The organism is Ktedonobacter sp. SOSP1-52, from assembly GCF_016587395.1.
This window is the reverse complement of record NZ_BNJH01000006.1, coordinates 561201-618871: the sequence shown is the minus strand read 5'-3', so window position 1 is coordinate 618871 and position 57671 is coordinate 561201. Positions and strand designations below refer to the sequence as shown.

The 57671-nt window shown below is 54.3% G+C and carries 52 protein-coding genes and 1 pseudogene (2 of these 53 cut by a window edge); 34 read left to right on the top strand and 19 right to left on the bottom strand.

The genetic code is table 11. The features are described from left to right. The 5 genes from JMJ16_RS47855 to JMJ16_RS47835 all read left to right on the top strand — a co-directional run. On the top strand, nucleotides 1–302 hold the 3' portion of the coding sequence (locus tag JMJ16_RS47855) for a carboxymuconolactone decarboxylase family protein (protein WP_201393156.1). The gene continues 25 nt to the left of window position 1, outside the view; only the last 302 of its 327 coding nucleotides appear in the window; its start codon lies beyond the left edge, outside the window; the stop codon is at nucleotides 300–302. Between the two features lie 36 nt (nucleotides 303–338). Next, entirely contained in the window at nucleotides 339–734 is a 396-nt protein-coding gene (locus tag JMJ16_RS47850) for a cupin domain-containing protein (protein WP_201393154.1), read from the top strand. A gap of 52 nt (nucleotides 735–786) precedes the next feature. Further along, on the top strand, nucleotides 787–1776 hold the full coding sequence (locus tag JMJ16_RS47845; RefSeq protein WP_201393152.1) for an aldo/keto reductase: 990 nt from the start codon (nucleotides 787–789) through the stop codon (nucleotides 1774–1776). Between the two features lie 148 nt (nucleotides 1777–1924). Beyond that, nucleotides 1925–2671, top strand: coding sequence for an SDR family oxidoreductase (locus JMJ16_RS47840; RefSeq protein ID WP_201393150.1), 747 nt, complete (start codon nucleotides 1925–1927; stop codon nucleotides 2669–2671). Nucleotides 2672–2683: 12 nt separating this feature from the next. Beyond that, nucleotides 2684–3544: an aldo/keto reductase gene (locus JMJ16_RS47835; RefSeq protein WP_201393148.1), complete on the top strand. Its 861-nt coding sequence runs from the start codon at nucleotides 2684–2686 to the stop codon at nucleotides 3542–3544. Between the two features lie 1285 nt (nucleotides 3545–4829). Here JMJ16_RS47835 and JMJ16_RS47830 read toward each other — a convergent pair. Further along, nucleotides 4830–5114, bottom strand: coding sequence for a hypothetical protein (locus JMJ16_RS47830; RefSeq protein ID WP_201393146.1), 285 nt, complete (start codon nucleotides 5112–5114; stop codon nucleotides 4830–4832). Between the two features lie 169 nt (nucleotides 5115–5283). On the opposite strand from JMJ16_RS47830, the gene JMJ16_RS47825 reads away from it, so the two are divergent. The 4 genes from JMJ16_RS47825 (at nucleotide 5284) to JMJ16_RS47810 (ending at nucleotide 10107) form a co-directional block, all read left to right on the top strand. Beyond that, complete coding sequence (locus tag JMJ16_RS47825; protein ID WP_201393144.1) at nucleotides 5284–6708, top strand: hypothetical protein; 1425 nt, start codon at nucleotides 5284–5286, stop codon at nucleotides 6706–6708. Between the two features lie 89 nt (nucleotides 6709–6797). Next, nucleotides 6798–7202 carry a VOC family protein gene (locus JMJ16_RS47820; RefSeq protein WP_201392126.1) on the top strand — a complete coding sequence of 135 codons (405 nt, stop codon included), beginning with the start codon at nucleotides 6798–6800 and terminating at the stop codon, nucleotides 7200–7202. 808 nt (nucleotides 7203–8010) lie between these two features. Continuing rightward, nucleotides 8011–9042, top strand: a complete 1032-nt coding sequence (locus JMJ16_RS47815; RefSeq protein WP_201393142.1) for a CHAP domain-containing protein — start codon at nucleotides 8011–8013, stop codon at nucleotides 9040–9042. Between the two features lie 183 nt (nucleotides 9043–9225). Beyond that, nucleotides 9226–10107 (top strand): DUF3445 domain-containing protein, encoded by an 882-nt coding sequence (locus JMJ16_RS47810; RefSeq protein ID WP_201393140.1) that lies wholly within the window; start codon nucleotides 9226–9228, stop codon nucleotides 10105–10107. Nucleotides 10108–10181: 74 nt separating this feature from the next. On the opposite strand, the gene JMJ16_RS47805 is transcribed toward JMJ16_RS47810, so the two are convergent. Next, the gene (locus tag JMJ16_RS47805) at nucleotides 10182–10655 is read right to left on the bottom strand and encodes a GNAT family N-acetyltransferase (protein ID WP_201393138.1); all 474 of its coding nucleotides are present in this window, start codon (nucleotides 10653–10655) and stop codon (nucleotides 10182–10184) included. Nucleotides 10656–10862: 207 nt separating this feature from the next. Here JMJ16_RS47805 and JMJ16_RS47800 point away from each other — a divergent pair, with 207 nt between their 5' ends. Next, nucleotides 10863–11462 (top strand): Hsp20/alpha crystallin family protein, encoded by a 600-nt coding sequence (locus JMJ16_RS47800; protein ID WP_201392135.1) that lies wholly within the window; start codon nucleotides 10863–10865, stop codon nucleotides 11460–11462. A gap of 102 nt (nucleotides 11463–11564) precedes the next feature. Further along, nucleotides 11565–12518 carry a zinc-binding alcohol dehydrogenase family protein gene (locus tag JMJ16_RS47795; RefSeq protein ID WP_201393136.1) on the top strand — a complete coding sequence of 318 codons (954 nt, stop codon included), beginning with the start codon at nucleotides 11565–11567 and terminating at the stop codon, nucleotides 12516–12518. Nucleotides 12519–12548: 30 nt separating this feature from the next. Here JMJ16_RS47795 and JMJ16_RS47790 read toward each other — a convergent pair whose 3' ends face one another. Together JMJ16_RS47790 and JMJ16_RS47785 are read right to left on the bottom strand one after the other, a co-directional pair. Continuing rightward, nucleotides 12549–13709, bottom strand: coding sequence for an RNA-guided endonuclease TnpB family protein (locus JMJ16_RS47790; protein ID WP_201393134.1), 1161 nt, complete (start codon nucleotides 13707–13709; stop codon nucleotides 12549–12551). Nucleotides 13710–14134: 425 nt separating this feature from the next. Further along, nucleotides 14135–14653: a hypothetical protein gene (locus JMJ16_RS47785; protein ID WP_201393132.1), complete on the bottom strand. Its 519-nt coding sequence runs from the start codon at nucleotides 14651–14653 to the stop codon at nucleotides 14135–14137. Nucleotides 14654–14958: 305 nt separating this feature from the next. Between JMJ16_RS47785 and JMJ16_RS47780 the strand changes: the two genes are divergently transcribed. The 3 genes from JMJ16_RS47780 (at nucleotide 14959) to JMJ16_RS47770 (ending at nucleotide 18197) form a co-directional block, all read left to right on the top strand. Next, nucleotides 14959–15915 (top strand): carbohydrate ABC transporter permease, encoded by a 957-nt coding sequence (locus JMJ16_RS47780; RefSeq protein ID WP_201393130.1) that lies wholly within the window; start codon nucleotides 14959–14961, stop codon nucleotides 15913–15915. Nucleotides 15916–15928: 13 nt separating this feature from the next. Then, nucleotides 15929–16798: a carbohydrate ABC transporter permease gene (locus tag JMJ16_RS47775; RefSeq protein WP_201392152.1), complete on the top strand. Its 870-nt coding sequence runs from the start codon at nucleotides 15929–15931 to the stop codon at nucleotides 16796–16798. A gap of 67 nt (nucleotides 16799–16865) precedes the next feature. Then, nucleotides 16866–18197: an ABC transporter substrate-binding protein gene (locus tag JMJ16_RS47770; RefSeq protein WP_201393128.1), complete on the top strand. Its 1332-nt coding sequence runs from the start codon at nucleotides 16866–16868 to the stop codon at nucleotides 18195–18197. An 84-nt stretch (nucleotides 18198–18281) separates the two neighbouring features. Here JMJ16_RS47770 and JMJ16_RS47765 read toward each other — a convergent pair whose 3' ends face one another. The 5 genes from JMJ16_RS47765 to JMJ16_RS47745 form a co-directional block, all read right to left on the bottom strand. Further along, entirely contained in the window at nucleotides 18282–19526 is a 1245-nt protein-coding gene (locus tag JMJ16_RS47765) for a NarK/NasA family nitrate transporter (protein WP_201393126.1), read from the bottom strand. 69 nt (nucleotides 19527–19595) lie between these two features. Next, complete coding sequence (locus JMJ16_RS47760) at nucleotides 19596–20405, bottom strand: uroporphyrinogen-III synthase (protein ID WP_201393124.1); 810 nt, start codon at nucleotides 20403–20405, stop codon at nucleotides 19596–19598. A gap of 16 nt (nucleotides 20406–20421) precedes the next feature. Further along, nucleotides 20422–20754 carry a Rieske 2Fe-2S domain-containing protein gene (locus JMJ16_RS47755; protein ID WP_201393121.1) on the bottom strand — a complete coding sequence of 111 codons (333 nt, stop codon included), beginning with the start codon at nucleotides 20752–20754 and terminating at the stop codon, nucleotides 20422–20424. A gap of 36 nt (nucleotides 20755–20790) precedes the next feature. Beyond that, nucleotides 20791–23241 (bottom strand): nitrite reductase large subunit NirB, encoded by a 2451-nt coding sequence (nirB, locus tag JMJ16_RS47750; RefSeq protein ID WP_201393119.1) that lies wholly within the window; start codon nucleotides 23239–23241, stop codon nucleotides 20791–20793. A 74-nt stretch (nucleotides 23242–23315) separates the two neighbouring features. Next, a complete protein-coding gene (locus JMJ16_RS47745) occupies nucleotides 23316–25439 on the bottom strand; it encodes a molybdopterin oxidoreductase family protein (RefSeq protein ID WP_374229183.1) in 2124 nt (707 codons plus the stop codon). Nucleotides 25440–25961: 522 nt separating this feature from the next. On the opposite strand from JMJ16_RS47745, the gene JMJ16_RS47740 reads away from it, so the two are divergent. The 5 genes from JMJ16_RS47740 to JMJ16_RS47720 all read left to right on the top strand — a co-directional run bounded on the left by JMJ16_RS47740 (nucleotide 25962) and on the right by JMJ16_RS47720 (nucleotide 30718). Next, nucleotides 25962–26414 carry an ATP-binding cassette domain-containing protein gene (locus tag JMJ16_RS47740; protein ID WP_201393115.1) on the top strand — a complete coding sequence of 151 codons (453 nt, stop codon included), beginning with the start codon at nucleotides 25962–25964 and terminating at the stop codon, nucleotides 26412–26414. After that, the gene (locus JMJ16_RS47735) at nucleotides 26333–27631 is read left to right on the top strand and encodes an ABC transporter ATP-binding protein (protein ID WP_201393113.1); all 1299 of its coding nucleotides are present in this window, start codon (nucleotides 26333–26335) and stop codon (nucleotides 27629–27631) included. The genes JMJ16_RS47740 and JMJ16_RS47735 overlap by 82 nt, the downstream gene beginning before the upstream one ends. Before the next feature lie 167 nt (nucleotides 27632–27798). Further along, nucleotides 27799–28371 (top strand): ECF transporter S component, encoded by a 573-nt coding sequence (locus JMJ16_RS47730; RefSeq protein WP_201393111.1) that lies wholly within the window; start codon nucleotides 27799–27801, stop codon nucleotides 28369–28371. Between the two features lie 68 nt (nucleotides 28372–28439). Continuing rightward, a complete protein-coding gene (locus tag JMJ16_RS47725; RefSeq protein ID WP_201393109.1) occupies nucleotides 28440–29351 on the top strand; it encodes an energy-coupling factor transporter transmembrane protein EcfT in 912 nt (303 codons plus the stop codon). Between the two features lie 410 nt (nucleotides 29352–29761). Beyond that, on the top strand, nucleotides 29762–30718 hold the full coding sequence (locus tag JMJ16_RS47720; protein ID WP_201393107.1) for a S1C family serine protease: 957 nt from the start codon (nucleotides 29762–29764) through the stop codon (nucleotides 30716–30718). Nucleotides 30719–30948: 230 nt separating this feature from the next. On the opposite strand, the gene JMJ16_RS47715 is transcribed toward JMJ16_RS47720, so the two are convergent. After that, on the bottom strand, nucleotides 30949–31374 hold the full coding sequence (locus JMJ16_RS47715; protein ID WP_201393105.1) for a hypothetical protein: 426 nt from the start codon (nucleotides 31372–31374) through the stop codon (nucleotides 30949–30951). Nucleotides 31375–31623: 249 nt separating this feature from the next. Here JMJ16_RS47715 and JMJ16_RS47710 point away from each other — a divergent pair, with 249 nt between their 5' ends. The 7 genes from JMJ16_RS47710 (at nucleotide 31624) to JMJ16_RS47680 (ending at nucleotide 36784) form a co-directional block, all read left to right on the top strand. Beyond that, nucleotides 31624–31899 (top strand): DUF2795 domain-containing protein, encoded by a 276-nt coding sequence (locus JMJ16_RS47710; RefSeq protein WP_201393103.1) that lies wholly within the window; start codon nucleotides 31624–31626, stop codon nucleotides 31897–31899. A 154-nt stretch (nucleotides 31900–32053) separates the two neighbouring features. Beyond that, on the top strand, nucleotides 32054–33142 hold the full coding sequence (locus JMJ16_RS47705; RefSeq protein WP_201393101.1) for a DJ-1/PfpI/YhbO family deglycase/protease: 1089 nt from the start codon (nucleotides 32054–32056) through the stop codon (nucleotides 33140–33142). Between the two features lie 89 nt (nucleotides 33143–33231). Further along, nucleotides 33232–33381, top strand: coding sequence for a hypothetical protein (locus tag JMJ16_RS47700; RefSeq protein ID WP_201393099.1), 150 nt, complete (start codon nucleotides 33232–33234; stop codon nucleotides 33379–33381). Nucleotides 33382–33515: 134 nt separating this feature from the next. Next, the gene (locus JMJ16_RS47695; RefSeq protein ID WP_201393097.1) at nucleotides 33516–34205 is read left to right on the top strand and encodes a dienelactone hydrolase family protein; all 690 of its coding nucleotides are present in this window, start codon (nucleotides 33516–33518) and stop codon (nucleotides 34203–34205) included. Between the two features lie 117 nt (nucleotides 34206–34322). After that, entirely contained in the window at nucleotides 34323–34988 is a 666-nt protein-coding gene (locus JMJ16_RS47690) for a phosphoribosyltransferase (RefSeq protein ID WP_201393094.1), read from the top strand. A gap of 177 nt (nucleotides 34989–35165) precedes the next feature. Beyond that, on the top strand, nucleotides 35166–35390 hold the full coding sequence (locus tag JMJ16_RS47685) for a hypothetical protein (RefSeq protein WP_201393092.1): 225 nt from the start codon (nucleotides 35166–35168) through the stop codon (nucleotides 35388–35390). Between the two features lie 200 nt (nucleotides 35391–35590). Next, a complete protein-coding gene (locus JMJ16_RS47680) occupies nucleotides 35591–36784 on the top strand; it encodes a S1C family serine protease (RefSeq protein ID WP_201393090.1) in 1194 nt (397 codons plus the stop codon). 83 nt (nucleotides 36785–36867) lie between these two features. Here JMJ16_RS47680 and JMJ16_RS47675 read toward each other — a convergent pair whose 3' ends face one another. Beyond that, complete coding sequence (locus JMJ16_RS47675; protein WP_201393089.1) at nucleotides 36868–37341, bottom strand: cupin domain-containing protein; 474 nt, start codon at nucleotides 37339–37341, stop codon at nucleotides 36868–36870. Between the two features lie 275 nt (nucleotides 37342–37616). Between JMJ16_RS47675 and JMJ16_RS47670 the strand changes: the two genes are divergently transcribed. Together JMJ16_RS47670 and JMJ16_RS47665 are read left to right on the top strand one after the other, a co-directional pair. Further along, a complete protein-coding gene (locus JMJ16_RS47670) occupies nucleotides 37617–38447 on the top strand; it encodes a CHRD domain-containing protein (RefSeq protein ID WP_201393088.1) in 831 nt (276 codons plus the stop codon). Nucleotides 38448–38621: 174 nt separating this feature from the next. Further along, a complete protein-coding gene (locus JMJ16_RS47665; protein WP_201393087.1) occupies nucleotides 38622–39221 on the top strand; it encodes an AAA family ATPase in 600 nt (199 codons plus the stop codon). 146 nt (nucleotides 39222–39367) lie between these two features. Here the strand turns inward: JMJ16_RS47665 and JMJ16_RS47660 are convergent, their stop codons facing one another. After that, a complete protein-coding gene (locus JMJ16_RS47660) occupies nucleotides 39368–39739 on the bottom strand; it encodes a VOC family protein (RefSeq protein WP_007918587.1) in 372 nt (123 codons plus the stop codon). 365 nt (nucleotides 39740–40104) lie between these two features. Beyond that, a complete protein-coding gene (locus JMJ16_RS47655; protein WP_201377602.1) occupies nucleotides 40105–41334 on the bottom strand; it encodes an ISAs1 family transposase in 1230 nt (409 codons plus the stop codon). Between the two features lie 189 nt (nucleotides 41335–41523). Between JMJ16_RS47655 and JMJ16_RS47650 the strand changes: the two genes are divergently transcribed. Further along, nucleotides 41524–42543, top strand: coding sequence for a LacI family DNA-binding transcriptional regulator (locus tag JMJ16_RS47650; RefSeq protein ID WP_201393086.1), 1020 nt, complete (start codon nucleotides 41524–41526; stop codon nucleotides 42541–42543). Between the two features lie 37 nt (nucleotides 42544–42580). Here the strand turns inward: JMJ16_RS47650 and JMJ16_RS47645 are convergent, their stop codons facing one another. Beyond that, the gene (locus JMJ16_RS47645) at nucleotides 42581–43459 is read right to left on the bottom strand and encodes a hypothetical protein (RefSeq protein WP_201393085.1); all 879 of its coding nucleotides are present in this window, start codon (nucleotides 43457–43459) and stop codon (nucleotides 42581–42583) included. A gap of 194 nt (nucleotides 43460–43653) precedes the next feature. On the opposite strand from JMJ16_RS47645, the gene JMJ16_RS47640 reads away from it, so the two are divergent. Beyond that, nucleotides 43654–44439, top strand: a complete 786-nt coding sequence (locus tag JMJ16_RS47640; protein WP_201393084.1) for a thioesterase family protein — start codon at nucleotides 43654–43656, stop codon at nucleotides 44437–44439. Between the two features lie 239 nt (nucleotides 44440–44678). Continuing rightward, a pseudogene (locus JMJ16_RS47635) lies at nucleotides 44679–44996 on the top strand (ABC transporter ATP-binding protein); the annotation flags it as partial. Nucleotides 44997–45087: 91 nt separating this feature from the next. Here JMJ16_RS47635 and JMJ16_RS47630 read toward each other — a convergent pair. Beyond that, complete coding sequence (locus tag JMJ16_RS47630; protein ID WP_201393082.1) at nucleotides 45088–47199, bottom strand: amino acid permease; 2112 nt, start codon at nucleotides 47197–47199, stop codon at nucleotides 45088–45090. 220 nt (nucleotides 47200–47419) lie between these two features. Between JMJ16_RS47630 and JMJ16_RS47625 the strand changes: the two genes are divergently transcribed. Continuing rightward, entirely contained in the window at nucleotides 47420–48832 is a 1413-nt protein-coding gene (locus JMJ16_RS47625; protein WP_201393080.1) for an APC family permease, read from the top strand. Nucleotides 48833–48925: 93 nt separating this feature from the next. Here JMJ16_RS47625 and JMJ16_RS47620 read toward each other — a convergent pair whose 3' ends face one another. Both JMJ16_RS47620 and JMJ16_RS47615 read right to left on the bottom strand, forming a co-directional pair. Beyond that, the gene (locus JMJ16_RS47620; protein ID WP_236602043.1) at nucleotides 48926–50659 is read right to left on the bottom strand and encodes a serine hydrolase; all 1734 of its coding nucleotides are present in this window, start codon (nucleotides 50657–50659) and stop codon (nucleotides 48926–48928) included. A gap of 295 nt (nucleotides 50660–50954) precedes the next feature. Further along, complete coding sequence (locus JMJ16_RS47615; RefSeq protein ID WP_236602042.1) at nucleotides 50955–52064, bottom strand: hypothetical protein; 1110 nt, start codon at nucleotides 52062–52064, stop codon at nucleotides 50955–50957. A 197-nt stretch (nucleotides 52065–52261) separates the two neighbouring features. On the opposite strand from JMJ16_RS47615, the gene JMJ16_RS47610 reads away from it, so the two are divergent. Further along, a complete protein-coding gene (locus JMJ16_RS47610) occupies nucleotides 52262–53179 on the top strand; it encodes an ADP-ribosylglycohydrolase family protein (protein WP_201393076.1) in 918 nt (305 codons plus the stop codon). 76 nt (nucleotides 53180–53255) lie between these two features. Here the strand turns inward: JMJ16_RS47610 and JMJ16_RS47605 are convergent, their stop codons facing one another. After that, nucleotides 53256–54308, bottom strand: a complete 1053-nt coding sequence (locus tag JMJ16_RS47605; RefSeq protein WP_201393075.1) for an FTR1 family protein — start codon at nucleotides 54306–54308, stop codon at nucleotides 53256–53258. A gap of 324 nt (nucleotides 54309–54632) precedes the next feature. Then, on the bottom strand, nucleotides 54633–56621 hold the full coding sequence (locus tag JMJ16_RS47600; protein WP_201393073.1) for a protein kinase: 1989 nt from the start codon (nucleotides 56619–56621) through the stop codon (nucleotides 54633–54635). A gap of 247 nt (nucleotides 56622–56868) precedes the next feature. On the opposite strand from JMJ16_RS47600, the gene JMJ16_RS47595 reads away from it, so the two are divergent. Beyond that, nucleotides 56869–57671, top strand: partial view of a cytochrome P450 gene (locus tag JMJ16_RS47595; RefSeq protein ID WP_201393071.1) — the 5' portion only. The gene runs 418 nt beyond the window's last position; the window shows 803 of its 1221 coding nt (coding positions 1–803); the start codon lies at nucleotides 56869–56871; the stop codon falls past the right edge of the window.

The following is a 57671-nucleotide window of genomic DNA, read 5'->3' as shown; positions in this document are numbered from 1 at the left end:
CTGCTCAGAAGCTCATTGGCACCTTTTTGCCGAAAATGGTTTCGCTCACGGACGACGTGCTTTTTGGCGACATCTGGGAGCGAACAGAACTCTCAAAACGTGATCGAAGCTTGATTACGGTTGCTGCTTTGATTGCAGGAGGAAATACCGAACAACTCACCAGCCATCTCATGAGAGCAAAAGACAATGGCTTGACGGAGACAGAACTCAAAGAGGTGATCACGCATCTCGCGTTCTATGCAGGTTGGCCAAAGGCCATGTCTGCCATCGCAGTCGCCAAACGTGTTTTTGGCGAGCAATAACCTGGCGCAAAGAGATGCAGCAGGAGGAATAAACGCATGGATATCAAACGAAACGGTTCACAGCCGACGCGCTACGGGCCAGCCGACACGTTTACTGGCACGGTCTTCATCGATTCCCCGTTTGAAGCACCTGATCCAGCCCGTGTGGGTGGTGCCCGTGTCACGTTCGAGCCTGGTGCTCGAACTGCATGGCATAGTCATCTCCTTGGCCAGACTCTGATTGTGACGAGTGGCCTCGGTCGGATCCAACGCTGGGGGGAGGCAATCCAGGAGATTCACCCTGGGGACGTGATTTGGTTTGAGCCTGGAGAAAAGCATTGGCATGGTGCCTCACCAACGACGGCTCTGACCCATATCGCCATTGCCGAACGGCTTGATGGGGAGACCACCAATTGGATGGAGCAGGTCAGCGAGGAACAATACCAGGGCTGATCGTGGAGAACGATTGTTGCTCCCTTTCAGACAAAAAGAGGATGTTGAGAACATGCAGAAGCGTACACTTGGAAAGAGTCACCTGGAAGTTTCTGCCCTCGGGCTGGGATGTATGGGCATGAGCTATAGCTACCCTCCATTCCCAGGCAAGCAGGAAATGATCCGATTACTCAGGTTGGCCGTCGAACGCGGCATCACCTTTTTCGACACTGCTGAAGCGTATGGTCCCTATGTGAATGAAGAACTGGTAGGCGAAGCGCTTGCGCCTATACGCTCACAGGTCGTGATTGCCACGAAATTTGGCTTTCGATTTGGTTCCCAGGGAGAGATCGTGGGCCTGGATAGTCGGCCAGAGCATGTGAAGCAGGTCGCCGAGGCATCGCTCAAACGACTGAGAGTTGATGCCATTGATCTGTTCTATCAGCACCGTGTTGATCCGAATGTACCCATCGAAGAGGTGGCCGGAGCGGTCAAGGATCTGATAGAGGCCGGGAAAGTGAAGCACTTCGGCCTTTCAGAAGCGGGAGTGCAAACGATCCGTCGCGCACACGCTGTTGTACCCGTGACGGCTTTACAGAGCGAGTACTCGTTGTGGTGGAGAGCCCCTGAAGCGGAAATGCTACCAACGCTGGAGGAACTTGGCATCGGCTTGGTTCCATTCAGTCCGTTGGGGAAAGGTTTCCTGACAGGCAAGATCAACGAACAGACGACGTTCGAGCCTTCCGATTTCCGTAACAGCGTTCCTCGCTTTACACCAGAGGCTCGCAAAGCGAATCAGGCGTTGGTTGACAAGCTTGGCACCATCGCTCAACAGAAGCAAGCAACCCCTGCTCAGATCGCGCTCGCCTGGCTGCTGGCCCAGAAACCGTGGATCGTACCGATTCCGGGAACGACAAAGCTCTCTCGCCTGGAAGAGAATATCGGAGCACTTGCTGTCACGCTCTCGCCTGACGAGGTGCGTGAGATCGAAAGCGCCGCCTCACAGATCACGATCCAGGGCGCTCGATACTCCGAAGCAATGCAGCGAATGGTGGGTCTCTAAATGGAGTGCGCGCTCCAGTAGCAGCGTTTCCTCTCTGTTCCACCGAGCCATTCGAGTAGCTCGTCGCGCAACAGGCAGAGTGGTTTGAGCTGGTGGCAAAAGAGGAGAACCACAAGAAAAGACATGCAAGAGAAGAAAGAGCAATTTCATGAGCAAAAACATTGAAGGAAAAGTCGTCGTCATCACAGGCGCGAGTAGTGGGCTGGGCGAGGCGACAGCCTGGCATCTTTCCGCGCAGGGTGCAACCATCGTATTGGGGGCACGCCGCGCGGAACGTATCCAGGCACTGGCTGACGAACTGAACAATGCTGGTGGCAAGACACACGCCCTCCAGACAGACGTGACAGACGCCGAGCAGGTGAAGCGCCTCGTTGATGCTGCCGTCCAAACCTATGGACGCATCGACGTGATGCTCAACAACGCTGGATTGATGCCACATTCACCTCTGGAACGCCTCAAGATCGACGACTGGAACCGCACCATTGATGTCAACCTCAAGGGCGTGCTTTACGGCATTGCCGCAGCGCTGCCGTATATGAAAGAGCAACATGCCGGACATATCATCAATGTGTCCTCGGTGGCAGGCCATAAAGTTCGCCCTGGCAGTGCAGTCTATGCAGCGACCAAGGCAGCCGTCCTGATGATCTCTGAAGGACTGCGCCAGGAAGTCAAACCCTATCACATCCGCACGACCGTGATCTCGCCGGGTGCTTTGGACACGGAACTGCCGAACAGCATCACGGAGCCAGATATTGCGGAAGGTGTGCGCAAACTCTATGAAGCGGGAGCCATTCCGGCTGACTCCTTTGCGCGGGCCGTTGCCTTTGCTATGAGCCAACCCGACGATGTGGACATCAATGAAATCCTGTTCCGACCCACCAACCAGGAACTGTAAGGAGCGCCAGACATGTCAACTCTTCCATCAGTCAGCCTCAATAACGGAGTAACAATGCCCCTGTTGGGGTTTGGCGTCTTCCAGATGCAGGACACCGAAGAATGCGAACGCAGCGTTTACGAGGCCATCCGCACTGGCTATCGCCTGATTGATACGGCAGCATCCTATGGCAATGAAGAGGCCGTTGGTAAAGCCATCAAGCGGAGCGGTGTGCCACGGGAAGAACTGTTCATCACTACTAAGCTCTGGATTCAGGATGCCGGGGACGAACGCACCAGGCCAGCGTTTGAACGATCATTACAGCGGTTACAACTGGAGTATCTGGATCTCTACCTGATTCACCAGCCCATTGGAGATGTGTATGGCGCTTGGCGCGTGATGGAGAAGTTGTACCAGGAAGGCCGGGCACGCGCCATCGGGGTCAGCAACTTCGCACCTGATCGGCTGATGGACCTGATCATGCATCATCAGGTCGTTCCTGCCATCAATCAGGTTGAAACCCATCCGTTCTATCAGCAAATTGAAACGCAGACCTTCTTGCAGGAAAATCATGTTCAGATCGAATCCTGGGGACCATTTGCGGAGGGCAAACACAACATTTTTGAGCACGAGTTGCTGCGTTCCATCGCAGGCAAGCATCAGAAAACCGTGGGACAAGTCATTCTGCGCTGGTTGACCCAACGAGGGGTTGTGGCGATTCCAAAATCGGTCCGCCTGGAAAGAATCGTGGAAAACTTCTCCATCTTCGATTTCGATCTGAGTCCTGAAGACATGGCAGCGATAAGGACGCTGGACACCAAAACCAGTAGCTTCTTCGACCACCGTGACCCCAACACAGTGAAGAGGTTGAGCGAAGCAACACGTCCAACCTAAACGGACGAGCAACACGACGGCATCTGTAGGCATAGTCAGGCTGCTCCGCGCGGAGCAGCTTTGCTAATTCTTTCGCCTTTTTCTTTTCAATTCCTGAGCCTGCTAGTTCCGCTAACTGAGAGTGTCGGAACTCCTGGCTCAGAACGGAGTATACCGAAGCGCACCATGCTGCACAACAAAAACGCGAAAACATAGGCAAAATGGTAAAGTTCTTTTACCAAAACAAAAGTCGGAACTCTCAGAATTTTTTAGGTAATGCCCGTATTGCCCGCCACTCTGCCCCTGGTGACAGCTTACGTGGCGCTACCCCAGAATCTAGATAAGGCACTCAAGGATGAATATCCAAATACGTTTGCTACAAGTATTAGCAGTAAGCCGCTGGTGATAATAACGGATGATTGCTTGTACCAAACCCATCGTTTTTCTTGGCGTTGGTGTGATTTAAAATCTCGGTATATAGCAATACTCACGAAAACGAGAAGAATGGGAACGATGCATAGATAAAAGATTGCAAACTCTCTTCTTCCAAGCCAAATATCAGCGATTGCTACTAAGTGATTGCGCATTGTGAGCCTCGCAAATATCATAGTTATCTACTTAAACGTTTGATTAACTCGAGTATACAATGTATCCCTTACAGAATGAAAAAAGCCCCTGATAGTAGTGACTACCAGGGGCTTTCTTACTCTTTTGTGCTCTCGGCTTAATGCTTCTCGATAAGCGCGTATTATTGGTGCTCCTGACTCTTTTATGTCGATAATAAACAACCTCGTGTCTGGCCGGGGGAACATTACCTCACTAAAACCGAAGTGTTGTAGAAGTCTTACGCCACTTTTTGTTGCTCCGACTGCAATCTTTTTTTCCACTATCACCCCTCTACGATCTAAGTCAACCACCGTATCCATAAACCGGGAGATGAGCCTAGCTCCATACTTACTAGGTCTTTGTTTAAGCTTGGCTTAATGCCTATTTCTGCTATGTAGAGCTGGACATGGTTGCCTGTCTTGTACTCTTCTATATCCTCTGTGGAGATTTTTACATCACCCAGGAGGAAGGAGATATCTCCTCTCAGGGCTTCTTCAAACCTAGCTGAGTTTGGTTTAAAATGGGAGTATGGTTGTGATGTCTATGACCTCGCCATCTCTCTTCAATACATAGACGATCTCGGGGTTTTTCGTTAGCCAGGTCGTCCACTTTTTCGTGAGAGTTGCATCATCCTCGGTATTTTTGATATCAAAAAGTTCTCTATTCAGAGCAATGTATGCCAGTATATCTGCTGCTGTTGCTACTGTAAATTCGGTCTTTTCGGTTTCTTCTTCAAGATCAAAAATGCTTGAAGTTCGCTGGCAAGTTTCTCCACGTCCTTTTCAAGGTAGTAACCATGCTTTCTCCCAGGTGGTACTACATGTTTTATTTTTCCTTGTTTCACATAGTTGAGTACCATTGCTCCACTAATATTTAGTTTTTCTTTGACTTCCTTAATCTCTATGGTACCGTCACTCCTGGACCATTTAACAACATGCCCTAAGCTCCAACAAAACGAACCGCGGCAAGTCTTCACACTTGCCACGGTTCGTTTCCCCCACAATACGCTCGAAATTCGTTCTTAAACTGTCGTATAGTATAGATACTTTGTGATACAAGTACAGACTATCTCCTGATAGAAGCTGTCAGATTGCATTAATAAGCCAGTATGTGTCAGAGCTTATTTTGAGTATAAAGCGCCACAAGGATGTGCTATGAGCAATGGAGAGAAAGACTCTTTACTAGAGAATGACGAGTATGAGCTGCAGGTAGTCGATCTGGACGATCCAGAAAGACAGGGCCACACACCAGCAAAAAAAGCATTTATTTTCAATGTCTATAGAAAGGCCCTCAAACGGCGAACCGCTACGCTCGATCTTCCTGCCTGGCTGCGTAGCCGCAAAACTCAGGCATCGCTGGTAACACTGGTGGTATTACTTGGCTTTGTCTCTCTCATCATCATAAGCGGCTCACGGGCCTTGTTCGTCAATACCTCCAGAACTCCAGACTCTGTCGCTAAAGCCAGCACAGTCCAGGCCAGTGCCCCCTGCTATAGCGCCGCACTCGCCCCCGATAACCAGCGTATCGCTACCCTGGAACGCGAGTACTGCCTTCAGCCTTCACTCTCTCCTCCCTCACGGCAGCCCGGTAACGCCCTGATACAGGTTTTTAGAGTCAACAACAAGCAGGCATTAAAGCGCTTCACCCTGTACAGCACAATCCTCAATCAAGCTATAGCCCAGAAGCTCCCCACCCAGAATTTTCTGGATGTGCAATACCAACAAATTTCCTGGTCACCCGATGGCAAACAACTCATCTGCGCCTTTGAAATTTCCCTATCACGACCTGCTACCCTCGTCTATCCCAATGCCCTCTGGGGGCTCTGGCAACTAAACGAGGCAACTGGTGCTATCAGTGTACTCTTCGCGCAACAGAACCAGGATAACTTTCTCTCAGATACATTGTCATACGCCGTCTGGGATTTGCAGAGTGGTTCCGTTCTGCCAGCCCAGAGGGATCTCGAGCAGATTATATGGGATTCGCCTCGTTTCTCCTGGGGCAAGAATGGGCAGATACGGGCTCAACCTGCTCAGGACGAGGCCGCGCAACCCGTTGGCATCCCCTCACAGGGACAAAGCTTCACACTCTGGCAACCCGGCATTATCCAACCCCAGAACGGCCCCTCACAACCTCGCTTCAGTTGGAGCACCACCTTCTTCGCCTGGTCGCCAGATCGCCGCTACCTGGCCCTGTTTGCCTGGTCCTCGCGTGTCGAGCGCCTCAACGCGCGTATCTCGGCTACACCACCCGAGACCAATATCCTGCCCAGCATCAGCGTCCACGACAACGCACTCAATAACCTGCTCAGCCAGGGGTCAGGAACAGGCGCTTATGCCTGGCGACCTGATGGACGCATACTGGCGCTCTATAACTTCTCGGCCACACACATAGAGTTATACGATTGCGCGACGGGCGCACGCCTGCGAACCATCACGGTCAAACCAGGCCAGGACGCAAAGACTGTGCCTCTCCCGCAAAGTGGAGTTGACCCTGGCGTCCTCCAGTGGTCCACCGATGGCACACACCTTCTGCTGGTCCTGGGCAATAAACTCCTGCAAGTCAGCGATGTTCCCCTTTAATCGAAACGAGTGCCCATTGCGGCGCTTTCGTGTTTTGTTGTAAGCTTGCCAGAAGACAATACCTAACACAATGCAAGGAGCCTACATTTATGCAGATTCGCCGACTTGATCATGTCAGTTTATACGTGCGCGATGTGGAGCACTCGCGCCAATTCTATGCCCAGGTACTTGGCATGGAGGAGATCGCTCGCCCAGGCAGCTTCAACTTCCCTGGCGCCTGGCTCAAAAAGGGGAGCGCCATCATCCACCTCATCGGCGAGGATACCCCTGGACGCGTCGACGCCATCTACGCTGGCAGCTACACCCAGCATGAACTCGCTCTTGGGCGCGACACCCATATCGCCTTCGAAGTCGAGGACCTCGAAGCAGCCCAGCAGCACCTCAAGGCCCGCAACATCGAAATCGTCGGCGGCCCCAAACCCCGAGGCGATGGCGTCACCCAGCTCTACGTCCGCGACCCCGACGGCTACGTCATCGAACTCTTCTCCTGGTGAATAAATAGAAGCAGCAAAAGAGGCTGGACTGGTCTAGTAGATCAGTCCAGCCTCTTTTGCTGCTTCTATTTATTCACCGCACTGTTGTTTATCGATGGTGCGTTTCTCAACCTCGTAGGAAATAGTCATAAAGCCGAAGGCCGCCACAGCGATCAGGACGATGAGCAGGAGTGCGAGGATAGTTGCCATAATAAATCTCCTTTGCTGGCTGCATGTGGAAATAACAGCATTAGGGAATACCCATATTCAATAAGTGTTTTTTTTACTATACGTGTACATATTCAGAGGTTGCAGATCAATCGTGTGAGCGGAGCTAGCCGCTGCGAAGCGGCGTTCACGATTGTTTTTCAATAACATGACATTAAAGTTGAGGTTGTCTCTACTACAGGAAACACATCCCACCAGAAAATTATTCCCGCCCATACTTCCTAAAGTAAAAAACGTTTTAAGCAAGCGTTTTGGTCACTCTTTTGCCTCAACAATTTGGCACTCCATTAAACACACATGCAAAATCTGGGTTAAGATGTGACACGCTGACATAGTTCTAAGGTCCTGGATTAACGCATCCAACTTGACCGATCCATGCCCCTTCGGATACAGTTTGTAGGAGCGCTACGGTGCGCCACCTGATATACGCGCTCTGGCAATTCAGACATGAGGAACGAATACTCGCCTCGCGCTACATACATTTGGGCTTCCCGGTCAGTTAAAAAGAGAAGACCTGGTTTTTATGGAGAATGGGAGGTCTTGTAAGTCATCTGTGGCTGTCCTGAGGACACTTCAGATTCTGGAAGGGATTTAGTGTAGTATGTCGTTTTTGGAACATCGTTCAAAACGTAATTCAAAGAGTTATTGGGAACCCAAAGTAGCTTCCAATCTAGTCATTCAGAAGACTCCCAGCCAGAAGGAAGCGTATGAGGTAGAACAGCTTCCTTTCCCCGATATAACCATAACCGACGGGATACCACAACTTCCCCCCACACCTACTACAACAAGTCAGCCCAATACAGGCCCTATTTATACGACCGGTACGCTGAAAGCTATCCTCGATACCACCAAGACCTCTGGCACAACTCAGCCATTCGCTACCAATGCGTACCGGAGCAATACAACGGCCCTACGCATGCCCGTGGTCATCAAAGGGTCAGGCAAACAGAGCACCGGCATGCTTCCACCTCAGCCTAAGGGCAGGCGCTTGATGCTCCATGTGACGGTTACCGCGCTCCTGCTCTTTATTATGGCTGGCTCGCTGATGGCCGTGGCCGCGGTCGGCGATGTAGGTGCCCATACAGGGACCGCTAATTCCTCTCCCAGCACCAATGGTATGTATACTTCGAGTGGGGATAACTCGGCGCTGTTGGCCCAGCAGGCGGCGACCGCTACAGCAGTGACGCAGGATGGCTATGAGCCACCTCAGCAGACATCTAAGACCAATAACGCTCCCGCTCCCACCTATCCTGGCGTCAATCCAGGACCAGCCCTCGGCGGCTCAGGCAACCATTTCTTCCAGGGCCAGTGTACCTATTGGGCCGCGTATCGCTTCCACCAGCTCACAAATGTGTGGGTTCCCTGGCTGGGCGACGCCTGGCAGTGGTCGGGACAGGCCGCGGCTTCTGGCTGGCACGTCTCCGGTAAGCCCTCTGTCGGCGCTATCATCGTGCTGCAACCCGGCGTCCAGGGCGCTGGCGGCTATGGCCACGTGGCTATTGTCGAGCGCATCAACTCGGATGGCAGCGTCTATGCCAGCAACTATAACTGGTATGCCGGCGGTGGCGGCTTTGGTATTCTCTCTTACTGGACCTTCTCGCCCGGTAGTGGTGTCTCGTTCGTCACCCTATAAATTGATACATTAAGATACTTCGCAGAAATGGGATGTGGGATGGCAAAGCCGTTGGCCTTGCCATCCCACATCCCATTTCTGCTATACTATCGCTACAAGCTCTTGTGTATTTCCTGCTCAACTCAGACATAAAGGAAGGACAATGTGTTTCCTTATTTTCCTTTAAAAGCTGACGTTTTCTCTATGGCTATGGGGACACAGGCCCTGGAAAACGGTCGCCTTATAGAGATTGATCCCGATCACTATGCACCTGAGATACAACTCAAACGCGCACTCCTGACGAACGACCAGAATCACTATCTACACACCCCACAGGAGACTCTTCCATCTCAATGGGAGATCGTGGAACTGCTTTTAGAGCAGCTTGCCCGCGACTATCCCCATTATTTCTCACTGATGAAGAGCGGGACAGAGGTGGCATGGTGCAATAGCCTGCTTCAAGAGATGACGGTCTTTGAAATGGGCCTGGCTGCCAGCCTCCCCTATGCTCCCCTAGACTGGCTGGGAAGGCAGGTTCAGGAAGACTTGCTTCTGCTGCGCGCCGATACGACACAGGGTATCCCCCTGGTCGCGGGCCAGCTCTGCTTCCCCAACGCCTGGTGCCTGGAGGAGAAACTGGGCAAGTCGTTTTTAGCAATTCACCAGGAGGTGCCGCTCTTCGCGGAACGTATCGGGCGTTCGTCCTACCTCTTGCTGGAACGCTTAAAGGTTGGCAGGCCCGTCTGGCGCCTCAACTGGGCCATCAAGAACATCCCCCGGCTCAATCTCACGCCCAGATATGCCTACGAGGTAGCGCAAGCGCAACGTGAACTCACGCCCGAAACTATCGGCAAGCTATGCCTGCTACGCGTAGAACGCCAGGCACTCATCCGTCTGCCTCACACACAGGATATTCTCTTCACCATCCACACTTACCAGGAACCCATAGCCACCATCGCGCAAAACGGTCAGCAAGCCAGGACTCTCCTGGGCGTCCTCCAGACGACCCCACCTGAAGTCTTGCAATATAAGGGCATCGCCCCTTTCGCCCCCATGCTCATTGAGTATCTTCTCAACCAGCTCTGAGTCATCGGCCTGGGGGCACGCCAACGATGAATCGTGGGTCTCCGATCCATGCCAGCTTTGACCTTACAAGTTAGCTACGCCAGTATCTTGCGCATATTGATGTTGGTGGGGACATAGCCAAGCTTTTCATACATCTGGATGGCCTCCTTGTTGTGGCCAAAGACGTGCAGACCAATGGAGGAGAGGCCAAGTTCGCGCACCTTCTCTTCCATGAGCTGGAAGGCCTGGGAGCCATAGCCGTGCCTGCGATGGGCCTCATCGATTTTGACGTCATAGACGAAAGCCATTGGCTCGGCGCTCCAGGTGACACGTGCGAACCAGAGGATGCCAACGTGCATGCCGCGCTGCGCATCATAGATCGAGTACAGATAGTTATCTGGTGACTGCACACCCTCCGGCAGTAGCTTTTGATATTCTTTGCGCGATTCCTCGTAGGCATTCTCAGCCGTCCAACGCCCTCCCTTAATATGTTCCTCTGCATACTCTCGAATAGAATAGTTCAAATACTGCTCAAATTGTTCTTCCGTCATGGGTACCAATTGCGTCATACAGTCTCTCCTTTTTCTCTTACTTTATAGATAACGCCTCATTCTAACACAGGCAGATTATCCGCCGCACTTGTAGCATTCAGGCGAGTTGGTATTCCTGTGTCGACCCGCAAAGCGGGCGCGTCGTGATATCTCCTGTGAGGAGAAAACAAAGCCTCATGGGTCAATAAGCCAGGAGATAAGTTTGCCGAAAGGAGGCACATTTTTATGGGCATCTCACGTTATGATCCCTTCGGTGAGGGATTAAGTCTGCGCAACGCTATCAACCAGCTTTTTGAGCAGAGTTTTATACGACCACGCCTGTTTGGCGAAGGCCTTGAGACAAGCCTACCTGTCGATGTCTACGAGGAAAGCAATAACTATGTCGTACATGCGGCACTGCCAGGGATGAAACCCGAAGACATCAGCCTGACCATCGATCAGCATATGCTCACCATCCATGGCCAGTATCGCCGTAGCTCTGATGTTCCACAAGGCAACTGGCTCGTACATGAGCTTCACTCGGGAACATTCACCCGAAGCATGAGCTTTGAGCGTCCTGTTGACATGGACCATGTACAGACCGAGTATGAAAATGGGATCCTGACCATACGCCTACCTGTGAGTGAGGCGGCTCGTCCGCGCCATATCGCCATTCAGGCAGGTCAGGAACAAGCACGAGGTACAATTGAGGCCCCACAATCACGGGTGTCGGAGAGTGGTGCGTCCTCTGCGACAGCTAGCCAGCAGCAGCCATCTCCAGCCCCTGAACAGCGGTCAGCATCCATGGATGAATCACAGCGTCCATCCACTGACCTTGGGCACTAGCTACAATAATACTGACAGCCTGTAATCTCTGAGAGGCAAAGTTGGCAACACGACACATGCTTGCTTTGCCTCTCTCCACAAGCCACCAGGAAAGGATACATCATGTTAGCCTTGCGCATCACTGAGTTTGGTCCACCCGAAACACTCCATATGAGCGAGATTGAGCGACCTCGTCCAGGGGCGGACGAGGTCCTGGTCGAAATACGCTCTGCCGGACTTAATCCCAGCGACATCGGCAATATTTTGGGTCGCTTCATCCAAACCCAGTTACCGCGCATTCCAGGACGTGATTTCGCGGGCATCGTGGTCGAAGGGCCGGAGGAGCTGCGCGGGCAAGAAGTTTGGGCCAGTGGGGCCGAATTTGGCTTTACCCGCGATGGCTCGCATGCCCAGTATATTGTCGCGCCACGCGATACACTCAGTCTGAAGCCACACAACCTCTCGATGGAGCAGGCGGGCGCGATTGGCGTACCTTTCCTGACAGCCTGGCTTACGCTTCAAGCAAGCGGCGCAAGCAAAGGTGATTCTGTACTGGTACTGGGCGCGCGGGGCGCGGTCGGCAACGCCGCCATCGAGCTAGGCAAGATGCGCGGTCTGCGCATGTTTGGCGCCCAACGCGGTGAACCACGGGGCAATGAGCCATATGAAGTGATCAACACCGAGCGGCCCGATGCCCAGACCGACCTTATGAAGCTTACACACGGCGAAGGGGTCAGCGCCTGCATCGATACCGTAGGGGGGCCACTCTTTGACCTGGGACTGACCTGCCTTGCCCATGGGGGACGGCTCATCGCCATTACCGCGCGTGGCGATGGACAGGTACAATTCAATATGCGTGACTTCTACCACCGAGAGCTACACCTGGTGGGAGTCGACTCACTTCAGCTTGGCGCCTGCCAGACAGCTCATATCCTCTCCGAGATCAAACAGGGCTTTGAAGCAGGCACCTTGCGCGTCCCCCAGGAGATACGCACCTTCCCGCTACAAGAGGCCCCCAGGGCTTACCAGCTCCTGGCCCAGGGTTCCGCGGGAGGCAAAATAGTCTTTATACCGTGACACTCCACGTCCCGTAAACGGGACGGGCTTCTAAGCCACGTCACCGGTTTGGCCTGTCTCCCAGGAGACCGTCTCCGCGATACGTGGTTGGGCCGGTTCCTTGCTTAGACAACGTTGGGGCGTGTCTGCCCTACTACTACTTCGCCTGGACAAGCCAGGTGGACGTAGATACGTGAAGAATTGAGGAAACTTCACTTGACAACCAAAGCTGAGTTGATGCATATTGACCGAACCCACCAGATCCCGATGCCCGGAGAACTGGCATTGTTGGCATGTCCAATTTCTTCCCTTGGGCTTGTGTCTATGCCCACATGCAGGACACTGGCTCGAGGTTCCGCGTTCCGAGCCGGTGAAGCTCATGATGTGAGCAGCCTGGCTTTTGTGCGTGAGATAGTCAATGTCCTTGCCATACTCCCACAAGGCCAGACGTTGATTGTGGTGTCTGCCACTCTTCTTGTCACGAACCCCATGAGGATTGCCGATGAAGAGGGTCCCAACCTGCTGCTCAATACAGAAGTCGATGACGTTGCGAGTCGCTTTGTGTCGCAGGTCGCGAATGCGTCGCTCGGCTCGTCGGCATTGTTTGTTCTTGGCACGTTGCAATTTTTTCCAGCGCCGCGAATACTTTTTGCAGCGGGATTGTTTCCTGGCAAACTGGCCCAATTGCTTCGTCCGCTGGCGTTTGAGCGAACGAATGCCACGTCCGGTGACGATCATGGCTTTGCCTGTGTTCGTCGTGACGGCTGCCAGGTGGATCTCGCCCAAATCGACGGTGGCCCGGACGGTGCCTGGAGCCTCCTCGGCCTGTGGGACCTGCACACAGACATGCAGTTCAAACCCCTGGTTCCAGACCAGGGTACACGCCCCATTGTTTTCTGGAAGCTCGATGGGCAGGACCAGGGATGGGCGTCCTCTCCCCATGGGCAAGACCACACGCCCATGTTCTTTGCTCACTGCTTGCGCAGGCCACTTGACCGGGTAAAAACGTTTGGTGCGCCAGGGGTATTTCATCCGCATCTCGGGATGCTCTTGGCGCAGTTGTCGCGTGGTGTCAATGTTGGCGAGAAAGGTCGCCACCACCATCTGTACCGATTGGCTCTGCAAGGCAAAACGCCCCTTGGTGGCTTTCTGCAACGCGTCTCGTCCCGGCCAGGGCAGATGGGAGAGACGTGCAACTTTATGCATTTGCATACAACAATTCCACACCTATGCAGCTTCCATCTGAGCAGCTTTGAGGCTCTGGAATTGTTTGTGTGATAGGTGATTCAGTTGGTAGATTTTCACCGTTTGCATGCAGAGTATGATACCAGAAAAGAGCAGGGTGCACAAGTAGGGAGAACCGGATCTATCCATTCTTCAGTTGCCTCTCAGAACGATCAAGGGCTCCAGAGAAGCGTATCAGGGGAAGTGAGAACAACCTGGTTGGAGTCGGCCCCCACCCACCCAGCCCGAAAGGAACGGCGCTTTCACCCCGTCCCATGAATGGAGGCGGGACTTCCCGCGCCGGGGTGTTAAGCGGTGCATCCTGCATGGGCAGACCCGCCACTGGCGTACGCGGCTACTCCTCAGACCAGAAGTAGCCGCGTACGCCAGTAGCGGGCAACAGCACCGTCTCACTAGAAAACCCTGCCCTCATGCGCCTGCTCCGCCTGGGGTAACACCAGGCGTGAGCGCAACTGTATAGCCGCCTTGTCTGGGTCAAGAGGATCAGTGATCTCTAGCTCTTTTAGCTCGACGCGAAAGCTCTTCAGAAAATCGGTGATCTGGCTGCCAAAGTCGATGCGCTTATCCTCAACCCACCAGCGAAAAATCGCCTGGTCTTCCTTGCTCATCTGCCGAATGGTTGCCCAGAGCTGCTTGGGCAGAGAGACTTCTTCCTTTTCTAACAAAAGCGCTTCCCACGAAGAGACGCCCTCTTGCATGGGAAGCGCTTCAATATGCGCCGCGACCCAACCAATCAAAAAGCGGCGCAGGTTCTCAGGTTGGCGCAGAATTGCCAGGAGCAACCTGCGGTTATACTCCTTGAAATAGACCGCCAGTTGCTCTGTCTCATCCGAGATCTCTGTCTCCTTGTCGGTCACCTCGATATCAAATGACAACACCACCTGCATATGTGAACGCAGTAGCTCGCCCATCCTACACTCCTTCCAACATCAACACATCGCCCAAGGTATGCACAACCCACAAATGTGTACACCTATAGTATAAAAAATTACTTCTTTTTACGAAACTCCGCCTTACTATTGGCTTTTGACCCTCAGGGAACTACTCGTGGAGTTGCACACCCTCCATACACTCTCTATCCTTATTAGGATATTGCGGATATACGAAAAAGCGATATAATAGAGTGTTAAACTACTTTTTACGATTTGATTACTTATGGTTAATATGCTATAAGTATCATATTTATGTGATACTTTATCTTTGTCTGGAGAGTCGTATGGAAAGCGATATTTTGTTGTCGATAGCGCGTGAGGAGAAACAATCCCAGGTACCTAAGCAGAGGTGGAGGCGCTGGTTGACGACGGGACAGGCCTATCTTTACCTGTTACCAGCCTTCATTATTCTGGGCATCTTCTCATATTTCCCCTCCGTGTTTGTCTTTGTGATCAGCCTCTTCAAATGGAACTTCCTCAATCACGGTACACAGCCATTTGTGGGCCTGGCAAACTATCGTTTCTTATTTAGCGATCCGAACTTCTGGCAGGCACTTCAGACAACGATACTCTATGTTGTCATTTCGGTTCCGCTGCAACTGGTGCTCTCGCTTTTGCTGGCAATTCTATTGATGTCGAGTATTCGCGGGCGGGCGTTCTGGCGCCTGGCCATCTTCTCACCATTCATTACGCCCATCGTGGCTACGACATCTATCTGGGTATGGATGTTTGATAACTACCACGGCTTATTTAATGGCATCCTGCACCTGTTACACCTTAAACCAATCGACTGGCTGGGGGATCCACATTGGATCTTACCCAGCATCATTGTCTATACCACCTGGAAGTCCCTGGGCTTTAGCGTTGTACTCTTTATGTCAGGCCTGACAAATATCTCGCCCATGTTGGCCGAGGCGGCGCGGGTGGATGGCGCGAATTCCTGGCAGACCTTCCGTTATATTACCTGGCCTCTGCTGGCACCTGTGACGGTTGTGGTACTGCTACTGAGCACCATTGAGGCCTTTAAGATGTTTCAGCCAGCCTTCCTGTTTTTGGGACCGGATGGAGGCGCGCAGAATGCGGGCCAAACGCTGGGACTCTACCTCTTTTCCCAGGCCTTTGGCACTTCGGCCCATACGGGAATCGGGTCAGCCATCTCGGTGATTATCTTTCTGCTCGTCTTTACCGTCTCAGTGGCGCAGTTTGGCTTATCGCGCCGTTATACTCCCTCTGTAGATTAGAAGGTTCGATGCTATGTCCGCCACACGTTTATCAGAGTCTCGTCAGAAGCGCGCGTCCGGCTGGTGGGGCGCTCAATTACGACGCGGTGCACGCTACCTGGTGATTATCATCGCCACACTCATCGCGGTATTTCCCATTTACTATATGCTGGTCACCTCGCTGCTGACCACGCATAATGCCTATGACGTGGTGCCACATATCCTGCCTGATTGGGAGTGGTCAAACTATGTACGCGCCTGGAATATGGCTCCCTGGTTGCAGTATTTTGGCAATAGCCTGTTCGTCGCGCTCTGCACGATTGTCCTGGCGACATTGACGTCGCTCCTGGCTGCCTATGCCTTTGGGACAATGAAGTTCCCCGGTCGTCATGTGCTCTTTATGCTGCTTCTAGGGATCATTATGGTTCCCTCAGAGGCCACGCTGATCCCCAGTTACCTGCTCGTCTCAACCTTCCACTGGATCAATAGCTACCAGGCGCAGATTATTCCTTTTGGGGTCAGCATCTCTGGCATCTTCTTGTTACGCCAATTCTTCCTTGCGCTTCCCCCCTCGTTGTGGGAGGCGGCCCAACTTGATGGCTGTTCGCGCTTCGGTTATCTCTGGCGGGTGGCGGCGCCCCTGGCTCGCCCGGCCCTGGCGGTAATCGCGCTACAGATATTTATCGGTAGTTGGAACGCGTTTCTCTGGCCCTACCTGGTAACCAGCACCGACGCGTTTCGCCCGGTTGAGGTTGGCTTGCGCGCCTTTGTCGCCGACGAAGGCAACGATCCAACCGGCCTGGCCGCTGCCGTTGCCTTTACCACGCTACCAGTGCTAGTCGTCTTCTTGATCGCGCAAAAGCAGTTCATAGAGGGCATCTCCGCTGGCAGCACAAAAGGATAAGTTTCACATCGATAGACCATTGTTTCGCTTTTTTATTGATTGAAGTATTGAAAGGACTGATATTTCCATGCGTCGTGCCTGGTTTAGTATGACCCTGGTGCTCCTTGTTATAGTGCTCCTCTTGAGCGCGTGTGGGGGCGACCCCGCAAGTGGCAATAGCGGCGATAACAGCAACAACACCGGTGTTCTGGATGCCAATAAAAAATACACTGTAGACTTCTGGGAGGCCTTCTCGACTGGCGCGAATAAGACCGCCATTGAGAATCTCTCCAAGCAGTATATGAGCCAGCATAAGAATGTCACCATTAAATTGCAGGCCTATGACTCCTACGATACTTTGAAGACAAAGCTGACCGCCGCCATCGCCGCCAATAACGCACCCACGATGGCACAGGTCTATGAGAGCTGGGCTTCGAAGTATCAGCAATCGAACGCGCTTGAGTCCTTGCAGCCCTACATCTCAGGGCAGAACGGCCTGAGCCAGAGCGATATCAGCGACTTCTATCCCACCATCTGGAAGGATGGACAGATCGACGGTACGCAATATATGCTACCCTTCAACAAAAGTGTTGAGGTGCTCTACTACAACGAGGATGTGTTGAAGCAGGAGGGGATCGCGGTCCCCACGACGACCGACGAGCTGAAGGCTGCCATCACGAAGGTTACCAAGACCGATGGCTCACGCTGGGGTCTCTCCTTCACACCCTCAGTTGACGAGTGGGCGACACTCTATAAAGCCTTTGGTGGTGCCGACTTTGTTTCTAGCGATGGCACCAAGGCCGCCTTTGGCGATGGAGCTAATGCCCAGCCCGCTCTAAAGGCCTTGAGCGATCTCACGCCCCTGGTCAAAGCAGGCAATATCCATGTGACCAAGCTCTATAGCTGGCAGAACGACTTTGCCGCTGGCAAATCTGCCTTCGCTATCAGCACTGTCGCCAGCTATCCCTTCATCAAGAGTTCCATTGGTGGGAAATTCAACTTCTCAGAGGCCGTTCTGCCCGGTGGCTCCGCAGGCAAGTTTACCTCGCTCTATGGCACCAATATGGCGATGTTCTCCAGCGCCAGCACGGATGCCAAGGCCGCCGCGTGGGACTTTATGAAGTACTTGACCAACGCCGATGCGAATGCTCAGTTCGTCAAGGCGACCGGGTATATGCCTATCCGCAAATCCGCCTATGAGGGCTCGACGTTGAAGAGCTACTTCGAGCAGAATCCCGCGCGCCAGGCTGGCCCCGAGTCACTTCAGTATGGCTTTGTGCCCAGCATTCTGCCCGCCTGGGACGACTGCCGCACAGTCATCACCAGCAATTTTACCAGCGCGCTTACCAGTCAGCTTTCCGAGAGCGCCGCCTTGCAGAAGATGACGCAGGGCTGTAGTACAAAGCTAGCTGAAGGCTAAGATACCTTATGTAGGAAATGATGTGATGCCCCGTGTAGCCTGAGGCTACACGGGGCATCACATCATTTCCTACATACGTCCCATTTACGCTCTAGAGGCTTGAGGATAGATCTCTGTACCCTCTGCCTCAGCCGCCCAGGACGAGCGCCAGCTTGCCCGTAAGGCGGCTAGCAGGCGAAGAACGGCCAGGACCACAAACGCGAAGATCGACAGGATGATCCAGCCCGCAGCATAAGAACCACTCGTCTGTTTGATTGACCCCAGCAGGAAGGGGAGAACAAAGCCGCCGATACCACCCAGGGCGCCTACCAGGCCGGTCGCGATCCCAATCGTGCGCTGGAAACGCTGTGGCACAAGTTGGAAGACCGCGCCATTGCCCATGCCCATAAAGGCGATGCCAACGATGAAAAGGGCCCCTGTAAAACCAATCGGCAGAAGCAACGAGGCCAGTGCGTACGTGCCAGCAATCAAGAGCAGCAGGATGGAGAGCACACGCACACCTCCCAGCCTATCCGCAATGTATCCCCCCAGCGGACGTAGCGTACTTCCGGTAAAAGCAGCGCCAGCAGCCCAGTAGCCCGCCTCCACTCCTGGCAACCCAAACTGGTTATGATAGAACTGGGGCAGGAAGGTTCCCAGGCCAACAAATCCGCCAAAGGTGACGCTATAGAGCAGGCAGAACCACCACATATCCGCTGTGCCCAGGGCGCGCACATAACTGGCGATGGGTGCCGCTTCAGGGCGCGTTGGACTCTCCTTCGCCAGCAACACAAATGCCAGCAACACCAGCACCAGGGGGATCATCGCCAGGCCCAGGACGGCATGCCACCCATAGGCTCTCGCCAGGCTGGGGGCCGTGGCGTTGGCTATGACGGTACCGATATTGCCCGCCGCCGCAATTCCCATCACGAGACCCTGCTGCGTGGGAGGATACCAGCGACTGGCCAGCGGCAGCGCCACTGCGAACGAGGAGCCTGCGACCCCAAGCATCAGGCCAATGCAGAGCACCTCTGGAAAGCTTACCGGCAGCAACCAGCCCAGGAGCAGGGGCAGAAAGAGAAATGTCAGCAAGCCTATGCCAATCCACTTCCCGCTATAGCGATCACTGAGCAGTCCCGCAGGCAGACGGATCAGCGAACCACTGAGCGTAGGTAAGGCGACCATGAGTCCCTGCTGCGCAGCATTGAGCTTGAGTTCGGGCGCGATAAAGACGCTGAGAGAACCCAGGAGCACCCAGATGGTAAAACAGGTATCAAAGTGGAGAAAAGAGGCGATCACGGTCGAGATAGAGCCGGGACGCGCGCTTCCCTTCGTAGATAAAAAAGGCATAAAGAACTCCCTTTCTTCGCTTGCTAAATACGGAGAAATAGTATCGAGGAGTGCAGCCCTTAACTGCAGCTACGCCAGGTAGCTGACAAGGGCTTTCACCAGGTGTCCCATCTTTGGATGCTCAGGGATAACGCGCGGTGTCACCCCATAGCTCTGCAACACTCCAGTGCAGGTCGGGCCAATGGAGGCCACAAGCGTCCTAGTATTGAGGGCCTCGGTAAGCTGGCTACTGAGTTGAAGCTCCTGGGCGATGCGAAACAGGTGCCGGGCCTGGACCTGGCTGGTGAAGGCAAGCGCATCTATCTCGCCCGCGACGATGCTCTTAACCAGGCTACGTAAGGGCGCCAGGTCTGTGGGTAGCAGCCATTCATAGAGGCAAAGCTCCTCCAGCCGGGCACCACGCTGGCGCAATTCTTCCGTGAACTGGGCGTTGTGCTCACCATAATGCACCACACCTGTGACTTTATCCGCCAGATCAAAGGGGGCCAGCACCGCCAGAAGCTCATACGTGGTATAGGGCTCTGGAGCGCTGGCGGCCACGGGAATACCATAACGCTTCAGCGCTGCGACTGGTTTCGGTCCACGACACACAATCGTCGTAGCACGCAACGCCTCCACTAGCTCTACCTGGCAGCCTAACTTTTCGGCCTCACTATACAGAGCTGTGACTCCTACACCGGTAAAGAAAACAAGCATCTGGATCTCTCCCCCTGAGAGCCGGACGAGAAAATTCGCGACCTGCGGCCCACACTCTCGCGCTACCTCGCGCACCGCAGGTACGCTCACCAGGTTCAAGGCTCCATGACGGCGCAGAAGGTCGGCCATCTCTCCCGCCATGCGCGTCTCAAGTAGCACGATGCGTGCGTGCTGCAATGTCATATGTATGCTCCTTGTGCTACAGGCTCAGCAGGATCTCGCCTGCCTCGCTTACCTGGAGCACGTAGGTTTTGAGCGCCGGGCAGGTATTGCCAATCGACTCGCCCGTTCCCAGGTCAAACCTGAAGGAGTGTAAGGGACAGATAACCTGCTCATCGCCCGTCAGGCCGTCCGCCAGCGGGCCTTGCCGGTGGGGACAGGCGGCCTGCGTGGCGAAGAGTTTGCCGCTACGTGTGCGGAAGACGGCGATCTCGGTCTCTCCAAGCTGAAAGGTGCGTCCCTCGCCCAGAGGCAGGCGCGTCTGTGGACCAAGGTTGTAGACGACCTTGCCCGGTGGTAGCATGATACTCATCGATGTTCTTCCCCTTTCGTCTCGTCGGTTAGCTGTTTAGGGTACAATGCTTGTTCCTACTGGTTGGAGTGCTTCGGCGAATTGCGCGGGGGTCGCAGGCTGGTGGGCCTCCTGCCAGGGATCGACATAGGCATCCACCGCGGCCTGGATCTCCTGGTCCAGCCTGGAGGCGATGCCCTCGCTGTCTTCGACAAGCACCTGGCGCAGGTACTCGATTCCCAGGCGCTCCACCAGGTCATAGGTACGCTCCAGGTACCTGGCGTTCTCACGATAGTACTGCATAAAGCGTCCCATGTAGAGCAGTACCTCGTCATGGGTCTCAACGGTACAGAGTACATCCCCTTTGCGCACTTTCGAACCCGCGCCTCCGCCAATATAGATCTCCCACCTTCCTCCCTCAATCGCCATAGCACCCAGGTCTTTTGTCGTCGCCTCTGAGCAATTGCGTGGGCAACCTGTCGTCGCCAATTTCATCTTGTGTGGAGATTCAACACCCTGGAAGCGCTTCTCGATCTTGATCCCCAGCCCGGTGCTATCACCCACGCCATAGCGGCAGAACTCCGAGCCGAGGCAGGTTTTACAGGTGCGGAAGGCCTTGGAGTAGGCATGGCCCGAGGGCATGCCCAGGTCGCGCCAGACATCGGGTAGGTGCCTCTTGGGAATACCAACGAGGTCGATACGCTGTCCGCCCGTCAGCTTGACCATGGGCACATCGTATTTGAGCGCCACATCAGCGATACGCCGGAGCTCCTGGCCCGTGGTCACGCCTCCATAGATACGCGGAATAACGCTAAAGGTACCGTCATTCTGGATATTAGCGTGTACCCGGTCATTGATAAAGCGTGCATCTCGCTCATCTTCGTACTCTTTGCCCCAGATAGTCTTGAGCAGGGAAGCCAGCCCGGCCTTGCTGGTGGGATCTTCCTTGCCGTCTGCCAGGGCGCGAAAGACCGCTGAGACACTGCGCAACTCCTGCTCTTTAATGGTCTTGATGAGATCCGGCTTCTTCAATGGGACACCCGGAACATAGTAATGCAGCGCGGGATCATCGACAACCAGCCCATCGGAGGCCAGTTCCAGCAGGGCTTGAACCTGAGGCTTACAGGAGCCACAGCCAGTTCCAGCACGCGTGGCGTTACAGAGCATAGGCAGCGAGCGCTTCCCCTCGCGCACCGCCGCGACGATCTGCCCCTTGGAGACACCATTACAGTTACATATCTGTGCGTCATCCGGCAGGTCGGCGACATCGAACGCTTTACTCTCGCCAGTCAGCGCAAAAAGTAGCTCGGCACGGTTCTCTGGCAACTTATCGCCACGGTCAAAGTGTTGCAGCAAGCGCGGTGTAGTCGGCCCATCGCCCATGACAATCGCGCCCAGCAAGCTACCATTGCGAATGACGAGCTTCTTGTAGATACCACGGCCCGGCTCGCTATAGGTCACGACTTCGTCGTCTGGCAGACTACGATCTTTCTCGCCCATCACAGCCAGCTCCATACCCATGACCTTTAGCTTGGTCGATTCCTTGGAGCCACGATAGAGCGCGTTGGCCGTAGGGCTGGTCAAACGTTCAGCAAGGACGCGAGCCTGCTCCCAGAGTGGCGCGACCAGTCCATACACCCTGCCCCGGTGCTCGGCGCACTCGCCAAGTGCAAAGACATCCTGCGCGCTGGTCACAAGGCCATCATTGACTAGAATCCCCCGCTCACAGGCGATACCCGCCTGACGCGCCAGCTCCATATTAGGACGGATACCCGCCGCGATGACCAGCATATCGCACTCCAGACGTGTGCCATCTTTAAAGCCCAGGCCCGTGACGCTTGTCCCTCCCACGACTTCTGTCGTGAGCTTCCCTAGCCAGAGCTGAATGCCCAGTTTTGCGATCTCGGCCTGAAGCAGCTCGCTCGCTGGTTCATCCAGTTGCACATTCATAAGCGAAGTCGGCAGGTGGACCACGTGTACCTTGCTGCACCGGTTGGAGAGGCCACGGGCTGCCTCTAAACCTAGAAGGCCCCCACCGATGACGACGGTGCTACGCGCCTGGGCGGCGTATTTGATCATTGCGTCACAGTCATCGATGGTGCGAAAGGCAAAGGCCCCCGTTTTTAGTCCCCCATCCTCTCGCAGCAGATTCTTCAATGGCGGGAGAAATGGCTTGCTGCCTGTCGCGATCACGAGTTTGTCGTAAGTCGTGATCGTCCCATCGCTAGCATAGACCGCCTTATTCTCGGTATCAATGGTATGAATGTGCATGCCAACGCGCAAATCGATATGATGCTGTGCGTACCATGCGAGGGGATTGATAAAGATATCCTGGGGATCATGGCTCCCCGCCAGGACATTTGAGAGCAGAATACGGTTATAGTTGCCGTAGGGTTCGTCACCAAAGACGACGATTTGATAGCGTTCATTTCCACCGCGAGCCACAATCTCCTCTACTAGCCTCGCTCCCGCCATGCCATTGCCGATCACAACCAGGCGTTCCTTCATGCAGGTTCTCCCTCCGCTTGTTCTAACTTCTTATGCGAAAACCAACGCCGCTCTCGCGGCTAGCGCTTTCGCGCTCAGGTTTTCGAAGAGGCACTAGCGCGTTCGATGCGAACCGCGCACACTTTAAACTCTGGCATCCGGCTGGTGCTATCCAAGACCGGATTGGTTAAGCGATTGACCGCATCTTTCCCTCCCCAGTGGAAGGGTACGAAAAGCGTATCTTCACGTATGTCCGAAGTGATCTTGACTGTGCCACAGATGGAGCCTCGGCGCGTGGTGAGCCTGGCGCGCGCTCCCTGCACCAGCCCATAGTGGCGAGCCGTGGTCGGGTGAATCTCGACGAAAGGCGCTGGGGCCAGCTCGCGTAAACGTGCTACACGCCGCGTCTGCGTTCCCGATTGATATTGCGCCAGCACACGCCCGGTCGTTAAGTAGAGGGGATACTCCTCGTCTGGAACCTCCGCTGGCGACTGGTGGCGCACGGGATGGAAGCGGGCCCGTCCGGAAGGTGTATGAAATGTCTGCTGAAAGAGCCGGGGCGTGCCAAAATGCTCCTCGCCTGGACAGGGCCAGAAGACCCCATTCCTGGCCTCGATCTTTTCATAGCTCATACCCGCATAATCCGCGCTCCCCCGTGCGCTGGCGCGACCCAACTCCTCGAAGACCTGGCGCGGCTCGCCATAGGCAAAGTAGCGCCCCTTCCCCAGCAATTCAGCCAGTTGACAGAGCATCTCGACATCTGTTTTCACTTCAGGTGGGGGCGTAAAGGCCCGTCGACGGCGAATGACGCGACCTTCAAGATTTGTCATGGTGCCCTCTTCTTCGGCCCATTGGGCCGATGGCAACACCACGTCGGCCAGTTGCGCGGTCTCCGAGAGAAAGAAGTCAGAAACCACCAGGCAGTCAAGCGCCTTGAGCCGTTCCTGGATATGCAGCGCGTTAGGGCTTGAAACCACGATATTGGAGCCAACAACCAGCAGCGTGCGCACGCCTCCCTCCTGCCCCAGGCCCTCTAGCAGCTCATAGGCCGATTTTCCCGGCCCGGGCAACTCCGACTCATCTATCTCCCAGACCTCAGCTATATGCTGACGCGCTCCTGGATCGCTAATCTTGCGATAGCCAGGGAGCTGGTCGGCCTTCTGGCCGTGTTCGCGCCCACCCTGACCATTCCCCTGCCCGGTTATACTACCAAAGCCGCTATAGATACGGCCAGGGAGGCCGAGTGCCAGCGCGACATTAATGTAAGCCAGGGTATTGCTCACTCCCTGGCTCTGTTGCTCGCTGCCACGCGCCGTCAGGATCATCGCCGAGCGTGCCCTTCCAAGCAGATGCGCAGCCTGGGTAAAGAGCGCCTCCGGAACGCCTGTGGCGCGCTCGACCAGTTCCGGCCAGTATAACGCAACACGCCCCTTGACCTGCTCAAAGCCCTCTGTCCGTTCGGCGATATAGGCTTTATCAATCAAGCCTTCTCGCACGAGGATATGCAGCAGTCCATGCGCCAGGGCCGCGTCCGAGCCAGGGGTCAGGCGGAGATGCAGGTGTGCGGCACGTGTGGTCACTGAGGCGCGTGGATCAATGACGATCAACTTCCCGCCATTTTGGCGTTGGGCCTCGAAGTACTGCATGAGGGGCGGCATGGTCTCCGCGATATTGCTGCCAATGAGCAGAATGACTTCAGCATGGGAAATGTCTTCCAGAGGAAAAGGCAGGCCACGATCAAGACCAAAGGCGGCCTGGCTGGCTGCGGCGGCCGAGGACATGCAGTAGCGTCCATTATAATCAATGTGCGAGGTTCCCAGAGCCACACGCGCAAACTTCCCCAGGAGATAGGCTTTTTCGTTTGTGAGCGAGCCACTCCCAAACACACCCACTGCATCGCGTCCATAGCGTTGCTGGGTCGCCTGAATAGCGGCGGCGACATGCGCTAAGGCATCTTCCCACGAAGCGGGAACCAGCCCTCCCTGCGCATCACGCAACAGAGGCGTACGGAGGCGGTCGGGGTGATTGAGTAGCTCAGCGGCGTTCCAGCCTTTGACACAGAGGGACCCGTTATTGACGGGAAAGTGTTCGTTCCCCTCGACCGTAACCTGGTCGCGAGGACCAGAGAGAAGCATGCCGCATTGAAGGGCACAGTAGGGACAATGAGTCGCGACCTGTTCAGTCGCTTTCTCCACGGATGGCGCAACGGTATTATGCACTTGTTCCCCCAATAAGACGGCTTTAACGCGTGCTCCCGCTAAACATCCGTGTTTAACAGAAGCCTCATCTCCTTGAGTGAACCAATCGCTTAGCCAGGGTATGGCTGGCAAAAATACTGCTGCATCGCATGCATACCCATCAGGTACTGGTTACTACTCGACACGCACTAATTCTTGACTCGTCATGTTAAATATTCACATGAAGCATCGCTAATACAGAGTGTACCATCGCATTAACGCAGGCGTTAGATACAAAAAGCATAAATTTAGCGTCCGCTCTTTTGTATGTTTTGCCGAAAGCTTCCTGGCACCTTCTCGCCTTATTGCCAAAGTTGCGTTTGTTGATCTACTTTATCATTATTGACAAATCCAGCTTTTCTTGAGTAATATATAAGACATAAGCTCTTCCCATTTTATAGCCTGCTTCCCACGCTTATACATAGAATAATGCTTATGCTTTAGCAGCGTCGGGCAGCTTGCTCGCACTTATTTCTTTATTTTTTACACCATTGAGGTCGCCCAATGACGACATCCGTACAACAAGACAGTTCTACCCCTCCTCCAGCCATCCATGTCCATCAGCTAAGCTTTCGCTATCGTAGCGCCAACGAGGATGATACAAGCCCCAAGACATCTACGGAGGAGGCTTCGGCTCCCTCTACGATTGAAGATATTTCTTTTACTCTCCCGGCGGGAGAACTCTTATTGATTGCTGGTCCTAGCGGCAGTGGCAAAAGCACACTGATCAAGTGCTTGAATGGGCTTATTCCCAATAGCTATAAGGGTGTGCTCAGCGGCGAGATTCAGCTCCAGGGGCACACTACAAAGGGCCTGAAGCTGCGTGACCTGGCTCACTATATTGGGACGATGCTCCAGGACCCGATAAGCAGGTCGTGGGCAGCACCGTGGAACAGGAGATCGCCTTTGGCCTGGAGAACCTGGCCGTGCCTCGTCCCGAGATGCGCCAGCGTGTAAGGAACTCCCTAGAGCAGCTACACCTGGAGCGCTATCAGGGACGCGAAACCTTCGCCCTCTCCGGAGGGCAGCGCCAACAGGTCGCGGCGGCTGGCATCCTCGTTATGCAGCCTGCGATCATGCTCTTCGATGAGCCCTTCGCTAACCTGGATGCCCGCGCGATTGATGAACTGGAACAACTCATCGCCAATCTGCGGGCCGAGGGACGTACTGTAGTGATTGTGGAGCACCGGGTTGAGGAGGCCCTGCGGCTCAATCCCGATAAGGTCCTGCTCCTGCGCGAGGGCAAACAGGCCTTCTTTGGCCCCACCGCCCAATTCTTTGAGATCGCCGACCCTACCCAGGTCAAGCTCCCAGTTGAGGCCACGCTACGCACAATACCTGCAACAGCACAACCGCGCGATTGGCTGCTTCAGCCCATTACCCTGGGTGAGGAAGACCAGCAGCAAGCAACTGAGCCCATTCTTCGCTTTGAGGATGTCCACTACCGCTACGGGCTCTTCTCCGAAGAGATCCTGCGTGGCATCTCGTTTAGCGTACAGCGCGGGGAGACCATCGCGCTGCTCGGGCCAAACGGTTCGGGGAAGACTACCCTGGTCAAGCAAGCCCTCGGCCTGCTCCGTCCCACGAAGGGGCGCGTTAGCCTCTATCAGGACGATACACGTAAGCTCAGTGTGGCCCAGTTGGCCGCGCGCATTGGCTATGTCTTCCAGAGTCCAAACGCCATGCTCTTCGCACCTAGCGTGACTGAAGAAGCCAGCTTTGGTCCCACCAACCTGGGCTTTACAAAGGAGCGCGTCCAGGAAGCAGTGCAGACCTCGCTTAAAGCCCTTGATGTCGATGTCTTTGAGCAGCGCTCTCCCTTCTCACTCAGTTTTGGTCAACAGAAACGCGTCACTATCGCCTCGGTGCTTGCTATGCAAAGCAGTATTCTTCTGCTTGACGAGCCTACGGCAGGCCAGGATCACCGCTCATATATGAATTTTATGGAGCATCTGCGCGGCCTACCCGGCCTGGATGCACTGCTCTTTATTACCCATGACCTGGACCTGGCGCTACGCTTCACGCAACGCGTCCTCCTGCTTAAGGATGGGCACTTGGTTGCCGATGGCGCGCCGCTTGAGGTGCTCTCGGACGCAAAGCTCCTGGATGAATGTAATCTCCGCCCTACCTCTCTGCTGCACTACCTCTTAGGTACACTGCAACAGGTGAGCTAGACGCTCTCTTATCAGGAATTTTTCATGAAAGGAGGTGCATTACAGGGATCTATCTTTACCGGGGAAAGACTTTTTTACGGCCCTTGTATTTTCTTTTATCATTGCTACTCACTATTCACCCTCTTCGAGCGATTAATTTTGTTTTATCGCGGAAAGGATATTTCTCAATGGCAACCATTGAACAAACCGAGTCCAGGTCCAATTTCTGGAGCATTAGCGTTCGCCACGTGGTCTATGCAGCGCTTGGTGCGGCTCTTTACGGCGGCTTAAGCTACCTGAGCAATTTTATTCAGCTTCCCAGCGCGGGCAATGTCTCGCTGCGCCCGGCCATTGTTATCCCCCTGCTCTTCGCGGTCCTATATGGCCCCTGGGTCGGACTCTTCGCTGGAGGCATAGGCAACATTCTGGGTGACTGGCTCGGTGGCGGCTTCTACTGGAACTGGGACGTTGGTAATGCTCTTATCGGCTTTATCGCTGGTGTGGCCATCTTTTACACACTTGGGCGCTACAATACCACACGTAAGATCGTTATCGCCGAGGTCTTTAGCGCTATCGGTATTATCGTTGGTCTCGCCTTCGCTTCGTACACTGAGATCTGGCTCTCGAAGATCAGCTTTACAACGGCAACCCTCGGGTACCTGACACCAGCAGCCCTCTCTGACCTGGTGAATGGCTTGATTCTGCTGCCAATCTTGCTTGTAGCATATAATGCGGCGGTGAGACGCACTGGACGCGGTTAAGAGACGCACACGGAGCATACCTCTCAGGTGTGCTCCATACCTTTCTTTGATAAGGGTAGGCCCATGCTATGCTAATAAATTTTCCCTATGTCGAGCGCGACACACCAGTTCATCGTCTAGATGTGCGCGCAAAGCTGCTCTTTCTGGTCGCTTTCAGCCTGATGGTCGCTCAGACTTCGAATTTCTGGTTCATGCTGGCAGCATTTCTCGTATCCGCTTTCTATTACCAGCAATGCCATCTACATTGGCGAGAAACCAGGACAGCCTGGCGCTTCGTCATTGTGCTCAATATCATGATTGTACTGGGCAATTTCTTTTTAACCAATGGCGCGATTGTGCGCGGTGTGGATGTCGCTTCTTTCCATGTTCTCACACATATCTCCTTTCCCGGCTTCATCTCACATGCCCCCTATCTCAGCATTATTTCGCTTCCAATAAGCATCGAAAGCCTGGTCTTTCTCCTGACGCAGGCGCTCCGCAATTTTAGCATCGCTTTCCTGGCGATTTCATTCCCCTACACCACCAACCCGGGCCATATCGCATCTGGCATCAAAGGCCTGGGCCTCTCTGACTGGATCGCCTACGCCATCGAACTCTCATTTCGCTTCCTTCCCAGCGTGGGCCGCGATTTTAGTACGACGCTTGACGCCCAGCGCGCACGCGGCTTTGAGCTTGACAAGCTGCGCGGCGGCATCTTCGGTAAGATCGCGCGCCTGGCCCCACTCATCGTACCTCTGGTCATAGGCTCCATTCTAGGAGCAGAAGATATCATCAGCGCCATGGAGCTACGCTGCTTCGGCGTGGGCAAACGCACCTGGCTCTATGAAGCACATGCGCGCCGCAGTGATATCGCCTTGATCGCTCTCTGTATCATAGCCTTCGTCTGCGTAACGTCATTCAATATTCTTGGTGGCTTTTCAAGCTTCAGCATCTTCCACACACTCCATACTCAGGGCATCCCCGCCTCCTGGCTACATTAAATATATTTGGGATGTATAGCGCTTTTGTCGTACAGCAAAAGCGCTATACATCCCAAATATATTCCTCTCCAGGCATTTAGGAGAGCGTTACACTGAAAGCATCACGTATACTTGTTATCAAGCCAATTGATCGCTCTACCTGGCCTGCACTGCGCTCCAATCGGGCAACTTTAAGGCATTCCCATACGTGATAGAGACAACACCTCAACCATATTACGTGCTTCTAGTTTAATTGAGAACTTCTTACATATCGTCCGATTACTTTAGATAGTATGATAGTGCATCCCATCCATTATAGGGTCCATGCAAGCATGGACTCCTCCCGCTCGCCGGGATAAGTCTGTAGGGTCCAAGCTAGCTTGGACTTGTGATTAAAGTGCCCACCGTGGCTCTCAAGAAAGGGTAGAGCTATGTATGATCCTAATGCCCATGATGATAGCCATCATGGGGAACTTGAACGCACAAAAATAACCGAGCCGACACCAAGCTACCGGCCAGCAGATAACTGGTCGCCTCGGCAGGTATACCAGCCCTGGCAGGCTTATAATCAAGAGTACAAAGAGTACTACAACGCACCTACCGTGGGAGCGCGTCCATCCCCACCACAGCCCCACAATGACCGCGTTCTACGCTCCATACTCCTGACCCTGCTGTGCGCAACCGCCTTTGGGGCAATGCTCTTTGGGGCTGGCTGGACCTTTGGTCGCAACAGCGTCGGCACCGGAATCCCATCTGTACAGCCTATCGCAGTTACCTCTATGAGCGAGGCCCGTCTCAAGGTAGTCAGCCGCATTCAGCCCTCGATGGTGCAGATCAACTCGCAGCAGGAGACCAGCAACTCTGTTGGTTCTGGCGTCATCGTCGATCAGCGAGGCTATATCGTCACCAACAATCACGTGATCAGCAACGCCCAGAACATTCGCGTTCAGTTGCCCAATGGACACCAAACAGCCGGCCAGTTGGTGGGAGCCAATGCCGATTATGACCTGGCGATCATCAAAGTCACTACATCCACGCCACTTACACCCGCGACCCTGGGTGACTCCTCCGGGCTTCAGGTGGGACAGGATGTGCTCGCCATCGGTAGTCCGCTGGGCATCAGCAAAACTGTCACCAGCGGCATCATCAGCGCGGTTGGACGCACGATCTCCGAGGGGCATGGCGTCACCCTGCACAGCGCGATACAAACGGATGCCCCTATCAATCCGGGCAATAGCGGCGGCGCCCTGGTCGATATGCAAGGGAACCTGGTCGGTATCCCCACGCTGACGGCGATTAATCCCGAATTCAATACGCCTGCCAACGGCATGGGCTTTGCCATTCCCTCCAACAAGGTCAAAGAGGTAATGGACCAGTATATCCGCTAGCCTCGCGGCTTCAGCCTTTTATTACAGCTGTGTACATATGGAGAGACAGGTAAAAATTCACATGAGTGATGGGGTAGGATTGGCAGCAGATAGCTGCCAATCCTACCCCATCACTCATGTGAATTTTTCTAAATTTAGAAACGCCTGAAGGCGTTCCTCGCCCATGAGAACAGTCCAGGTTTGCCTGGACCCTACAACGTGTCGATATACCGATGATAAGTGTTAGAACGCTAACTTGCACGCACGCCCTGCAAAACCACCTGGCGCTTGGCCGTCGATGTCTTGCGCTCAGAGAGGGCCATCTCGAACAGGCGGAACAAAGCCAGGAGATCCACATGCTGTTTCAGTATATAGAGGTGGCGCCTGGTTGCCGCCTCAGCCAGGGGCTCATCAAAAATCTGGACACAGGAGAGGAGGGCCGGGACATCGGCTAGTTCCGACTGCGCATGTAAACGATCATAGAGTTCAATCCCATTCATATCGGAAAGAGCATAATTGAGTAAGAAGACATCAGGCTTTAGCTCTCTCGCCACATCCAATGCCACTTCGCCAGAAGAAATATAGATGAGATGGTAGTGCTCGCCTCCCCACGTGACTTGCAGGCCAGACACCTCATTCGCAAAGGTGAGATGCCCCACCACCAGAATCTTCTTCATAAAAGTACGTCCTTTACTTTTTGTAATAGATAAAAACCAGGCTCTTCTTGAATGTCACAGGTGCAAAAATTCACATCAAGAGCTGGCTGCTGTAAAAAGGTATAATGATGCTCCATTCTAATACGCATCAGCGAACAGAAGAGTCTCACTTATATCTTTTTCCCTATACGGAAGAGCCTGTATCTTCTCACGCCGGGTCAACGTGCTAGCTAACAGAAGCTATAAAATTTTGAGAGGAGCAGCCTACTTATGACGGAACCATATGCACGCCTGGAGAAGTTTCTGAATGGAGTGCAATACCCTACGACGAAAGCCAACCTGGTGGCCTACGCCAAACAATATGGGGTAGAGCAACAGATTAGCGATAAGCTTGTAGAGCTTCCCGAACGTAAGTTTGATACTCTGGCAGACGTGTTGCGTGACCTGGGGTTGGAACGTGGTTCAGAGGCAGAGGTCCATACCGATCTTCACGTCCGCTCAACCAACTATAACGGCAACATTCCTCAGGGTGGTAAAGGAGAATAAATCTAACCTTCCCTTCACTTCCTGAAAGGTAGCAGTTCACGACCTTGCATCAGCGAGGCGGGATACTTCCTATTCGAAAACCTGAGCGCGAAGCGCTAGCCACGACAGTGGCGTTGGTTTTCGCAATAAGAATATTGAGAGAGAAAGAAGTCATATGGAACAACATCTTCCAGGTCAGCAGCCAACAAAGCGCGTCGCGATCCTGGTCGAGAGCGCTTTTGAAGACAGCGAATTTCTCATCCCGTACAACGCGCTCCAACAGGCGGGCGCGGATGTTAAGATACTGGGCTCTCGTGGCCATGTCTCTTATGCAGGGAAGCAAGGTAGAATTTCGATTAATGCGGATGCCAGCACTGCCGAGGCACTGGCCAGGTCATTCGACGCCATCTGTATTCCAGGTGGCATGGCACCTGATACCATGCGTACCAATATGCGCACTGTCCACCTGGTACGCGATGCGTTGCAACAGGGGAAGTTGGTCGCCGCCATTTGTCATGGACCACAGGTTTTGATCGAGGGAGATCTACTACGCGGTAAGAACGCGACCGGCTTTCGCGCGATTCGCAAAGATATACAAAACGCGGGAGCAACCTACATTGACGCGCCCCTGGTAGAGGATGGCAATCTACTTACCGCACGTCGACCAGGTGATCTCCCCATTTTCGCGACAGCATTGTTACAACGCCTGGGCCTGGAGATAGAGGGCAAGAAGTTGTACGATATCAACAATGTCGAAGTTCCCTGGTGGCAGGTCGCCGAGTACTGGGGTGGCAACAGTAAAGGTCAGATCACCGAAGCTATTGAACACGCCTTCCAGGATGAGCAGTATGCGGCGGATATGTGCCTGCAACATGCGCAAAAAGTCGGTGACAAAGGGCTACAGATCATCTACCAGGATCTAGGGGATGAAGCCAGGCAACATATGCAGCTTCTGACCCGGCGCTTGCACGACCTGGGTGGCAATCTTCAACCGGTCAACCAGGATGGCGCCCGTGAGGCCAGGCAGGACTGGCACAACATACACGATAGCCAGGCTGTCCTGCTGCATGTGCTCGACCACCTACAAGCACGAATCACTAGCGTTTACCAGATGAGTTCAACCCTGACAGATCCCATCACGGTCGCCATCCTTGACCATATGGAGGTCTCACTCGCGAAATCTGAGCAAAACCTGGTCAATGCCCTGCAACAGCGCCTGCTGGGAGCAACCATAGAGAGCACCAGGAAGCAGGCAAGACCATAGTGCTATTGACATACACGCCTACTATACATTTTTTACACTTGAAGTGCAGGTATATAGACACCTGCACTTCAAGAAAGGATCAGCGCAATATGGAAGCTGCACTCCCCTATCTGCTTGTGATCGCCTTTTTTATTGTACTTGCCATACTGGTGGTATTATTCGCCCGCTCTTCCCTGGCTGCATCTCCTTCCCAGCCAGCCAAAGAAGAGCACCCGCAAGAAAAGGAAGAGTTTATTTAAGAGAAATAGAGGATACGGTGTAAAAAGGCGGTAGGCCGTTCCACACCATACCCTCACAGGAAACCTTTTCTCTGCTTGCTACGTGTTGTTTTAATACAACTCCTCTGCATGCAAGAAGATAATCGAGGCAGATCATGCAAACCCTCCCAAATTGGAACGAGGACACCTGCTTCATCCCAATCAACGAAAATCTCACCCTGGCTGGTAATCTACGTGTTCCACCTGAGCCAGCGGGCATTGTTGTCTTTGTACACGGCAGTGGAAGTGGGCGCTTCAGTCCACGTAATCAATTTGTGGCACGCTGCCTGCACAATATTGGCATTGCGACCCTCCTCCTCGATCTACTTACCGAGCAAGAAGAGATCCTCGACCAGGTACACGCACACCTGCGCTTCAATATAGCCCTCCTGAGCGAGCGCGTGCTTGGTGCAACACAGTGGCTCTTCACACGGCCCGAGGTGGCACATCTCAAGCTCGGCTACTTTGGTGCGAGCACAGGGGCAGCTGCGGCTCTGGTTGCTGCCGCGCAACAACCCCGCCTGGTTGCTGCCGTGGTCTCACGTGGGGGTAGGCCAGACCTGGCCGGGAACATGTTAGAGCAGGTTCAGGCACCAACCCTGCTCATCGTCGGCTCGCGTGATGAAATCGTTATCCGCCTGAACGAGGAGGCCTACGCACACCTTCACGTCGAGAAATGCCTCGAAATCGTCGCGGGCGCGACCCACCTATTCGAAGAGCCTGGCACACTGGAACAAGTCGCTACTCTGGCTGGCCAATGGTTTACACGCCACCTCGCTTCTCAAGCAACAGGTACGACACACTAGCGATCCAGATAGCGGATTCGCCTCATGGTCCATTATCGGATATACTCGTCTCATAAAGAAGAATGCGTAGCACGTAAGCCACTACACTAAAGGAGGCAACTTAGAGGAGAGGTACGCATGAGCTACATTTATCGCGATCGCAACGACGCCGGGAGGCAGCTAGCCACACTACTGACAGCTTACGCCAATCAGCCTCAGACCCTGGTCCTGGCTCTTCCTCGTGGTGGAGTACCAGTGGCCTATGAAATAGCGCACCAGCTCCAGTTACCGCTCGATGTCTTCCTGGTCCGCAAACTCGGCGTCCCTGGACAGGAAGAGCTGGCCATGGGAGCCATAGCCAGTGGTGGTATTCGTGTCCTGAATGAGGATGTCGTCGAACACTTACGTATACCTGGACCAGTCATTGAGGAGGCAACCAGGCGCGAGCAGCGAGAACTTGAGCGACGCGAACGCCTCTATCGCGCCAACGCACCACCACCCATATTTGCGGACAGAACCATTCTTCTGGTGGATGATGGTCTGGCGACAGGCGCCAGCATGCGTGCAGCCATTCAAGCTATCAAACATCAGCACGCAGCTCACCTGGCGGTGGCCGTACCAGTCGCGGCTATGCCCACCTGCTTCTTGCTGCAAAGTGAGGTTGATCGCCTCATCTGTGCTCAGACGCCCGAGCCATTCTACGGCGTTGGCTATTGGTACCAGGACTTCGCCCAGACCTCCGATGAGCAAGTACGGGAACAGCTCGCGCTTAATCGCCAGGAACTCCATGAGCATGCAACCTGAAATGCATGCAGAGGCGCTCTTCCTCCTAGCTGAGTCAACGAAGGTTCGCGGCTAATCGTGTTTCTGCTAGCAAGCAGACACTATTGGATGACATGCCGCTTTTGCAGAGCTATGTCGCCCGTCGTGTCTTCCTTTGCCATGGACAGGATACAACGATAGAAAGAAAGAGGAGTACGCATGCAAGAGAAACAGGCAACCAATACCGACAACGTGCAGTACGACTTGATTAGCAGCCTGTACCACTCGCTACAGGCTGCACAGACCTGCGAGGCCTACGCCAAGGACGCGCAGCAGAGCGGGAACCAGGACCTGACCCAATTCTTTAGGGACGTTCAGCAAGACTGTAACAAGCAGGCGCAACGCGCCCGAGAGCTCTTGGACCAGATGCGCCCCTCCAGGTAGGGAGATTTGTCGTAAGTGAAATAGTGTGCCCTGGCAGCCCCTAGTTGCCAGGGCGAGCGCCGCAGGCGCGAGAAACCAGGCAACAATACATCCTGTTATGCGCATATATTTGCCCTGGCAAGCCGGTAGAATGGTAGCAACAGCAAAAAACTCTACACAAAAAAACTCTCAGATCTACATATTCAGCAAAGGGCAAGCGCATGAGCGGCAGCAATCATTCAGATGAAACACCTGATCACGAACAGCCTACAGAACCTACGCGTCCAGCGGGCTATGGGCAACCTGTTCCAGAACATCACGACCGCAGACGCAACTGGCCGTTCTTCGCGGGCGTCCTGGCAGGCATCTTCCTTGTCTGTGTTCTCGCGGCACTCCTGCTAAGTCAGAGGCCACTGGGCGTCCTCAATCCAGCTAATCCCCAGGCCACGCCCACCCAGCAGGGCGCCAATGTCCAGATCGATCAGATACGCAGGAAGGTCGCGGACAGCGTCAAGCCCACGATTGTTCAGATTAATGTGAAGACCAGTAGCGGTGGTTCGCTTGGCTCTGGCATCATCATCGATAAGCGCGGCTATGTCGTGACCAACAATCACGTCGTCGAGAATGGGCAGAACGTTGAGGTGCAGCTCGCCAGCGGAGAGCAGCTTCCAGCACAAATTAGAGGCACAGATCCCACCGATGACCTGGCCGTGCTCCAGATCAAGCCCACCCGCAATATGCCGGTCGCGACCCTTGGGGACTCCTCAAGGGTCTACGTTGGCGAAACCGTCATGGCTATCGGCAATCCTCTCGGCATCACCCAGACTGTCACCAGCGGCATTGTCAGCGCCCTCAACCGCATAGTCTCCGAGGGCAGTGGCGGCGCCGTTCTCCCCGATACGATCCAGACGGACGCGGCAATCAATCCAGGCAATAGCGGCGGCGCCCTGGTTGATATGAATGGTAACGTGGTTGGCGTACCCACGCTGGCGGCAATTGATCCCGAGTTTAAGACCCCCGCCTCCGGCGTTGGCTTTGCTATTCCTGCCAATCGCGTCAAGTTTATCGTGCCGCAGATCATCAAAGACGGACGCGTCACCAACTCCGGGCGCGCAGCCCTGGGCATTACAGCCCTCCCACTTACTCCCTTTATCGCGCAACAACGTAACCTCTCCGTCACAAAGGGTCTACTGGTTGCAGAGGTGCAAGCAGGTGGGGCCGCCGAACAAGCAGGCATCCAACCAGGGGATGTCATCACTCAGATCGATAACGTCTCCGTCGAGCAAAACGAAGATGTTAGCCACTATCTGCTGACCAAAAAACCCGGTGACAAAGTGACGGTAAGATACGTCCGAGACAACAACCGGGCAACGGCTCTCGTCACCCTGGGCGAGCTACAAATCCCTACCACCTGAGATACTGAAAGCCTCCCCAGAGTAGCCGTGTACGCCTGTAGCGGGCGGTGGACCCGTTACGGGCGTACACGGCTACTCTGGGTCTAGAGCTGCGGATGGGTTGCCTTGTTTTCCTCGATTTTGGGCGCACTTGCCTCTGGTTCCAGGTTGACGACAATTGGTTCCTGCCCAGTGCGAATAATCACCCAGCGCGAGGGTGTGTCTGGAGAGGGATTGATCTCCTGGTGCGGCACAAAGGGCGGGATATAGATAAAATCGCCCGGCTCAACCTCCTCGCTGTATTGCATTCCCTCGCCCCAGCGCACCTGGCTGTGGCCCGAGACCACGTAGATAACCGTCTCCAACTCGCCATGATGGTGTACACCACTAGCGACCCGGGGCTGCACAACCGTGATACCAGCCCAGATGCCCTGTGATCCGGCAAGCTCACGCGAGACAGCAGCGACCCGCTCCATCCCCGGTGTCTGCGGCGTATTTGCGTCAAACTGCGACGGTTTAATCACGCGCACCGTTGCCTGCTGCTCCAGCCCTGGCTGAACGCCTTCCTGTCCACTCATATCTCCTCCTTATTAAGACTCTTTTGAGCTTATTGTACATTACTGGAGCACTCGGCAACAGCTATAGCCTCTTCTACATCGCTCAAGCACAAAACACAGTTACGCCCTTTAAACTCAATAATATGTAGTGAGAGTCCGCCTATAATGGAAGTGCCAGCACCTGCCTGCTGAGTACAAGCTGGAATGGAGGTGGAGAACGGAGAACGAGAATGTATAATGCAGATGGCAGATGCCCTTTAAAGGGAGGTCTGCACGAGTACGAAAAGGAGGACTCTGTGATCCAACATCTCACGCGCAAGGTGTGCCTCTTTGCGCTGTCTCTCGCTCTACTCCTGGCGAGCGGACAAACGTTAAGCGTCTCAGCACATACGCACAGCCAGTTGAGTAAGTTACCTGTACAACTCAACGCGAAGGCCAGTCTGAGCCACGATCCACGCGGGATGGCCTACTTCGCCCTACGTAACAATGGACTTCATGCGATTGTCACGCTGAATGGACTGGCGCCCAATAGCGTACACCCGGCGCATATCCACAGCGGCACCTGCGAACAGAGCCAGGAGGGCGCCATCCTCTATTCGCTCCCTAACATCACTGCCGATAAACACGGCCTGGCCTACCTGGATACCACCATCAGTGGCTTTAGTATACCCACGACGGCCTTAGCACTCAACGTCCATAATGGGCCGACTCTCGGGAGCGCGATGCAAAAAGTAGCCATTACCTGTGGTGACATTAAGTTCTCCAAAACACGCGCCGATGTCACAATGGGTCCAACCAACGATCCCAACGAGGCCGTCAGTGGATCTGCCACCCTGGCACTCAAAGACCGTGTCCTTACCGTCACTCTGGCGCTCCAGGGCCTCGCCCCCGGCAGCACCCATGCCGCGCACATCCATTCGGGTAGCTGCTATCGCTCTGGCCCGGTCGTCCACGCCTTCCCTGTTGTGACCGCCAGCGCCCAGGGTACCGCCCAGGTCACGGCAAGCTTTAACAACATCGACACCATCCCCGCCTACGGCTGGTACATCCACGTCCACGACTCAACCGACCTCTCAACCCAGACAGGATACAATCCCATCTCCTGCGGCAATATCGTGCGAGGATAAAGAGCACATGAGAGATGCAGGCCGATGCCTGCACCTCTCATCTTATTTTTGTGCTGTGCCCTGGCAGCCTGCGGCTGCCAGGGCACAGCACACCTCCTACCAATGTATGATATTATATGCGCTGTACGCTTGTTTACATAGAAATAAGTATAGACGTTCTCAAGGAGATTCTCTGTGTTTAACGTTTGTCCACAGTGTGGCGAATATTCGGTTGAGAAAACAGTCGATCCCTCTGGACCCTACGCTGTCTGCCCATTTTGCCACTATGCGCATCCATTTCTACAGCAACCGTTGTTCATCATTACAGGTCCCAGCGGCGCGGGGAAAACGACGGTCTGCCTGGAACTGGTTTCACACCTGCACGAGTGCGTTGTTATGGAATCAGATATTCTCTGGGGCCATAATCCTGAGGGCTATCACGAGACATGGTTACGGATCGCGAAAAACGTTGGTCAGGCCGGTCGTCCCGTCGTTCTCTGTGGCACCGCGCTTCCTGAGCATTTGGAAACGCAGCCTGAACGCCGCTACTTTTCGACGATACACTATCTCGCGATGGTTTGTGATGACGCCTTGTTGGAAGAGCGCCTGAAGCTTCGGCCCGCGTGGCGTAATTCAGGCTCGAACAATGTTGTTGAGCGGATGATACAATTTAACCGTTGGCTCAAAGAGCACGCGAGTACGACCAATCCCCCCATGACCCTCTATGATAATAGCCACCAACAACTTCAAGAGACAAGCGAAGAGATCGCTCAGTGGATACGTCAACGGCTCTAGCAAAATGAGCAACTGGAAAGGTTCGCCACAATGACAATTCTTGAGACGCCCCGCCTGCTGCTACACCCCATCCAGCTTGAGGATGCATAGGCAATCTCTAAAAACCAGCCTTCTAGCTTGGAAGGCTGATTTTAGAGAGAGGAAATTTACCAGGCGGGTGCCCAGATACCAAATTCGTTGTTATCGAGGTCAGCGAATTGAGCCCATTTGCCCCAGGGTTGAGTGGTAAGTTCCTGGGTAAGAGTAACCCCACGAGCCTTGAGAGTGGCGCAAGTTTCTTCTATATTGTCGGTATGCAGGACGAAGCCAGTCATGCCCGTTGCGTTGCCGCCACTCTGGCCACGCAGACCCAGCATGATATGGGTCTGTGTGCCGGGAAGGGCAATTTCAAGCCAGCGCTCAGTTTCGCTCATCGGCTGGTCATCTACCTTTTCAAAGCCGAGCTTGTGAACATAAAAATCAAGGGCTTTGTCCTGATCGCTGACACCTATAGTGATAGTTCCGATTTTCGTGAACATGTTTCCTCTATCCTTACCGTTGTTTGTCAGTAGCCATTTATAAGTCTACCGACCGGGATTACATATCCCTGATCGGATTCAGTATACCTTAATCAGGTTTAGGAAAACTTCTCGTATCTTGCTCACTTGCCAGGAGGAGTTCAGTCCACCGCCCTCTCTCATGCGAAGACGAAAAGACAGCGCACATCGGATAAACCCATCTATCAATGCACATTGCCCCACCACGGTTGGGCGCAATCTCTTGTTTATGGAGAACATGCCCATCCTGGCCTGCTCGCATGCTTGTTCTATAGGGGTAATCGGTTTCTTTATGCGCATTCAAGCATATCCTCAGCAACAAGCGCGTTGAACAGGGCTTTCCAATTCTAATAAACCACACATTGTCCAGTAAGAACGAGATCAAGAGCTTGATCAATATGGGCATCAAAGTAGCGCATCTGGCGAGCGACATTGCGGACCCCCACGCGATCCATGAGACTCAAGACGGTGCTATTGAGCTGGGCCAGCAGACTGGGAACCACTCCTGTACGCGTTTGACAACCATCTTCGCCTAAGGTCACATCACGTCGATGATGGAGGCAATTTTCAACGGCCCAATGGGCTCTGATAAGTTCAAGCATGCATGTGGGAGGCGCTTGGTATATCGAGAGACTGCTCAACCCATAGACCACCTCGTGACGGATCTTTCCCGACTTGAGAATGCGCGTGGTTCTTTCCAGCCGAAAGACTTGCTCGATGCCCTCCCAATCTTTGCTAAACCAGTCGTTAAGATCAGGGCTACAAAGAATTTGGCGATGTTCCAAGCGCCCATGCCCTTTGTTCCAGGTTTCTGCCTGCTTCCAGCGCCGTCGATCAGGAGAAGGATCCTCAAAGAAGGCAACAATATCCTCTCGCAGCGTTGGCTGATTGTCCTTGGCAATCAAGATGTAGTCTCCACTCAAACGAAGGACCTGCGCGCACAGTTGCCGTTGAGTATGCATAGCATCAAGGGTGAGAATGCGCCCACGCACCCATGAAGGTGCAAATAAGGGCTTGAGGGCACTGATCTCATTTTCCTTGTCTTGCACATTGCAATGCCAAAGCACGGTGCCAGTCTGCACCTCATAGCAACTGAGTTGATGAACCGGGTGAGCCTCTTTGCTTGTGGCCCGCAGGGCTTTGCCATCAACAGCGACCTGAGCATGTTTGGCTTGGATGCCTGGCGTCAGCAGGCGACTGGGTTCCTCTCCACACCGGGCCTGGGCTTCCCAACGGGTGAAAAAGGCAGAAAGAAGCTCATCGAGATGCTTGCTGTCTACTCTGGCAAGGACATTGCAATAGGTCATCTGGCATGGCATCTGCTGGCGGGAGAGCCCAAAGCGCTGTGCTAAAGGCACTCGATGATGACGAACCCACTCGGTTGCTGCACTCAGGGTCTTTTGCCCTGCTAGTTTGGCAAGCACAAGCAGAGAAAGAACCAAGGCCAATTCGTATCGTTTTCCTTGTTTTCGTCTCGTATCTGAGAGGGCTCGCAAGCTCTGGTACAACGAATTGACGGGAAGCGTTTCTGGGTCGTGTTCGGCTCGTTTTGCGAGCATGAATGTGGTATAGTCCATGCAGAGTTTTCCTTGAGATGTGATTTGGTTTTGTATTCTACAAGGAAAACTCTTCTTTTTCACCTCCTTTGTGAGAATTGGAAAGCCCTGCGCGTTGAAGCTTAGATATTTACAGTGTTCAGGGGCAATGTTATACTTATAGGCAGCGAAACCGATTACCCTTACAGTCATTTATGAAAGAGGCTTGCCATGCCAAAGGTGACAATTTATGACGTGGCTAAACGAGCTGGTGTCTCTGCCGCCACCGTCTCGAAAGTCTTAAATGGAACTGGCCGCATCTCTCCAGAGACTAGCCAGCGGATTCGTGCCGCCATCGAGGAGCTTCAGTATCGCCCCAGCCTGATCGCCAGCGCGCTGAAAAAACACCAGACCTTTAGCGTGGGCCTGCTTGTTCCTGACATTACCAACCCCTTTTATGCCGCCCTGGCGCGTGCTGTCGAGGACCAGGCCCTGACTCACAACTATGCCGTCCTCATATGCAGCACCGATAACATCGCCGAGCGCGAGGAGAAACAACTGGAACTCTTCCTGCGCCAGCGCCTGGACGGCCTGATTGTTGCCACATCTGAGGCCATGGGACAGGAATTTTTCAACACCCTACATCAATCACAGGTGCGCGTCGTCTTTATCGACCGCGTCATTCCCAATGTGCCCTATCCCGTCATCGCGACCGACCACTATCTGGGCAGCTACCTGGCGACCGAGCACCTGATTGAGCTGGGCCACCGTGACATTGCCATCTTCCTGGAGCCACTGACCCTGCGCTCATCGCTTGAGCGCCTGCGTGGCTTCGCCAAAGCCCTGGAGGCCCACCAGATCAAATTCGATGATCACCTCGTCTTTAGCGAGGGTTTTGGCGTCGAGGCAGGATACGAGCTGGCGCAACGCATGCTCGCTCAGAAGGGCTCACAGGAGCTTCCCACGGCTATCTTCGCGGCCACCGACCAGCTAGCCATAGGAGCACTCCAATATTTCCACGAAAAGGGCATCAGTGTACCGGACCAGATCTCGCTTATCGGCTACGATGACATTCAAATGGCAAAAATGGTCTCGCCACCCCTGACGACCGTCGCCCAACCCATAACCGCGCTTGGACATCAAGCCTTCCAGGTACTCCTGGGCACTCAGGCCCTCTCCGCAACAACCACATTGCTATCGCCCAGGGTTGTCGTTCGTAGCTCTACAGCGGCTCCCCGCCTACAAAGCTAGCGGGCGAAAGCAACACTACATGTAATCCAGGTAGCCCCTATGGACGAGGGGAACCCATAGGGTTGGGCATGGGAACACCACCCTGGTCCACAATGCACGTGCTAAGTGGGCGTACCAGCTCTATGAGACGCTTGTATTTCTCTTCACCCAGATGTTGCCAGGGCGGGAGTGCCAGCCAATCTGTGCGATTTTCGATAGCTCGATGCAGAGCCTTACCGCTTGCTGTAGCGCGCCCTTCTTTGTCGAGCAGTCCTCTCTGGTGCATACGATGCTCGGCAGCCTGCCAGTCTTCATCGCTCCAGCCTCGATGAGGCTGTATGGACTCCCTGGCAATATTTCCCACACTTCCCTGAAGCACGTGCGCCTCACAGCCATCAACCCCTTCGCCCAGTAAGGCAACAATGTGGCCATCGCCCCGATACTCACGCAGCAAGGTGGCGGCATGCCAGAGCACAAGATGCGGCTCTTCAGGCCATTTCGTGTCGCTATAGGCCGCGAAGAGGGTGCGGCCAATCACGGAGCAACCCACGACCGCCTCTCGCGCCAGTTGAGCCGCCTCTGCCAATTCGTGCGAAGCAATGCTCTCTCCCAGCAAGCGACGCAAGGCCTTGTCGGCAGCCTGTACACGGGCACTCCAGACACGCTCAGGGGTTGAGAACTTCCAGGCATCGGGAATGGCGCGCGCAACCATGCGCGGATGAAAATTATAGAAGGTGGCGCTCACAACGGAGGCGGAGACTGCACCCAGGGGAGCGGCCCGCGAGGCAAAATATCCCATCCAGAAGCCTTTCAGACCCACCTCCTTGTAGGCCTCGCGAGCCTCGGGAGCGAAATAAATCATCGCATTATACGGCTCCAGCACAGCCCAGGCCGTACGCGCAACGGATAAATCAGGCTGATCGTTCGCAATAAACACATGGCCTCCTTTGGCTCTACACGTTCAACAATGAAGCGGCTGCTTGTCGTTATTAAATGATGCGTCGTACAATGACAGATCAGGTACATATTTCAGCACCAAACACTATTATCGCACACACGCGGGAAAGGGATATTCAAGCGTACTTCCCATTTTAGGCACGCGCTATGACTATAGGACGCTCAGGAGAAGACATGATAACACAGGCCTTCTGGATCGAGGAAGGGGAAGACACCTTCCGCGCAACAATACATACACAGGGACCCTGGCATCCAGACTTTCAGCATGGGGGACCGCCAGCGGCCCTGCTGGTGCGCCAGATAGAGCGTTGCTCGCCACGACCAGGTATGATGCTAGCACGCGTCTCCATCGACATCCTTGGACCTATGCCTATCGCTACCTTTCACGCCACCGCACGCGTGGTGCGCCCTGGGCGCAGCGTGGAACTGCTGGAGGCCTCACTCGAACATGAGGGAAGAACCGTCATGCGTGCCAACGCCTGGCGCGTAAAACTACCCAACGCGCAGCCACCCGCGCAAGCTCCCGAGCAGGCTCCCCCTATACCAGCAGAGACCACCGATCCCACCCAGACTCCTGCCTGGAACTGTGGCTTTCTAGCCGCGACCGAGTGGCGCTTCGTCCACGGCAACTATGCCCAAATTGGCTCGGCCATGGCCTGGATTCGCCTGCGCTACCCTTTGTTGGCAGAAGAAGATATGTCCCCCACCCAGCGCCTGGTCGCGACCGCCGATTCGGCCAACGGCATTAGTAGCGCGCTCGATATCAGCACCTGGCAATTTATTCCACCTGAGCTAACGCTGCATATTCTGCGCCCACCAACCGGCGAGTGGCTCTGTATGGATGCGGCGACCCTCATCCAGAGCGAGGGAACCGGCCTCACAACCTCCAAACTCTATGATACCCATGGTCTGGCCGCTCGCTCCGCTCAATCTCTCTTCATCTCACGGCGCCCCCAGTAAAAGCCCATGGGACTCATGCTCCACCAGGACACAGTCATAAACTCAAAGAAAAAACCAGTAGCTTGCTCGCAAGCTACGCTCAGGCAAAGGTCTCATTCACGCGCCTGGAGTCTCTTCTGCCAGAGACTAGGCGAGATGCGCTAGTAGCGCATCTCGCCTAGTCTCTCTACAAGGAGATTGGCCGGAGATCCCTCCCATCAAGGCTCAGGCAACGCCACTCGAATGCCTTGAGGTACACACTAGAGCAGGGCCTGGAGACACTGGTGGGGACGCGTGGCGTCAAGCTTTCGGGTGGGCAGGTCCAGCGCACAGCGGCGGCGCGCATGCTTATACGCGAAGCCGAGCTCCTGGTTTTTGGCGACCTCTCCAGCGCACTCAATGTCGCAACCGAACAGCTTCTCTGGGAACGCCTCTTCGCTGGTGGAGAACGTACCTGCCTGGTGGTTTCGCATCGCCCGGCGCTTTTAGAGCTAGCCAACCAGATCATCGTCCTGAAAGATGGCCGCGTCGAAGCCACCGGGCCCCTGGACTCGCTACTAGAGACCTGCGAAGAGTAGCCTGACGCTGCTAAAGCAAGTGTCTACATATAAGGGTACGGGCATTTCGCTCCATGATATGCAGATGCGTGCTTTAGCAACGTCACTCCTCTTACTTCGCGAGGCAGACGCGGTTGCGTCCGGCGCTTTTGGCCTGGTACATGGCAAAATCGGCGCGCTCTATGAGCTGCTCACGACTGCTGCCATGCTGGGGATAAAGTGCGATTCCAAGACTAATGGTGATGGTGATGCAACGGGCTTCCCCCTCGTGTTCCCAGCAGAAGGGTTGGGTGGCAACTGCCTGGCGTAGGCGCTCGACAATGCTCACAGCCTCATCTGGATGGGCGATATCAGCCATAATCAGGGCGAACTCCTCTCCACCATAGCGGCTGGCGATATCGTTGGCCCGCAATCCGGAGCGAAGGCGCCTTCCAAGCTCGTGCAAGACCAGGTCGCCCACTCGGTGGCCCCACTGATCATTGACGCTTTTAAAGTGATCAAGGTCAGCGAAGACCAGCGCCCAGTTCACGCCGGTGCGCCGACTGCGTTCCAGGGCCTTATCCAGTTCCGTCATCAAGGCGCGATGATTGGGTAGGCCGCTTATGGGGTCAGTCAAGGCGGCCTGCTCCTGCTCGCGATACAACTTCTCCAGCTCAACCATGAGCTCTTGCTGCCGCTGATAGGACTGCTCAAGCTCCTTGCGCAACGCGCGCTCGCGCTGCGAGACAAAACGTTCCTCATCGAAGAGTGCTCTCACACGTGGCACCTCTCCTAGAAGGAAACTTGCGATTAATGTGCTACACGTCACAAAGAGGACGAGGAGTCGCCAGGAGTCATTGGAGAGAAACTGAGGAATCCAGGAAATCGTGACGGTTATCCAGATACCCATACCTGCGGATACCAGGTGTAACACAGCACATAGCAAAACCAGCACATTTTTCCATGTACGCTTGCTACGATTACCGGTGCGAAAGAGCAGAAAGAAAGGGATTGCCAGGAGGGCCGCCGCAAAAGTTAGGAAAAGCAGTTCGGAGACAGCATACAAAATACTAGAAATGACCTCGAAGATCGCGCTAGGAAAACTGAAACCGTGACGGAAGAGGACAACCACCAGGATCGAGGCACAGATAACAAGTGCCACAGCCAACGCCTGCACCGCGATACTCATCACAGGCACACCAACCCGATTGAGCGTGGCAATACTACGCGGGATACGCCTGTGCTGCGCCAGGGTCACAAGCAAACGAGATGCAATAATGGTGATCGCCATCGTTTGTAGTAGGTGAGCACTCGCTATGACACTCAGAGCAATGACTCTTCCTGGCGGTCCGAACAAAAGCGTAAAGACGGCACCGGCAGCATCGTTGACGCTCGCAAAGTGCGAAATCGTCAGCAAACTCCATGCGCATAAGAGGTAGATAATAAAGATCGCGCCTGCTCCCCACCAGACATAATTCGAGGCCCGTCGCAAACCAGCGTTGCCCCCCTGAACCTCCTGCCCCAGAAACAGGGGAAAGATCAAGCCAGTAAAGCCAACGAGAGTCAGACTATATGTGTGCAAGTAAAGTGTTGTCACATCTTCCCTTGATGGAGTGGGCGCAACCCAACCAAAGGCATGCGCATGCCATCCCCACCAGAGCGTCCCCAATGTCAGAAGCAACACAGACACAACGTAACAGATACATACCACAAAAAGCCATTTTGTGAGCCTCCGCAGTGGTATACAGGCTAATGCAGCAGCCAGGCCTAGAATGGCCAGCATCAAGAACAAGCACAGAGCCAGGTTATCAAACCAGGAAGATAACAGGAAGCGCAAAGAGGCAAAAGTATCCTCAACCATCGTCGCGTTTATCATCACGATGCCGCACCAGCCCATAAATGTGATGAGAAAACCCAACGTTGGCCCATACACAATGCGTGCCCATACATATGGGCTCCCTTTACCTGGTAAACGCCGCACAAGCCATTGACCTAGAAATGCCTGGGGAAGCATAAAGGTTATGAAACCAAATAACCAGAAGAGAAGCGAGAGGCTACCGGCAGAACTTGTGGCATTAATTTTAGGCAGCAGGACCACAGTAATAATAGTCAACACAACCAGGTCGGATGTCCGAAGTACTGCTGGCAGCTTTAGGAGAGGAACACGCACGCGCGCCGTGTCTTGAACCTTTGTCGTATCTGCCCTTTTGGTATGCGCGAACTTTGATGATGAAGCTGAATGCATAGTTCGCCCCTCCACATATAGCAATGGGAATCAGTACAGCTAAACTAAACTGCCTCTGTTTGTAGTGTACCCACAAGACTCACTCTACTATGCAAACGGTTAAAGCCTCCCTATGTGATATAGTACAGCTAACAAGCAGCATTCAACATCATCGATCTATCTGGGTAGCTTACTGTCTTTCCATTGATGTTTTTCTCTATTTTTTTTCAGGAGACCGCCCATGAGTGATGTACTTGTCCAGCCCCCAATGGAGGGGGAAGGGGCCTCGGCGCTACGGCGGAATACGCTGGGTCTGCGTCACGCGATTGTTATTTCGGTGGCTGTTATGTCACCAGCTGCCTCAGTTTTCTTCAACACTATTCCTCAGGCTGGACTGGTTGGCGCAGCCATTCCGCTGTGCTACCTGGTGGGATTTGTGATCGCTTTGCTGGTCGCGAATCAGTACAGCGAATTCTCGCGCGAGATCCCTTCCAGTGGCTCGGCCTACACCTTTGTTTTGGAGGGGCTAGGTCCAATTCCAGGATTTCTTACCGCCTGGGTTGGCCTGGCAGCAGTCGTCACTGGCGTACCCTATTCCTTTGTGCTGCTTGGTGCCAACCTGCAAACGCTGGTCCTGCGCTGGTTCGGCCTTAATCTCCACTGGAGCTTCTGGTTTGTGCTAGCCATAGGCCTGGCCTTCGCCATCTGCTACCTGGGCGTGCGCCAGTCCTTGAATGTGGACCTGACCTTCCTCGTCTTCGAAATTGGCGTGTGCCTGATTCTAGCAGCCATCGTCCTCTTCCATGTGGGGCAGCAGGGAGGACTGAGTCTGGTTCCATTCACCCTTCAGACCGTGCCCGCCAATGGTGACATCACTGCTGGTCTAATTCTCGCGACTCTCAGCTATATTGGCTTTGAGACCGCCGCCGCTCTGGGCGAGGAGACGCGTGATCCTCATCGCAATATTCCACGCGCCGTCTTCGGTTCCATGCTCGTTGTCGGCATTTTCTATGTGCTCATGGCCTATGTCGGCACAATCGGTTACGGTATTCCGCACATGGTCAATGGTTTCGCCAACGATCCCGCGCCCTTCGATACCATTGGTCGCCTCTATGGTGGTCCCATACTAATCGTACTCATCGATATCGTGGGGCTACTCTCCTTCTTTAGCGCGGCCCTGGCAATCATCAATGGTGGCGCGCGCATCCTCTACACAGTGGGTCGCGACGGCCTCTTGCCTCGCTGGAGCACCTGGCTGCATCCCAGGCGCCAGAACCCCATCGGCACGGTCATCATGCTATGCGCCCTTGGCCTGGTCATCGGCCTACCGCTGGGCTTCCTCTTCACACCCATCCAGGCCTTTGGCTTCCTGGGTACACTCGACGCCGCCCTGGTCTTGATCATCTATGGCCTGGTCTCGGTCGCCAGCATTCTCTTCTTCTGGCGCAAACGCCGCGCGCGCTTCAACGTCTTCCTCCACGCCCTGCTCCCAGGGCTGGCGACTCTGATTATTGCGGGCATCTTGGCAGCGGTCTTTATCTCGCCCTCTCCCTGGCCACTCAACCTCATTCCCTTTGTGCTCGGGGCCTGGCTCATTCTGGGATTCGTCCTGCTCTTCGTCCTGCGTAAAAAGCTAACCACACAGATCATGTAGGGAGGAAACAAACTTCTCGCCACTACATGGCTCGCAGGGTAAAAAGGGATGGCGACGGGCTGGCTCCGCCAGCCCGTCGCCATCCCTTTACGTTTAGGAGAGCAATTTATCAGCGATGGCTTTGCAGACATGGCGTACGATGCCCTGGCCGTCCTCAAGGGCGTTCTGCCCCTGGGTGTAGACGGCAATGATATAGGTCTCCTTGCCACGCGTAATGATGCCCGAGGAGTTCATAACCCACAACGAGTCGGGACCAACTACCCAGCCATCTTTGAGCGCGACTAAAGCTCCCTGGGGCACAGTGTCGCCGACGCCCACCTGCTGATCAGTCTCTACATTCCGCATGAGGTTGAGAGCGATGGAGCGATCATAGGGTGTCAGGATCTTCCCTTGCTGCAAGAGGGTCAACAGGGTGACCATCGTCTGTGGCGTCACAGTGCTATAGCCCCACGCATCATCGTTGGGTTCAAGACCCGTGATGCCTATCTTCTGGAGATAGTTCGTAATAGCTGATGCTCCCCCAAGCTCGTCAAAGAAGAGCGCGGAGGCGGAGTCATTGTCAGAGTTCTCGATCATCGTGGTCAATAATTGCATCTGATCATCATCTGGCTCCTGGCCCTGACTCTCCAGTTTATCGAAAAAGGCCAGCATGATAGGCACCTTCATCGAGCTCGCCATGGCGAATGATATATTCCCATTATAGGTATATGTACGCTGGCGCGTGATATCATAGACCGCGACCCCTACACTATCGCCATTTTGCCTCAGGTATTTCGCCAGGTCAGATGAGAGCACATCTATCGACGCGTGCGACAACATAGTGCTGGGAGCGTTGTAACTCACCGCGGAGGCTGTAATCCAACCATTTCCGCTATTCTTTGGCGCGGACCACTGCACGTGATACCAGAGCATACCCGACTGCCACTCAGCCTCACCCAACAGCGTCAGGGGAAAATTCTGTCCCACATGCGCCATTTCCTGACCCTTCACAGGCAGGCTAAGCAGAGATGATTCACCTTGCGCCCAGACGGTCTGCTGAGTCTTCACAGCAATATCGGGTCCACCCAGGGTGTTCAAATAATCCAGCCCCGAGGTCACACGCTGCACAGTTGGGTGTCCGGAAGCGTCCAGTGTATCTTGATCAAGCAGCAGGGCATCACGCTCAAACACCTGGACCTGCATATGGTGGATCTGTCCATCTTTTTTCACGGTAAAGGGCACTACCTCAGTCTCCGGCAGACCAAAATCCTTCTGCCAACCATCGGGGGAGATATCCGCGCGATTCATATACGTCCATAAGGTCTGTGGAATAAAATGACCAACATCCTGGCCCAGGAAGGTACCCATCTTCACAAAGACATTCTTACTCAAGGGAGGAGACAAAGCAGCATGCTTCGCAAGTAGCGAGGAGCTAATCATCCTTCGTACATTGACATAGGTTAACGAGCTTCCCTTGCCCCCAATGGGCACCTGGCTGCCCGCGTTCAATAGAGAGGGCAGCAGCGAGAGGCGCTCAACTCCTGTCGAGCGGTCACTCACACCCTTGCTAATCAAATTTGCCATCACATCTTTTGCGCCCGCCAAATCACCCTGCTGCTTGTCTGGCAGAAAGAGAGCGCCCAGGCTATAAAATTGCAGCCAGCCACGATTCGTCGGGAAGGCAGCCGTTACTGGCACGCCTAGATTCGCCCCGCCATTATGCTTCTGATAATACCCCTCAAAGAGGGGAGAAACTTTGAGGGCTTGAGACGAAGCGAGAGAAAACGCGAAATCCGGCTCTGTAACCTTGCCATCACTCTCCCAACGCTCTCTCCGACTGACCGCCACTACGCTCCCCTGTTGCGCAGAGAGCGAGCTAGAGGTCAGGCCTATGCATAATAAGGTGCTAAATACTAGAAGTACTATGATAATTAAAGTATTTTTGGGAGAAAGAGGTTTTATGCGTGTTCTTTTCGCCTTCTTGCTTCGCTCTTGCATGTTGCTTCTTCTCTTCTTCGTCTCTAATGCCCTCTTTGAATACTAGCAGAGAAATATCTTGAAAATAAAAAAAAAGCTCTCAAGAATTTGTCAAGTCTTGCACTACATAACGGCATTCTGCGACTTAAATCGCGAGAGGTCGCCGCTAGTTTCCGTAAGTGATAACCAGGGGCGCAGGCTTCATTGCAAGCACATCCGCAGGAGTCATCAGCCCGGTTGCGGCCTCGATGTGATAAAAGAGCTTGAAGCCACCGTAAAGAAAGTTATGATACTGCTTCATATCCTGTCCCACCCACTCGGCATACTGCTTCTTCTTATCCTCATGATCTCCCTGGTAGCCTCCAACACTATCCACATGCAGGATGACATCCACACGCTTATCAGCAAGCAATTTATGCTTATCCGCCAGTTCCGCCTGGGTCGCATCAAAGGGGTTAGTCAGGCTATCTCCATCTCCACGATACTGGTGAAAAATAAGCATCTTACGCGGAACATGATATTTCATAGGGATGGTCGCGAGAGCCTCGATGATTGGATTAAGGTCGCTGGCCCGCACATTGCTCAAGTTCACGCCCGGCACACCATCATGACGCGGAAACATCCATTCTGGATCGACCGCCAAGTGCACAAAGGAGTAGCGCTGCAAATACGGTAGAAAGCTCGTCAGTTCCTTCATAACAGGTGCCCGGCCGAAATTGAGGTCGAGGAAGAGCAGGAGATGGTGCCGCTGGCAGAAATCTACATAACTCTGTATCGTCCGGGCATCCACGTGATGGCTGTAGTAACCATCGGGACCAGGAAAAGAATCTGGCACGCTCACCACCAGGTCTACACCGGACTGGACAGGATGCGCCGGGTCTAGCCGTTCATAGGCGGCTCCCTGCCCGCGTAGCTTCTCATACATGGACTCACTTGGCTCAAAGGCGGGGCCAGTCACCTCAGACCCGGGAACAGCATAGTAGGCCACGACACGATGCCTGGGCAATACAGCTCCCAAAGCCGGATCAAAAGGTGGAGATGCCTTCTTCGTCTCCTGGGGAACAGAAGGGAGACGCAGATGAGATAGAGCAGTAGCCCATATGGGGTAAAATATCACCATCCCAACCACCGCCAGCAGACTACATACCAGAACAACGGCGCTCCCTGGCCCACTAATAAAGCGTGACCACCGCTGTTGTATCTTCATTTGGGGTTTTAAAAGAGGCACCTTCGCCTCAAATCCTTGATCTTTGGAGTATTCAGATGTTTTACGCACAGCATAATCCCTTCCACAATCTCTCTAGAAAAGAGTATGCCAGAGCCACCTAGAGGAAAGTGCCAATACACCTATACAAATATGGGCTGCGAGGTGAGGAGCATACCATATCACCGCTTCAATGAGCGCCGCAGGTGTATGCATGCTATACTAATGACGCAGTAGATACAAATACTATAGAAGAAGGACACTTTTATATGGCACTTTCGCGGCATGAGCGCCTGGCACTCGCCCACCTGGCCCTGGATGGTCTCTCACTTGGAGACGCCTTTGGCGACACATTCTTTGGCCGTCCCGCCAATCCAGACGCTATCCAGACTCGTATTGATGCGCGAAGGCTAGCAAACGCTCCCTGGCCATATACCGATGATACCCAGATGGCGCTCTCGCTTGTCGCAGTCTTGCGTGATAAGGGATATGTTGACCAGGACGAACTCGCCGCGAGCTTCGCGGCCCACTACGAGCCAGGGCGCAAATATGGCGCGAGTATGCACGGCTTGCTACGCGGCATTCAGCAGGGACGCCCATGGCGGGAGGGTGCCACAAGTCAGTTCGAGGGTCAGGGGTCATACGGCAATGGGGCCGCCATGCGCGTGGCTCCCCTCGGTGCCTTCTTCGCAGATCAACTAGATACAGTCGTAGAGCAGGCTACACTCTCGGCGGAGGTGACTCACGCTCACCCTGAAGCCATTGCGGGGGCCATCGCCATCGCGGCGGCAACCGCGCTCGCCTGGCAGCTTCGCCAGGACGGTCTGCTTCCTTCACGTACCGAGTTCATTGATCTCATCCTACCTTTTCTACCTGAGAGCCAGGTACGCAACAAGGCCCGGCGCGCACGCGATATCTCAGAAACAACCTCTGTTGAGGCCGTGGCCGCCATGCTGGGCAGCGGCTATGCTATCTCAGCCCCCGATACGGTCCCCTTTGTCCTCTGGTGTGCAGGTGAAGGACTGGGCAACTACACAGAGGCGCTCTGGTTAACGATACGTGGCATGGGCGACATGGATACCACCTGCGCCATGGTTGGTGGCATCGTCGCACTCTCCTGCCCCGAGCCAGCCCTCCCTACAACCTGGCTGGCGGCCCGAGAGCCTCTCCCTACCTGGGTGAAATAAAAAAAGAGTCCATACCAGCATAGACCCTACACGCTCCTATTCCCTTGTAGGATCAATGCTGGCATGGACTTAGAACTTATGAATGGCTGGAGACTGGCTCCTGCGCTGAGGCCACGAGCTTAGCCACTTCCGCCTCGCGGCGAGCCGCCTCGGCCTGTTTGACTGGGCGCCAGACTTGCAGGTAGCGCGCCAGGAAGTATGAACCAATCACAAACACACCCGCCAGGACCTGGGCAATGATCCCTTCGACATTGGGGAAGAGCGCGAACCAGAGTCCCATCCAGGCTGGAATGGGCAGGTTAACAGGTGTGGTCCCAACCCAGTGGGCCAACTGCATCTCTTGAATGCTCTCGCCAACCATCACCACCAGGACGATGCTCAACAAGGCACCTGTCAGGATCAACATCTTCTTATATGGAAGACGATGGTGCGCGATAAAGGTCAGAACACCCACTATGGCCGTCAGGAACAGACCAATCGCCACGCCTTGCAACACGATATTTGAACCAACTTGTAGGCGCAGGTTTTGCAGAAAGAGCACAACTTCAAAGCCCTCACGGTAGACGGAGGAGAACCCTAGCATAGCCATACCAAAGAGGATACGTGAGCTACTTCCACCCTCCTCTTTCTCTTGCTGCATCAGGTCCTTGCGCTTACGATTATGCATGGAGATCCAACCGGTCCAATAAATCTTGTGGAAAAACCAGTTCATGATGACCAGGAGGACTATAATCGCCAGCAAACCAGTCGCGGCCTGAATATCTAGCGCAGGCGCGTTAATGACGCTAAGAACAGCGATGGCCACAAACCAGGTTACAATCGTCACCAGGAAGCCGCCGACAGACCCCAGAGCCACTGGCCGCCGGTACACCTTCTTGGGTCCCACCATGCTCGCCGTGATCGCAGCCAGGACCAGGATCATCTCCAGCCCCTCGCGAAAGACCAGTAGCCCGGTATTGACAATCGCCGCCCCCTGGCTGATATGGGCCGTCGTTGGATCGGGATTTCCCGAGGCCGTAATTCCCTGCCAGACAAGCAGCGCGACAACAAGCAGACCAGCAATAACCAGCACAATACGTATACCCAGACGCAGGGGATTTGTCATCTTGAAGTTGGTCCTGGTAAACATGTCAACCCTTCCTGATGGTTATAATATAAATATGGTATTCTCCCGCGGGAGAGAAAAATAGAGTTACTTCTTATCCGAAAACCTGAGCGCGAAGCGCTAGTCACGAGAGTGACGTTGGGTTTCGGCATAAGATCTTAGCAACAATAGGATTTATATCCGACTCACCCACTAAGATATTAGGGCAGCCTAAGACATTTGTCAAGGTCTATAGCACGCTTGCTTAGAAACAGGTAGTGGGCGTGGTACATGCTGGCGGTCTGAGGCCACCAGCATGTACCACGCCCACTACCTGAAATAACTTGCACACGGGGTAAGAATTGGTGCTTATGGGAGAGGGGTCCAGTCGTGCCAGCTTCCATCATAGGCGGCCTGCTGCAAGATATTACTGGTTGAGCGTGCAAATAAATCAATACGGTTCGTCCCCCAAGAGGCGGCTGTAGGCGCGGAGCCAAGCGCGCCCGCGATAAAGCTCCAGTCATGCCAGGTCCCATCAAACCAGTTATGGCGTACGGAGCTATCGGCGGCGTTGATAAAGACATCAAGCCGTCCCGGCGCCCAGGAGGCCACAGTCGGGCCGGTAGTAAAGGTATCCTGGCTGATGGGCGTCCAGTCGCGCCAGGTATTCTCAAAATGCCTCTGCCAGAGGTGATTATCCGTACCGCGTACAAAGAGATCAATCTGCCCCGTGTGCCAGGAAGAGATCGCCGGGGCAGCCGACGCGACTCCACCCATCGCCGTCCAGGCATTCCAGACGCCAGTAAAGCGCCGGTAGAAGACAGCACCGCCAACACTACTAACACAGACATCGATGACACCCTGTAGAGGTGAGGCAACCGCTGGATCGGCGGTCAGGATACCATCCAGCGTCTCCCAGGCATGCCAGGTGCCGTCATACCACATATGCTGAAAAGAATTATCTGCGCCACGCACGAAAATATCCAGCCGTCCCGGCCCCCACGAGGTCGCGACCGGGTCATAGGCCAGCGAGCCACCCAGCGACTCCCAGGCCGCCCAGTGGCCATTATCAAAGGCTCGATGCCACAGAGCATTATCGCTGCCACGTGCAAAGACATCCAACCGCCCGGTTCCCCATGAGGTTACCGCGGGCCTGGTTGGCACACCATTGATGACCGCGACCTGGGCTGTGGCGGTCGCGTTGGGCGTCGCTGTAGCTTGAGTTTTTGGCGTTGGCTTCTTCTTTGTATGCACAGCCGGAGTGGAGTTAGCCGTTTGTGACTGGGAGCGAAACACCGTCGATAGGCCAGCCAGCGCCAGGCCGCCCAGCGTTAATCCCGCCAGTCCTCCGACCACGGCGCGACGCGAGATCTGTCTCTGAGGAGGATTGGAGGGAGGAAGGGGCGTCGTCGAGGGTGGGGGCAAGGTCCCGCTATAAAAGGGACCCGCGACCGTGGCGGATGAATGATACTCCGGTGAGGACTGAGCAACCTTGCTTGGCAGGCTCATATGCAAGGGTTTCAAGTTACTCGTGCGGGTGGGTAGCATCGCACAAGCCTCCTCGAAGGCGGAGGCAAAATCTTGAATGGAGGGGAAGCGCGTTTGTGGATCTTTGGCCAGGGCGCGTTCGATGACATGCTCAAGGGTGATGGGCAGGGCGGGCATCCTGGCTCGTAAGGAGGGGAGGGACGAACGGATGTGTTGGATAGCGACCTCGGTCGGTGAGCCAACAAAGGGAGGCACACCACACAACCATTCATAGACCACGACCGCCAAAGCGTACTGATCGCTGGCAGGAGAGTACTGACCATGAAACTGTTCGGGGGCCATGTAAAACGAGGTTCCGATGACGCCTCGACCTGCCTGCGTATGCTGCCGATTCTGCTCGCCCACGGCGATACCAAAGTCGCTCAGCATGACGGTGTGATCATCCATGAGCAGCATATTCTCGGGCTTGACGTCGCGATGCACAATATCGCTATCGTGGGCATATTGGAGAGCCTGCGACATCTGGCGCACATACTGCGAAAGCGCTGAAATGGGTACAACGCTACCCGCCGGGTGCAGTTCACGCAACGAGCCATAGGGGGCATACGACATGACCAGGAAGGGCGTCTCCTGCTCTATCCCAAACTCTAATACCCGCACGATATTGGGATGTGCCAGGTGGGCGATGAGCCGCGCCTCCGTAAGAAAGGTCTCCAGCACCTCTGGCGTCAACTGCAATTGCAATACCTTGATCGCGGCCTGCGTCTTCAGGTATATATGCTCCCCCAGATACACATTGGCGAAGCCTCCCTGACCGATGCGTTTCACCAGCCGATAGTTGCCGAGCTTTTGTTCAGTTTGCTCCATCATCGCGGGAAAATTCCTCCAATGCATCACTGCTCTAGATTTGTATATCTACAACATAGTAATATAACAAACATACGAGCATGTAGCTTAGAAAAGAGGCGTAAAGTACTATTACTTTTCATGCTTCTAGTGCCCAGGCTCAACCATCAGAAGCAACTATCAACTCAAGCGAGACCCAGTTCTCACAGTAGACGTGTCTCTTCTATGGATGCGAGCTAAATCTATGGCAAATAAAATAAAGGAAGAAAACATGCAACAATATCCAGACCTGGATCTAACTTCACCAGCATTCAAAGCCAATCCATACCCTACCTTCGCAGACCTGCGTCACCAGGACCCCCTTCACCAGATTACACTGCAAAGTGGGCGCGCCGCCTGGCTAGTAACACGCTACCAGGATGCGGATACCATCTTGCGAGACGAGCGCTTCGTGAAAAACGTGGGCAACGCCTTCACTCCCGAAGAGATAGAGCAGTTCCCGCGTGCGCTACCACAACAGGCCTCAAGCTTCCTTAGCCTCCACATGCTCAATATGGATCCGCCCAACCATACCCGTCTACGCTCGCTTATCAACCTCTCTTTCACCCCTCGCCTGGTGGAGCAGTGGCGCGAACGTATTCAGGAGATCACAGACGAACTGCTAGACGCGGTTGAGTCCAAAGGCAAGATGGACCTGATTGACCAGTTCGCCTTTCCGCTTCCCATGATCGTCATCTCTGAAATGCTGGGCGTTCCCTCAGCCGACCGCGCAAAGTTTCGTTCCTGGTCCAACCTCATTGTAGAGGCCTCAGGCAATCCTGAGGCCTTTCGCCAGGCGGCGGGCGAGCTTATGGCCTTCTACCAGTATCTCCTTAAGCTACTCGAAAGCAAACGCCAGTCTCCCGCTAATGACCTGCTGAGTAAGCTTATTCAAGCAGAGGAGCAAGGCGATAAACTCTCGCAGGAAGAGTTGGTGGCCATGGTCTTTCTGCTCATTATTGCTGGACATGAAACAACCGTTAATCTGATCAGCAATGGCATTCTGGCCCTTCTGGCACATCCTGATCAGATGCA

Excerpts from the sequence above, each read along its gene's own strand:
- JMJ16_RS47850 (WP_201393154.1), top strand. The coding sequence starts at position 339 with ATGGATATCAAACGAAACGGTTCACAGCCGACGCGCTACGGGCCAGCC.
- JMJ16_RS47705 (WP_201393101.1), top strand. The coding sequence starts at position 32,054 with ATGGAACAACATCTTCCAGGTCAGCAGCCAACAAAGCGCGTCGCGATC.
- JMJ16_RS47755 (WP_201393121.1), bottom strand. The coding sequence starts at position 20,754 with ATGAGTATCATGCTACCACCGGGCAAGGTCGTCTACAACCTTGGTCCA.
- JMJ16_RS47730 (WP_201393111.1), top strand. The coding sequence starts at position 27,799 with ATGGCAACCATTGAACAAACCGAGTCCAGGTCCAATTTCTGGAGCATT.
- JMJ16_RS47655 (WP_201377602.1), bottom strand. The coding sequence starts at position 41,334 with ATGGACTATACCACATTCATGCTCGCAAAACGAGCCGAACACGACCCA.
- JMJ16_RS47775 (WP_201392152.1), top strand. The coding sequence starts at position 15,929 with ATGTCCGCCACACGTTTATCAGAGTCTCGTCAGAAGCGCGCGTCCGGC.
- JMJ16_RS47695 (WP_201393097.1), top strand. The coding sequence starts at position 33,516 with ATGCAAACCCTCCCAAATTGGAACGAGGACACCTGCTTCATCCCAATC.
- JMJ16_RS47610 (WP_201393076.1), top strand. The coding sequence starts at position 52,262 with ATGGCACTTTCGCGGCATGAGCGCCTGGCACTCGCCCACCTGGCCCTG.
- nirB (WP_201393119.1), bottom strand. The coding sequence starts at position 23,241 with ATGAAGGAACGCCTGGTTGTGATCGGCAATGGCATGGCGGGAGCGAGG.
- JMJ16_RS47600 (WP_201393073.1), bottom strand. The coding sequence starts at position 56,621 with ATGATGGAGCAAACTGAACAAAAGCTCGGCAACTATCGGCTGGTGAAA.
- JMJ16_RS47780 (WP_201393130.1), top strand. The coding sequence starts at position 14,959 with ATGGAAAGCGATATTTTGTTGTCGATAGCGCGTGAGGAGAAACAATCC.
- JMJ16_RS47690 (WP_201393094.1), top strand. The coding sequence starts at position 34,323 with ATGAGCTACATTTATCGCGATCGCAACGACGCCGGGAGGCAGCTAGCC.
- JMJ16_RS47700 (WP_201393099.1), top strand. The coding sequence starts at position 33,232 with ATGGAAGCTGCACTCCCCTATCTGCTTGTGATCGCCTTTTTTATTGTA.
- JMJ16_RS47685 (WP_201393092.1), top strand. The coding sequence starts at position 35,166 with ATGCAAGAGAAACAGGCAACCAATACCGACAACGTGCAGTACGACTTG.
- JMJ16_RS47765 (WP_201393126.1), bottom strand. The coding sequence starts at position 19,526 with ATGCCTTTTTTATCTACGAAGGGAAGCGCGCGTCCCGGCTCTATCTCG.
- JMJ16_RS47800 (WP_201392135.1), top strand. The coding sequence starts at position 10,863 with ATGGGCATCTCACGTTATGATCCCTTCGGTGAGGGATTAAGTCTGCGC.
- JMJ16_RS47680 (WP_201393090.1), top strand. The coding sequence starts at position 35,591 with ATGAGCGGCAGCAATCATTCAGATGAAACACCTGATCACGAACAGCCT.
- JMJ16_RS47715 (WP_201393105.1), bottom strand. The coding sequence starts at position 31,374 with ATGAAGAAGATTCTGGTGGTGGGGCATCTCACCTTTGCGAATGAGGTG.
- JMJ16_RS47825 (WP_201393144.1), top strand. The coding sequence starts at position 5,284 with ATGAGCAATGGAGAGAAAGACTCTTTACTAGAGAATGACGAGTATGAG.
- JMJ16_RS47675 (WP_201393089.1), bottom strand. The coding sequence starts at position 37,341 with ATGAGTGGACAGGAAGGCGTTCAGCCAGGGCTGGAGCAGCAGGCAACG.
- JMJ16_RS47725 (WP_201393109.1), top strand. The coding sequence starts at position 28,440 with ATGCTAATAAATTTTCCCTATGTCGAGCGCGACACACCAGTTCATCGT.
- JMJ16_RS47660 (WP_007918587.1), bottom strand. The coding sequence starts at position 39,739 with ATGTTCACGAAAATCGGAACTATCACTATAGGTGTCAGCGATCAGGAC.
- JMJ16_RS47820 (WP_201392126.1), top strand. The coding sequence starts at position 6,798 with ATGCAGATTCGCCGACTTGATCATGTCAGTTTATACGTGCGCGATGTG.
- JMJ16_RS47650 (WP_201393086.1), top strand. The coding sequence starts at position 41,524 with ATGCCAAAGGTGACAATTTATGACGTGGCTAAACGAGCTGGTGTCTCT.
- JMJ16_RS47810 (WP_201393140.1), top strand. The coding sequence starts at position 9,226 with ATGGCTATGGGGACACAGGCCCTGGAAAACGGTCGCCTTATAGAGATT.
- JMJ16_RS47785 (WP_201393132.1), bottom strand. The coding sequence starts at position 14,653 with ATGGGCGAGCTACTGCGTTCACATATGCAGGTGGTGTTGTCATTTGAT.
- JMJ16_RS47770 (WP_201393128.1), top strand. The coding sequence starts at position 16,866 with ATGCGTCGTGCCTGGTTTAGTATGACCCTGGTGCTCCTTGTTATAGTG.
- JMJ16_RS47845 (WP_201393152.1), top strand. The coding sequence starts at position 787 with ATGCAGAAGCGTACACTTGGAAAGAGTCACCTGGAAGTTTCTGCCCTC.
- JMJ16_RS47710 (WP_201393103.1), top strand. The coding sequence starts at position 31,624 with ATGACGGAACCATATGCACGCCTGGAGAAGTTTCTGAATGGAGTGCAA.
- JMJ16_RS47840 (WP_201393150.1), top strand. The coding sequence starts at position 1,925 with ATGAGCAAAAACATTGAAGGAAAAGTCGTCGTCATCACAGGCGCGAGT.
- JMJ16_RS47805 (WP_201393138.1), bottom strand. The coding sequence starts at position 10,655 with ATGACGCAATTGGTACCCATGACGGAAGAACAATTTGAGCAGTATTTG.
- JMJ16_RS47815 (WP_201393142.1), top strand. The coding sequence starts at position 8,011 with ATGTCGTTTTTGGAACATCGTTCAAAACGTAATTCAAAGAGTTATTGG.
- JMJ16_RS47720 (WP_201393107.1), top strand. The coding sequence starts at position 29,762 with ATGTATGATCCTAATGCCCATGATGATAGCCATCATGGGGAACTTGAA.
- JMJ16_RS47640 (WP_201393084.1), top strand. The coding sequence starts at position 43,654 with ATGATAACACAGGCCTTCTGGATCGAGGAAGGGGAAGACACCTTCCGC.
- JMJ16_RS47790 (WP_201393134.1), bottom strand. The coding sequence starts at position 13,709 with ATGCAAATGCATAAAGTTGCACGTCTCTCCCATCTGCCCTGGCCGGGA.
- JMJ16_RS47740 (WP_201393115.1), top strand. The coding sequence starts at position 25,962 with ATGACGACATCCGTACAACAAGACAGTTCTACCCCTCCTCCAGCCATC.
- JMJ16_RS47835 (WP_201393148.1), top strand. The coding sequence starts at position 2,684 with ATGTCAACTCTTCCATCAGTCAGCCTCAATAACGGAGTAACAATGCCC.
- JMJ16_RS47630 (WP_201393082.1), bottom strand. The coding sequence starts at position 47,199 with ATGCATTCAGCTTCATCATCAAAGTTCGCGCATACCAAAAGGGCAGAT.
- JMJ16_RS47795 (WP_201393136.1), top strand. The coding sequence starts at position 11,565 with ATGTTAGCCTTGCGCATCACTGAGTTTGGTCCACCCGAAACACTCCAT.
- JMJ16_RS47625 (WP_201393080.1), top strand. The coding sequence starts at position 47,420 with ATGAGTGATGTACTTGTCCAGCCCCCAATGGAGGGGGAAGGGGCCTCG.
- JMJ16_RS47760 (WP_201393124.1), bottom strand. The coding sequence starts at position 20,405 with ATGACATTGCAGCACGCACGCATCGTGCTACTTGAGACGCGCATGGCG.
- JMJ16_RS47605 (WP_201393075.1), bottom strand. The coding sequence starts at position 54,308 with ATGTTTACCAGGACCAACTTCAAGATGACAAATCCCCTGCGTCTGGGT.